The organism is Xanthomonas sp. NCPPB 3761 (genome assembly GCF_041475705.2).
In the GTDB taxonomy this organism is placed as follows: Bacteria; Pseudomonadota; Gammaproteobacteria; order Xanthomonadales; family Xanthomonadaceae; genus Xanthomonas; species Xanthomonas phaseoli.
This window is the reverse complement of sequence record NZ_CM191262.1, coordinates 1-56,804: the sequence shown is the minus strand read 5'-3', so window position 1 is coordinate 56,804 and position 56,804 is coordinate 1. Positions and strand designations below refer to the sequence as shown.

Genomic DNA, 56,804 nt, shown 5'->3' with positions numbered 1-56,804 from the left:
CTTTGCACACAAGTTCACCTTGTTGCCGCCGAGCAGCTACCACGTGACCTTGTTGGGCGGGGTCAATGAGATCGACCGTGCGGGCGGCCCCTGGCCAAGCGATATGACGCGCGACCATGCCTTGGCCGATATCGACGCGGCCTATCTGTCACGGTTGAAGGAACGCGCCGCGCCGCCGCTGGGCGCGTGCCGGTTCCTGGTCAATCCGACCGCAGCCAAGACCGGCAGCAACGACAATCTGCTGATTCCGTTGAAGCCGGCCGACACGCAAACTGCGCAGCGACTGGAAGCTGCGCGCCAAGCGCTGATGCAACTGATACGCTTGCAGCGCCCCGACTACACCAACTACCAGTTTCATATCTCGCTGGCCTACCTGTGCGACACGCTGGATGTGGCAGAGCAAACGGCGTATCGCACTGCGGTGCGCGGCTGGCTCACACAGCTGGCAGCCGCGGGGCCGATCACGGTGCCGCGCTTTCATTTTTGTACGTTCAAGGACATGGACGCGTTTCGCACGGTGTACGAGGTCTGAGGTTGCGTTGAGACAGCGACGCAGCGCCGTGCGCCGGCGACGTGGTTTCAAAACTCCCCGCAGTGCATCGAGCGCTTCGTTTCCGCCTGGTGTGCTTGGCGAAGGCCTGGCGCTGGGTTTGTGCGGTGCACCGCCCGGTTAGCGGTGCGCTTGCGTCACCGCCGTGCTCATCTGCCACGCGGCAAATTCCTGCTCGAACTCGGCCAGCGTCAGCAGGCCCATGCAGGCATGCGCACCGATCGGCAACCGATGCCCGGCAGCAAGTTTGCGTATCAGCAAGACGGCGGCGAAACAGGGAATTTCCGGGCCGTGCAGCATCGCGGCGGTGAGGTCCCAGTGCAGCACCAGCGGGCGGCTTGCCCCGTTCGTGCCATCGCAGCTGCCGCGCAGCTCCACGCGCATGCCGCCCAGATCGGTGCCGAAGCGGTCGAACCAGCGCCCGGCGTTGGCAAATACAGCGGCCAGGCGCTGCATCGGTAGCGGCACGCCGCGTTGACGTAGCCAGGCAACGCCGGCCAGGCAGCGCTGCAGCAACGGCACTTCCAGTGCCGCACGAAATTGCACGGTCTGCACGCCGGGATAGCGCTGCGGCAACAGGTCGTGATCGGGCACATCGCACGGCGAGGCCAAGCGTGGGGCGAGCTGCGCGAAGTGCACGCGCGTGGGACGCGCCCACCCCACCACCTGCTGCCAGCGTCCGCCCTGCCACCAGGTGAAAGGCGTGCCGCAATACGACAGCACCGCACGCACCGTGGCCAGACCCAACGGCGTGCCCTGTGCGGGTGCGATGACGATGCCGATCTCGTGCAATGCCGAAAAGCGCGGCAACAGGGCATCGATCACCGCGCTGGACAACGCCGGCAAGGTACTGGCGCCGCTGATCGCCACGCGCTGGGCCTGGCGCGCGACGGCATCCATCGCTGCGGGAAAATCGCGGACGAAGGCGCGGCCATCGGCCAGATCGATGTAGTGCATGCCGGCCTGCAGGCAGCAGCGGGCCACCGCGTACTCCTGTCCCTGGAACGGCCCGGCGGTATGCACCACCGCATCGGCACCGGTGGCCGCCAGCTGCGCGGCAAAGTCGCTGGCATCGATATCCAGGCGGCATGTGGAGATGCGGCCAGGTGCGGCACCCGGCCATTTGCTCGCTACATCGCCCGGATGCCGCCCTGCCGCGATGACATGGATCTGCGCCGTTGCCGCCAGCGCGCGCACGATGCGTGCGCCGAAATGACCGAAGCCACCCAATACCAGTACCCGATACGTCATGGCCTGCTCGCCGCCTGTGTCTGCGCACAGTATCGGCGAGCGCACCGTCATCGTCGCTTGCGCTGTTGCGTGGCCGGCACTGTGCAACTAAGCGCCGAGACGGGTTGCCAGACCGCTTCTCAGTGCTTCGCGCAGTACCTTCAATGCCTGCTGCGTGGCCAGCCTGGACGCACCGGCCTGCTTGCTTGCCAGCACGGCCTGCTGTTGCGCCAGTGCCTGTTGCTGGCTGGCCAACGCCTGCAGGGCATCGGGGGTTGCGGGCGACTGCGCCGCGGTGGAGGTCGTGGCCGGCGCCGTGCGTGTCGAGGCCTGCAGCAGGCGCGGCTCGGCGTGCGCAGACAGCTGAGCGGCGAGTGCAGCCTGCCGTTCGCTCAAGGCCTGCTGACGTGCGGCCAGTCTGGCTTGAACGTCGGCCAACTGCTGGCTGCGCAGATGCGCCACAGCCAGCTGATGGAGCAAGGTTGGATCACGCACCAGGTACTGCTTGCCATCGGCGCGAAACCACAGCACGCGTCGTCCATCGCCAGCGTAGCGGCGCGCCGTGCGCAGATCATCGGGCGTGCCATGCATCACTTCGCGATCGCCATGCACCAGCACGTAGGCATCGCCTTGGCCCTGCGCGTTTGCAATGGCATGGCCGCAGGATGTCTGCATGCCCATGCGCGGCCGCGCCGGTGCAGCCGCTGCAGTGGGAGCGACCGGTGTTGCTGGAGAAATGGCAGGTGCAGCAGGTGCTGCGTTGGCCGCGCGCGCTGCTGGTGACGCCCGTGCACCGGCCACGGCAAGCGCCGGTGCCATGGGAGCGGTCGGCGCCAGCGCAGTGATCGCAGGCGCGCGCGCTGCGGCGACAACCGGCGCGGTTCGTGCCACGGTCATCTGCGGTGTGACCGGCGCAGCCGTTGCGATGCCACCGGCAGGCAAGACATCGGCAATGGAAGCAACCGGCATCGTTGAAGGCGCAGAAAGACCCGCAACTACCGGCGCAGCAGGTGCGGTGCGCGCGCCGATAACCATAGGCACGGCAGAGGCGTGTGCGATGGCCGCGCTGCCGGCAACGGCCAACAGCAACGCCGAACGCAGGCACAGCACGCGGGAAGTGGTCTGGATCATGTGAGATCTCCACGAAAGGGCACAGCAAGTTGAGTGCCGCCTGAGCAGTGCGCATCGGCGGATGGAAACAGCGATCACGCGGCCACGGCGTTGCCGACGCCGCAGGCGTCGTGACGCAGGAGTGCCGGGCTGTGGCGAGCCCGTGTGATGCGGGTACTGCCGTGACCGATGCGCTGCCAGCGCATCGCGCCGGCAGGTGCTTGGCATCAAGAACTGCGCGGAAAAACAGCAACAATGGTGGCTTCACTCACCGCCCGGTGGGTGCGGCCGATGTGCTGCGTCGGCATGTCCCGCGCCTACACTGCGATGTGCGATCGCGCTGGCCACGCCCACCCGACGACTGCTCGCTACGTTACGTTCTCCGCCGTGAGTGCGGCCGCGTGTCTTCCGGCCGTGCACGGCCGGAGGTGGAGCCGGCCGCACGCCACGCGTTACTGCGCCGTGGCCAACGGAACCCCATCGCGGCGATAACGTGCGGTCTACCGCGAGCGGCGACGCTGGCGTTGTCTATCGGACCGCTGCGGCAACCGGCAAGCCGGTGCGAACAGCTGTCGGCGATGGCGGCCAGCTGGCGTCGCGAGCAGGCCAGAAGCGATACGTCGCCGAACCTGCGCGTGGTGCATGCCGACTCCCGGTCCCGACCACGCGCGCCTGACAGTGAGCGCCGTCGTTTGGTCGATCGCGCCTAGTGGTACTTCGCGCGTTCTGCTTCTGCTTGCGCTTGGTCTGCCTCTGCTCGCGCTTTTTCGGCCTCGACCTGCGCTTGCGCTGCCTGCCGTTGCGCTTGCGCCGCTTCCCGTTGCCCGCGTTCGGCCTCGGCGCGACCCTGGAGGGCGGCCTGCTTGGCCATTTCGACCTGGTGTCGCGACAGCGCATCCGCTTGGCGCACCGCAGCCGCATATGCGTATTGCGCCTGACGATGCTGCTGCGTCATTTCGCGAATCTGCTGCTCGGCTTCGCGTGCTTGCTGTTGCGCCTCCTGTTTGGCCTGCGCCAGTTCAGGGCCCAACGAGGCCAGTTCTTCGCGTGCGTCCTGCAATGCCTCTTGTGCGGCCTGCATGCGATCTTGCTGCAGTTCAAGATCGTGGTTGTCGGCAGCGAGCGCATCGTGCACGGCGGCCTGCGCGTCACGGCTGGCATCGCGGCGGATGCGGTCCAGGTCGAGATTCCAGCCGCTGTCTATCGGGTCTGCGTCCTCGTCATGCAGTGGTTCGGCGCCCAGCACATCGGCGATGACACCGTGCGTGGCAGGGGCGGCCGCTTGCGCAGGCGCAGCCGGCGCCGCCGGTGCAGGCAACCCGCGCATCGGCGCTGCGGCCTCGGCAGCCTCCGCCATGCTGCTGACCTGTGCAGGTGGCGCTGCCGGGGCCGTCACCACGACCGGCTGCATGCCGGCAGACGTCACCGGTGCCGGCACCGGCATGGCCACCAGGCGCAGCGGCAACACACCGCACACCGCTACCGTGGCCAGAATCATCGTGGCGGCCATTCGCGGAAACGCGTGGGTGTGCTGCAACATCGACAGCCTGCGCTTCAAGCTGATGAACGACGGCGAGGCGCTTGCCACGCCACCGCGTGGGCGCGGCGCCACACCCAGTTGCAGCAGCAGGCGGCCGTAGTCGTGGCGGCAATGGCGGTGTCCGGCCACCACGGCGGCATCGCAGGCGGCTTCGCGGGCGATTGCATATTCGCGCGCGGCCAGGTGCACCAGCGGGTGGAAGAAGAACAGGTGCTGCGCCAGCGCCGGCAGCAGTCCCCACCACAGATCGCCGCGCCGCAGGTGGATCAACTCATGGGTCAGCGCCATGTCCAGATCGTCATCGGCCATGTGCGGCAGCCGTGCAGCAGGCAACAACAACACTGGTTGCCATGGGCCGATCAACTGGGGCGAATCGATCTGCGCCGACAACCGCAGCGCCGGCGGGCGCGACAAACCATGTGCTTCGGAGGCCATCTGCAACGCCTGCACCAGAGCGCGGTCGTTGCAGGGCTGCGCCGCACGCACCAATGCACGGCTGCGCAGATACGCGCGCGCCGTGCCGGCGGTCAGCACCAGCACGCCGGCCGCCCACAGCGCCAGCAATGCCACCGGCCAGCTCGACCACGCGCCAACCGGCGTGGCCTGCGCGGCGACGCCTGCTGGCGCGGCCGTGGATGCCGCGGCGGTGGCGTTCGCCAGTGGCGCCAGGCTGTCGGCCGAGCCCAGCGCCGTGGTCACGCTGTGCGCGGGCAGCACCGGCAGCTGCACCGGGTTGCTCCACACCAGGCCCACCATCGCCTGCACCCCCACCAGCCACCACAACCAGGTCTGCGTGGCTGCCGGCAGGCGGCGCACGCCGCGGCACAGCGCCCACACCACCAACACCAGCACCGCGGTCTGCACGCTGGTGGCGCCAAGCTTCCATAACACCGCTTCGATCAGGGGCGACATGACTCAATCCTCCTTGCGCTGCGATTGCAGCTTGGCAACCAATGCTTCGAGTTCGGCCAGTTCGGTATCGGTGACTTCGGCACGTTGCGACATCCACGCCACGAACGGCGACACCGACCCCTGCAGGGTCTTCTCGACGAACTGCCCCACCGCCCCGCGCACCACATCGTCCTGGCCGGCGGTGGCGCTGTAGCGGTACACACCCTCGACCTGCTTGCGGCGCAGGAAGCCCTTGGCCCGCAGCCGCTCCATCATGGTCAGCACGGTGGAGCGCGCGAGCCCGCGCGGCTCACCGAATGCCCCCGCCACTTCGCCCACGCTGGCATGCCGCTGTTCTTCGATGTATTGCAGCAGGGCCAGCTCCTGGTCCCCGATGGTCTTGCCACGCATGGCGCTCTCCATGACTACAGTTGTCGCTACCGTAGGCCTGACGACAGCTGTCGTCAATAGGTCGGATGGCAGGGGGAGGTGTGGGTGGCCGTGGCGTTCGTTTGCCGCTGCCAAGGCCAGACGACACGGCCAACCGCTTGCGCGCAGAAGCTCGCCACGCGCCGGCGCACCTGGCGCACGTCAACAAAAAGGCGCCACCGCCCTACCCCTTCAACACCAACGACGCGTCCGGATAGCGGGCGCAGATGAAATCCACGAAGGCGCGCACCTTCGGTGCAGCCAGGCGCCTGGAGGTGTGCAATACCCACAACGCCGGCTCCACGCCGGAGATCGTGCCCCACTGCAGCAACTCGCCGCGCGCCAGTTGATCCCCGGCGATCGACTGCGGAATCAACGCAACGCCGCCACCGGCAATCACCGCATCGCGCACCATCAGGAATGAGGAAAACCGCATCCGCGGAATCGGCTCCAGGACCAACCGCCGGCCATCCAGCGTCCAGGTGGTGGGCTCGAAGCTCGACATCACCACGCCTGGCACCGGATGCACCGCATCGCCAGACGGCATCGCAATGGACGGTGCGGCCACCACCACCAACCGGTCCTTGGCAAAGCAACGTCCGACCAGGCGGCTGTCCGGGCTTGGGTTGATGCGGATGGCGACATCGAACTGCTCTTCCATCAGATCGACCGTACGGTCCTCGGCCACCACCTCCAGTGTGATCTCCGGATAGGCCGCACAGAAGTCGGCGCCGATGTGCCCCATCGCCAACTGGGAGAACAACACCGGGGCCGCCACGCGCAAGCGGCCCCGCGGTGTGGTCAGCCCCTCGCGCGCGGCCGTCAGCGCCTCGGCCACTTCGCTCAGCGGCACCTGGGTGCGCTCCATCAACTGCTGCCCTGCCTCGGTGAGCTTGAGTCCCCGCGCACTGCGTTCGACCAGGCGCACCCCCAGCTGTTCCTCCAGTTCGGTGATGCGCCGCGACAAGGTCGCCTTCGATCTGCCGCTCGCGCGGCTGGCCTTGCCCAGCCCCTGGTTGGCGGCCACCAGCGCGAAATCGATCAGGGCATTGAGGTCCATGCTGTTCCAGATCTGAAACGGGATGTCTACATCCTGGCGTCTTCGTGCTGGCAGTGCAACGGCATATCGTTGCCCCACCCACCAAGCGGCCGCACCGGCATCAGCACACCGCACAGGCCGCTTGGCACCGATCCAACCTTCCATCCAACGCAGGAGATTCACCATGAGCATTCTCGTCACCGGTGCCACCGGCACCGTCGGTTCCCTGGTCACCCAAGGCCTTGCCGACGCCGGCGCGCAGGTCAAGGCGCTCGTCCGCCAGCAAGGCAAACGCCCCTTTCCGGCCGGCGTCACCGAAGTGGTGGCAGACCTCACCGACGTCGCATCGATGCGCGCCGCACTGGCATCGGTGCGCACCCTGTTCCTGTTGAATGCGGTCACGCCCGACGAAGTGACCCAGGCGCTGATCGCCTTGAACCTGGCCAAGGAAGCCGGCATCGAGCGCATCGTGTATCTGTCGGTCATCCATGCCGATACGTACACCAACGTGCCGCACTTCACCGGCAAGCACACCGTCGAGCGCATGATCGAAAGCCTGGACATTCCGGCAACGATCCTGCGCCCGGCGTACTTCATGCAGAACGAAGGCATGGTGCAGCAGACGATCACCGAATACGGCGTCTACCCGATGCCGATCGGCGCGCAGGGCATCGCGATGATCGATGCGCGCGACATCGCCGAGATCGCCGTGGTCGAGCTGCTGCGCCGCGACCGTGCAGACGGTCCGCTGCCGCGCGTCACGCTCGATTTGGCCGGTCCGCAGGCGCTGACCGGCGTGGACGCTGCCAAGGTCTGGAGCGCAGCGCTTGGGCGCGAGATCGTCTACGCCGGCGATGACGTGGCCGCCTTCGAGACACAGCTGGCGACGTACGGCCCGTCGTGGCTGGCCTATGACATGCGCCTGATGATGGCCGGCATCCAGCGCCTGGGCATGCATGCGGCAGACGGCACGGTGACGCAGTTGCAGGCGCTGCTGGGACGTCCGCTGCGCACCTATGAGGCCTTCGTGCGCGAGGCGACTGCGCCGGCGTGAGCGCATGCGGCACAGCCAGCGGTGCAGCAAGCGCGCAGAGGTTCGCGCTTGCTGTGCAATGCGCAGGGCCCGGATCAGGCCGACGTTGTTTGTGCTGCTGCACGTGTCTGGCCACCGGTTCGAAGGTCTGTCGGCGGCAGCGGCATCCATCGCAGCGCGCGCACAGGCAGCCGCAGCAAGCCGTCCGAGGTCGCGGTCATCCACCGTCGTCGGCCTTCGCACAGAGGCGCACTGCGCCACGACCATCCACCTAGAACCGGCTGGCGGCGCGCGACCAACCAGGTGGCGCCTGTCCTCGCAAGGCGTGGCGCAGCATCTTCATGCCATCCCGACAACACCACCTTCACGCTTGCGGCATTCTTGCCCTGGAGCTTCCCGATGATCCGTATCCTCGCCCCACTCGCTGCCGCTGCGTTGTTGTCGGCTTGTGCCTCCAACCAGGTGGCGCAGGTGCAGCCCATCGACGGCGCCATCTCCGGCCAGTGCCATAGCGACAAGGTGCGAGGTGCGGTGGGTCTGGCGGCAGCGGCGCAGACCATCGAACGTGCACGCGTGGATAGCGACAGCCAGCGCGTCATCGTGCGCCGCGGCGAGCGCGCCACCGGCGGCACCACCGCCAGCGGGCTGGCCGACCCGGCCCAGGGCGCCAGCGAAAGCGGCGGCGATCAGCTCACCATCGAAACCGGCCCGAACAACAGCATTACCGCCATTTATTGCGGCTGAAGATTAGGGATTGGGGAGTCGACATTCGGGATTCGGTACGGCACTCGCCGCTGTCTGCATCCCGAAACGGCCACCTGGAATGGTTGACACCGCGCCGCTGATCGTCGCCAGGCGGACATGCGCGACGCGCAGGAACCGGCGCGCGCGCGGTGCGTGATGCCCGCGCACGCCGACACCTTGGCTGTGGCGAATGCCGTGGCGTGTCAGCCTCAGGCGCTTACGCCGACTTGCGCCTTGCCGCAGACTTCGCCTGTGCCTTGAGCTTGCTGCGCGAAGCGCTCAAGAACTTCAGCGTGGCCGCTTCCCACTGGCGTTCGCCACGCACACCGGTGGCCATGGCCTGCAGCTGGCCCGCACGCCAGCCTTCGAACACGCAGGGGTCGATATAGGCCTTGCGACACACCGAGGGCGTGTTGCCCAAGGCATCGGCCACTTCACGGATGACATCGTTCTGCACCTGCGTCAGCGCGCGTTCGCTGCTGCGCTCGGGCAAGGGCAGGCGTGCCAACCGCTGCAATGCCGCCAAGGTGCCGCCCCAGGTGCGGAAATCCTTGGCGGTGAAGTCTTCGCCCATCGCCTCGCGCAGATAATCGTTGACCTCCCCCGAATCCACCGGCTGCAGCTGGCCATCGTCGTCGCGGTACTGGAACAGCGATTGGCCGGGTAGCTGCTGGCATTCGCGGATGAGTTTGACCAGCTGCTTGTCGTCCACTTCGATATCGTGGTCCTGGCCGCTCTTGCCGCGGAACTTCAGCCGCGCGCGTCCGCCTTTGAGAAATTCCATGTGCCGGTTGCGCAGCGTGGTCAGCCCGTAGGAGCGATTGCTGCGCGCGTATTCGGCGTTGCCCACGCGCACCAGGGTGTCGGCCAGCAACGCCACCACGATCGCCAGCACCTTTTCGCGAGGGAAGCCCGGCAGCAGCAGATCGCGACGCAAGCGCCGCCGCAGTTTGGGCAGCGCAGTGCCGAAGGCGATCACGCGTTCGAACTTGCCCTCGCCGCGTACCTGCGCCCACTCGGGGTGATAGCGATATTGCTTGCGCCGCCGGGCATCGCGCCCGGTGGCCTGCAGATGCCCGTTGGGCTTGGCGCAGATCCACACTTCGGTATAGGCCGGCGGAATCGCCAGCGAACGAATGCGCTGCAAGGTCTCGGCATCGGCAACGCGCTGCCCGTCGGCATCGCGGTAACTGAAGCTCTTGCCGGCCTTGCGGCGGCTGATGCCGGGCTGTTGATCGTTGACGTAGGTCAGCCCGGCCGCACGCGCGGTGGCCCTGGCCTGCGCTACAGCGGCTGCGCTTGCCACGGCGGCCGTGGCGACGGCGGCGCCGGTGGCGACCGCCGCGAGCTTGCCGGCGGTACTGACGGCGACTGCGGCATTGCGAACAACACGTTTGGCTTTCATTGCGCACAGGTCGAGGGACTGGCCGCGATTGTTGGCCGCAGCAAGACTAGGCTGCGTCAACGCTACGACAACGCCGTGTGCGCAAGCCATGCCCGTCGCGTGACTTTGTGCTTATGCTTGGGCATCCCCCTTTGCTGGAGTGATCGATGCGCGCTGTTCTACCTGTTGCTCGCCTGACCTGCACCCTGGTGATGCTGGCTGCATTGGCTGCCTGCAACAAACCGCAACCCGATGAGCAGGAAGCCGTCACCGCCAAGGCCCAGCACGCGGCCGAACAAGCCGCTGCGCCCGCGCCGGATGCAGCGCCGGACGCGCCGCCGATCGGTACCTGCGATGCCACCCAGGTGCAGTCGCTGGTGGGCCAGCCATTGACCGATGCGGTGGGCGAACAGGCGCGCAGCGATGCCGGCGCCAAGTCGGTACGTGTGCTCAAACCCGGGCAGATGACCACCATGGAATTCAACGGCGAACGGCTCAATCTGGAAGTGGACGCCAAGAACGTGATCACCTCGGTGCGCTGCGGCTGATACGGTGTTGGCGTCGGGCGCAAGACCGGCGCCAAGCCTGCTGGCACAAGGGCTTGCAGCGGTTCTCGTTGCAGCTGTAACGGTGTATTGCGGCACCGCATCAACTGTGGTCTAGTCGATCATCCGGTGACCTCTTCGAACGCTCCACGGATCGAGCGCTGCAACGTCGTCGCCGCTCTCCTAAGATCGCAAAGAGGCAGACATGGCCCCCCGCATTCGCCAAGGGCTCAACGACTACGGTCTCTACAACAGCGTGCGCGATGAGCGCGACGCGTGTGGGTTTGGCATGGTCGCCCAGCTGGACGACCAACCCTCCCGCGCGTTGGTGGATACCGCAATTGCGGCGCTCTCGCGCATGACCCACCGCGGCGGTGTCGCCGCCGACGGACTCACCGGCGATGGCTGCGGCCTGCTGATCCGCAAACCCGATGCGTTCTTGCGCGGGCTTGCGCGCGATGCCGGCATCACCCTGGGCACGCGCTACGCAGCCGGTGTGGTGTTCCTGCCGCTGGACGCAAGTGATGCGGCGCGCTGTCGCGCCGAACTGGAACGCCAGTTGCTCAGCGCTGGCGTGCAGCTGCGTGGCTGGCGCGTGGTGCCCACCGACGACAGCGTGTGCGGCCAGCTGGCGCGCGACACCCTGCCGCGCATCGAGCAGGTGTTTGTCGATGCCGGCGCGGAGCAGACCGAAGACGGCTTTACCCTGGCACTGTTCCTGGCCCGCCGCCGCGCCGAGCAGGCCTTGCAGGGCGTGCAGGATTTCTACGTCACCACCCTCTCGCCCAACGGCATCAGCTACAAGGGCATGGTGCTGCCGGACAAGCTGAGCACGTTCTACCCGGACCTGCAGCGCAGCGACCTGTCCTCCAGCGCGATTGTGTTTCACCAGCGCTTTTCCACCAATACGCTGCCGCGCTGGCCGCTGGCGCATCCGTTCCGGCTGCTCGCCCACAATGGCGAAATCAACACCATCGAAGGCAACCGACGCTGGGCGCAGGCGCGCAGCAAGGTGTGGCAGACCCCGCGTTTCGATATCGCCGAATTCGGCCCGGTGATCTCCATGCACGGGTCCGATTCGCAGAGCCTGGACAACATGCTGGAGCTGCTGATCGCCGGTGGCATGGACCTGCTGCAGGCGCTGCGCATCCTGGTGCCGCCGGCGACCCAGTCGCTGGAGTTCAAGGACGCCGACCTGGCCGCGTTCTACGAGTTCTACGGCCTCAATACCGAGCCATGGGACGGCCCGGCCGGCATCGTGGCCTGCGACAGCCGCTACGCGGCCTGCATGCTCGACCGCAACGGCCTGCGCCCGGCGCGCTGGATGCTGACCTCCGACCGCCATTTCCTGGTGGCCTCCGAGGCCGGCGTGTGGGAATTGCCGGCCGAGCGCATCACACGCAAGGGCAAGCTGGGCCCAGGCGAGATGATGGCCATCGACCTCAAGCGCGGCGACCTGCTCGATTCCGATGCCATCGACCGCATCAACCGTGCGCGCGCCCCCTACAAGCAATGGCTGCAGCAGGGCGTGACCTATCTGCAGACCGAACTGATCGACCCCTCGCTGGTGGAAGAACCTTTCAGCGAGCAGACCCTGCGCAGCTATCACAAGCTGTTCCAGCTCAGCACCGAGGAAGTGGAACAGGTGCTGCGCCCGCTGGCCGAAACCGAGCAGGAAGCCACCGGCTCGATGGGCGACGACACCCCGATGGCGGTGCTCAGCCGCCAGACCCGGCCGTTGTACGACTACTTCCGCCAGGCGTTCGCGCAAGTCACCAACCCGCCGATCGACCCGCTGCGCGAAGGCATCGCGATGTCGCTGACCACCCAGCTCGGCAGGGAGACCAACATCTTCCATGCCGGTGCGGAGACGGTGAACCACGTCATCCTCAATTCGCCGGTGCTCAGCCAGCGCAAGCTGCGCCAGCTGCTGAAGATGGAGCAGTACGTCGAGCGCAATCGCCTGATCGACCTGTCCTATAGCCTGGAAGAAGGCCTCAAGGCCGGGCTGGAACGCATCTGCCAGGAGGTGGAAGCGGCTGCGCGCGATGGCGCGGTGATGCTGCTGCTGTCGGACCGTTACCCGGTGCCGGACCGGCCGATGGCGCATGCGCTGCTGGCCACCGGCGCGGTGCACCACCACCTGTGCAAGGTGGGCCTGCGCTGCGACGTCAACCTGATCATCGAGACCGGCACCGCGCGCGACCCGCACCACATGGCCTGCCTGCTCGGCGTCGGCGCCACCGCGGTGTATCCGTACCTGGCCTACCAGACGCTGTTCGACCTGGGCCGTCGCGGCATCCTGCAACTGAGCAAGGGCGGTGAGCAGTCGCAGATCGGCCGCCGCTACCGCAAGGGCATCTACAAGGGCCTGTCGAAGATCATCTCCAAGATGGGCATCTGCACCATCGCCAGCTACCGCGGCGCGCAGCTGTTCGAGATCGTCGGGCTGGATCCGGATGTGGTGGACTTGTGCTTTGCCGACACCCCGGCACGCATCGGCGGCGTGGACCTGGCGCGGCTGGACACCGAGGCGCGCGAACTCACCGTGCGCGCCTGGAACGACCAGCTCAAGCCGGAAGTGGGCGGCCTGCTCAAGTACGTGCACGGCGGCGAGTACCACATGTACAACCCCGACGTGGTCATGACGCTGCAGCGTGCCACCCGCACCGGCGATGCCGGCGACTGGCAGAAATACGTGGACGCGGTGCATGCGCGCCCGGCCTCGACGCTGCGCGATCTGGTGCAGCTCAAGCGTGCCGACACCCCGACCCCGCTGGATCAGGTCGCTCCGGCCGAGGACGTGTTGCGGCGTTTCGACAGCGCCGCGATCAGCCTGGGCGCGTTGTCGCCGGAAGCGCACGAAGCGCTGGCGATTGCGATGAACCGGCTGGGCGGGCGCAGCAATTCCGGCGAAGGCGGCGAAGACCCGGCCCGCTACGGCACCGAGAAGCGCTCCAAGATCAAGCAGGTGGCCTCCGGCCGCTTCGGTGTCACCCCGGAATACCTGGTCAACGCCGAGGTGCTGCAGATCAAGGTCGCCCAGGGCGCCAAGCCCGGCGAAGGCGGCCAGCTGCCCGGCCACAAGGTCAACGAGCTGATCGCCCGGCTGCGTTACGCCAAGCCCGGCATCGGCCTGATCTCGCCGCCACCGCACCATGACATCTATTCGATCGAAGACCTCGCCCAGCTGATCTACGACCTCAAGCAGGTCAACCCGACCGCGCTGGTGTCGGTGAAGCTGGTGGCGCATGCCGGCGTCGGCACGATCGCAGCCGGCGTGGTCAAGGCGGGCGCCGACCTGATTACCGTCTCCGGCCATGACGGCGGCACCGGCGCCAGCCCGGTCAGCTCGATCCGCTATGCCGGCGTGCCATGGGAACTGGGCGTGGCCGAGTCGCACCAGGCGCTGGTGGCCAATGACCTGCGCGAGCGCACCATCCTGCAGACCGATGGCGGGTTGAAGACCGGCCTGGACGTGGTCAAGGCCGCACTGCTCGGCGCCGACAGCTTCGGCTTCGGCACCGCGCCGATGATCGTGCTGGGCTGCAAGTACCTGCGCATCTGCCACCTCAACAACTGCGCCACCGGCGTGGCTACCCAGGACGAGCGCCTGCGTGCCGGATACTTCACCGGCCTGCCCGAGCGCGTGGAGAACTTCTTCCGCCTGCTGGCCGAGGAAGTGCGGCAGTGGCTGTCGTACCTGGGCGTGCGCTCGCTGGACGAGATCGTCGGCCGCACCGACCTGCTCGAACAGCTGGAGGTGTCGCCGCGCCCGGGCGTCAAGGTCGACCTGTCGCGCCTGCTCACCCATGCGCGCTACGACGGTAGCCATTGCGCGGCCCAGCGCCTGTACGAATCGCCCGACAGCCTGGCGACCCAGATGGACGGCCTGCTCGCCGATGCCATCGCCCACAAGACCGGCGGCGACCATCGCTTCCTGATCCACAACACCGACCGCTCGATCGGCGCGCGGCTGTCCGGTGCCATCGCGCGCACGCACGGCAACCACGGCATGAGCGATGCGCCGCTGAACCTGCGCTTCCGCGGCACCGCCGGCCAGAGCTTTGGCGCCTTCAACGCCGGCGGCCTGCAACTGGAACTGGAAGGCGAAGCCAACGACTACGTCGGCAAGGGCATGGCGGGCGGCCGGCTGGTGGTGCGTCCGCCGCGCGGCGCGCGCTTCGAGGCACGCAACACCCCGATCGTCGGCAATACCTGCCTGTACGGCGCAACCGGCGGCGAGCTGTTTGCCGCTGGCCGCGCCGGCGAACGCTTCGCAGTGCGCAACTCCGGCGCGCTGGCGGTGGTGGAAGGTGCTGGCGACCACTGCTGCGAGTACATGACCGATGGCATCGTGCTGGTGCTAGGCAAGGTCGGCCTGAACTTCGGCGCCGGCTTCACCGGCGGACTGGCCTATGTGCTGGATATCGAGCGCGACTTCGTGGACCGCTACAACCACGAGCTGATCGACATCCATCGCGTCTCGGCCGAAGGCTTCGAGAACCATCGCCAGCACCTGCACACCTTGATCAGCCGCCACCGCGAACTCACCGGCAGCATCTGGGCGCAGCAGATCCTGGACGAGTTCCGCGACTACATCGGCAAGTTCTGGCTGGTCAAACCCAAGGCCGCCAGCATCGAGTCGCTCACCGAGTCGTTGCGCCGCGCTGCTTGAGTTTTTGCCCCCTCTCCCGCGCGCGGGAGAGGGGGCGGGGGTGAGGGCCCTGCCCCCTGCGCCCCTCATCCGCCCCTTCGGGGCACCTTCTCCCGCAGGCGGGAGAAGGGAATCAGCCACGGATTTTCTTATGAGCCGCAAACAAGCCTTCCAATTCCTCGACCTGCCGCGGACCATGCCCACGCGCATTCCGGTGGAACTGCGTACGTCCGGCGACTGGGGCGAGTTGTACGGCAAGTTCGACAAGGCCGATGCGCAATACCAGGCCGGCCGTTGCCTGGACTGCGGCAATCCGTATTGCAGCTGGAAATGCCCGGTGCACAACGCCATCCCGCAGTGGCTGCAGCTGGTGCAGGAAAACCGCATCGAGGAAGCCGCCGCGCTGTGCCACTCCACCAACCCGCTGCCGGAAGTGTGCGGGCGCGTGTGCCCGCAGGACCGCCTGTGCGAGGGCAGCTGCACGCTGGAGGAATTCGGCGCAGTCACCATCGGCGCGGTGGAGAAATACATCGTCGACACCGCCTTCAAGATGGGCTGGCGACCGGACCTGGGCAACGTGCAGCCCAGCAGCCATCGCGTGGCGGTGATCGGTGCCGGCCCGGCCGGCCTGGCGTGTGCGGACCGGTTGGCACGTGCCGGCATCGAAGCGGTGGTGTACGACCGTTATGAGCAGATCGGCGGGCTGCTGCAGTTCGGCATTCCCAGCTTCAAGCTCGACAAGTCGGTGATCGGCAAGCGCCGCGAGATTCTCGAAGGCATGGGCGTGCAGTTCCGCCTGGGCGTGGAGATCGGTCGCGACGTCAGCATCGAGCAGCTGCTGGCCGAATACGACGCGGTGTTCTTAGGGACCGGCGCGTATCGCTATACCGACGGCGGCCTGCCCGGGCAGGACCTGAAGAACGTGCTGCCCGCGCTGCCGTTCCTGGTGCACAACAGCCGCATCGTCAGCGGCAACGACCCACACGGCCGGCCGATCGCCGGCTGGGAAGACCAGCTCGCCCTGCCCGACCTCAACGGCAAGCGCGTCGTGGTACTGGGCGGCGGCGACACCGGCATGGACTGCGTGCGCAGCGCCATCCGCCTGGGCGCAGCCAAGGTCACCTGCGCCTACCGCCGCGACGAGGCCAGCATGCCCGGCTCGGCACGCGAGGTGGCCAACGCCCGCGAAGAAGGCGTCCGCTTCCTGTTCAACCGCCAACCGCTGTCGATCGAATCCGGCGCCGACGACGAAGCCATCGGCGTCACCGTGGTGGAAACCAAACTCGGCGAGCCCGATGCCAGCGGCCGCCGCAATGCGGTGCCGGTGGAAGGCAGCGAATCGCTGCTGGAAGCGGACGTGGTGATCATCGCCTTCGGCTTCTCGCCCACCCTGCCCGACTGGCTGGCATCGCAAGGCGTGGAGGCCGGCAGCAACGGCCGCATCGTCGCCCCATCCGATGGCCACGGCCGCCTGCCCTACCAGACCAGCAACCCGCGCCTGTTCGCCGGCGGCGACTGCGTGCGCGGCGCGGATCTGGTGGTCACCGCAGTGGCCGAAGGCCGCGACGCGGCGGGCAGCATCGTGCAGATGCTGGGAGTGAAGGCGCAGGTCAAGGAGCCGGCTACGGCGTGAGAGGCGCTGGCCCCACGCTCAGGTCACTCGTTACCTGTCTGCTTATCTTGACAGCCAGTAGCGCTATTGCAGCACCGGCCGCCACATGCCAAGAATCGGACAATCTGCGGTTTGATGGCTTGCCTCTTTCCATTGTGCAGATGGAGCAGATTGGTTTCACGTACGCCGCTAAAAATACAAAGGCGCCGCAAGTGCCATTTGCTTATGCCAACAAAGATTGGTTGTGGCTCAAGGAGCAATATCGGCCTGGAGATTATTTTCTGGCTTATGAGCAGCTCTGGCCAGCGAGTGGCAAGCCGTTTGCCTCGGGTTACGCGCTTGTACGCGGAAGATGTGTACTTGGCGCGCTGAGCATTCGAGTCTCGTAATCGAGCTGCGTTTTGCACGCTTCACTTAATTAAGATTTTAGATATGACCATTGCCATCTATATCGATAGCTGCGCGTGGAACTACCTTCATGACAGGGCAATAGATCTCGCAACTGAACTTCCGTCCGACATATATACGCTACACCTAACTAGAGAAGTAGAAATCGAAATTGAAGCGATCCCTGACGGCGGTAAAAAGGAAGCGCTCAAGGCCTACATTTTTGCTAGTATTGAGCGTTCGTCCATAAAGACGGCATCAGTATTCGGCTTCCAAACCCTCGGATCTGACGGCTTGCCCTCAAAAGCCCAAGTTTACGGCGGATTCGGACAGGGCACGTTTCAATCCGACGCAGATCGAAGATTTTATGCATTGCCAGAGATTAAGTGCCAGTTACGCGGAAAAAGCTCACGCAAGACCGGGTTGAGTAATAATCAGGCTGATGCATCTTTAGCTGCCCGCTCGTTTGGCGCCTTCGTGCTGACGAACGATGAAAAGCCGGGGCCCTTGAAGCTGGCGGCAGACAAGAGTGGAAAGATCGTATATCTTGCCGAAGAAGTAGACAAAAGTGGGCTCACGCTGGGCGAATATATGTCGCGATTGCGACAGTCCATTGAGTAGGCATGCCATGTGGCGTGGCCCCTTTCTTAAGCAGGCACTGTTTTTTATGCGCCACTGCCTGCGTCGAATGAAGACGCAGGCAGTGACATCAAGCTAATGCGGGGCGATCAGGCCGCCTTATCCAGCGTCGCCATGTCGATCACGAAGCGGTACTTCACGTCGCTCTTGAGCATGCGCTCGTAGGCCTCGTTGATCTGGTCGGCGCGGATGGTTTCGATGTCCGAGACGATGTTGTGCTTGGCGCAGAAATCCAGCATTTCCTGGGTCTGGCGGATGCCGCCGATCAGCGAGCCGGCCAGGGTGCGGCGCTTCATCACCAGGTTGAACACCGCCGGCGACGGGTGCGACTGCTCGGGCACACCAACCAGCACCATGGCACCGTCGCGCTTGAGCGCATTGAGGAACGGGTCCAGGTTGTGCGGCGCGGCCACGGTGTTGAGGATGAAATCCAGGGTGTTGTACTGCGCGGCCATCTGCGCTTCATCCTTGGAAATCACCACTTCGCTGGCGCCCAGGCGCATCGCATCGGCGCGCTTGCTTTCGGAGGTGGTGAACAGCACCACGGTGGCGCCCATCGCCTTGGCGATCTTCACCGCCATGTGGCCCAGGCCGCCGAGACCGACCACGCCCACCTTCTGGCCCGGACCCACCTTCCAGTGTGCCAACGGCGAATAGGTGGTGATGCCGGCGCACAGCAGCGGTGCCACCGCGGCCAGGTTGTCGCTGTGGGTGATGCGCAGCACGTACTTCTGGTCGACCACGATATGGTCGGAGTAGCCGCCGTAGGTGTTCTCGCCGCCGCCGAACATCGGCCCGTTGTACGTGCCGGTGAAACCCTGTTCGCAATACTGTTCTTCGCCTTCCTGGCAGGAGGCGCAGCTGCGGCAGCTGTCGACCATGCAGCCAACACCGGCAAGGTCGCCAACCTTGAAGCCGGTGACCGCATTGCCCACCGCCGTGACGCGGCCGACGATCTCGTGGCCGGGCACCGAGGGGTACAGCGTGTTGTGCCATTCGTTGCGTGCGGTATGCAGGTCCGAGTGACACACGCCGCAGTAGGCGATGTCGATCTGCACGTCGTTGGGGCCGGGCGCGCGGCGCTCGAACACGAACGGGGCAAGTGGTTGGTCGGCGGCCTGGGCAGCGTAGGCGTGGGCTGTGCTCATGGAAAACTCCGGGGTGTTGCGTCGTCGGCGAGGCGCGCCAACAACGGGGAGAGGGGATCGATAGCTTAAAACGCGTAGATGTCGCACTCCTGCGACAGTGCGTCTTACCTGGTCTCTTGCGAACGCGAGCGCAGCGGCATGATGCGCCTTGCGCTTGTTCGCAGGCGGTCAAATCCGGGCGTTGCGCGTGAATGGCGCGCTAACGTGCGAGCTCCCAGACTCACGCAGCAGCAGATGGCGCTGCACCATCTGCGCTGGCCGTGCCCTCCCCCGCGGCCGCCCACGTCGATGCCGAAGGAGACTTTCCATGTTCCGCACTCCCCCGCACTTTCCCCGCTTGCGCATCGCCGCGCTCGCGCTGACCTTGCTCGCCGCCGGTCCGTTGGTCCAGGCCAAGGAGCCGCCCGGCCCCAGGAAGGAAACCGCCGGCCTGAAGTATGTCGGCGTCAATCTGTCCGGCGCCGAGTTCAACTCGCGCAAGAAACCCGGCACCTTGTTCAAGGACTACACCTACCCTGCCGCCTCGGACTTCAGCTATTTCGCCGGCAAGGGCATGAATACGATCCGCCTGCCGTTCCTGTGGGAACGCGTGCAGCCCGAGCTCAATGGCCAGTTGGACCAGGCCCAATTGTGGCTGATCAAGAAGTCGCTTGAGGCAGCCAAGGCCAACAAGCAGTACCTGATCCTGGATCTGCACAACTACGCCACGTACAACGGCAAGCGCATCGGCACCAGCGATGTGCCGGCCGGCGCGTTGGCCGACCTGTGGCGCCGGCTGGCGTTGGAGTTCAAGGACGACAAGGCGGTGATCTTCGGGCTGATGAACGAGCCCAATGGCATTTCCGCACCCGACTGGGCCAATGCCGCGCAGGGAGCGATCAACGCGATCCGCAAGACCGGCGCGAAGAACCTGATCCTGGTGCCGGGCACCGCCTATACCGGCGCGCACAGCTGGCGCAGCACCAGCTACGGCGTCTCCAACGCAAAGGCGCTGGAAATCCTCAAGGACCCGGGCAACAACCTGGCCTTCGAAGCGCATCAATATCTGGACAAGGACTACAGCGGCACCAAGCCGGTATGCATCAGCGACTCGGTCGGCCAAGAAAAGCTGCAGGGCTTCACCTCGTGGCTGCGCGAGAACAAGCAGAAGGGCTTTCTGGGCGAATTTGCCACGGCCAACAATCCCGTCTGCGACAAGGCGCTGGAAGGCATGCTGACCTACATGGAAAAGAACAGCGACGTGTGGCTGGGCTGGGCCTGGTGGGCGGCCGGTTCCTGGTGGAAGCCGGACTACCCCTTCACCGTGCAGCCGGGCAAGGACGGCAGCGACAAGCCGCAGATGGCGATCCTGAGCAAGTACGCACGCCGCGCCGGCAAATAAGCGGCGGCGCAGGCTAAAGAGTGGTCGCAACCCGTGTTGCGGCCACTTTTTTTGTCATTGCCGTGTACCGCGTGGGGCAGCCTGCTTCGGAGAAAGGCAGACCGCTGCTGGCTCGCTGCGTGTAGCAGAAGGCAGCGGCAATCCTGCGCCAGTCCACGTGCTACGTGTTGCCGTGTGCGCGCTTCGATGGCGTGCAACGGCTAGCTATCGAGCGCTTGCCATGTCTCCCATGCGCTTGTGCAAAATGCCGTGCAACGCTGCCGTCTTGGCACGCGCTGGTGCGATGCGATTGCGCCACGCGACATGGATATCGCAAAAGCGGTCTCATCCAATACGCGCTATCGCGTGCGCGAAACGCACTATATCTGCGCACTGCCGGCCGCCGTGGCATCGCACTCCCCGCTCCACAGCATCATCAATCAGGAACCCTTCGCGATGGCAGATGCGCGCTGCAGTGCCCAGGCATTGCCTGCAACGCAGCTGCATTCGCACAATGCGCAGCACGCCGTCGCGCAGGTCATGGTGTGTGCCACGCGCATGAAGCATGTGCAAACGGTGCGGTGCGTTCGGGCCATGCGTGCGCGCTCTAACACAAGAACTGCGTGTCACTGCACAGCTTGGCCGATTGATCCCTCTCAACCGTAGTTTGTGCGGGCGTATACGCCTAGTCTGGTGACGGACGCGTTGCTGTCGTACCTCGCACGAGCTCATGCCCCTCTCAGCGCGCCGTCCTTGTACACGTCTTTCGCACGCAGAAGTCTCAGGAGTTCCCCCATGAAATCCCCTATCACGCGTACGCGCCGGCCGCGTTGCCGCGCGCTGTCTCTCCTATTGCTTGCCGCCATGCCGCTCGCGCAGGCGCAAAGCACCACCAGCCTGAAGTATGCAGGCATCAATCTTTCCGGCGCCGAGATCAAATCCTCGCAAAAACCCGGCGTGCTCAACATCGACTATCGGTATCCGGCGGCCGATGAATACGCCTACTTCGCCGGCAAGCACATGAACACCGTGCGCCTGCCGATCCTGTGGGAACGGCTGCAGCCAAAGGCGGGCGGCGAGTTGGACCCGGCGCAGCTGGCGTTGATCCGGCAAGCGGTCGCCAACGCCAAGGCGACCAACATGTACGTGATCGTGGATGTGCACAACTACGCCAAGTATTACGGCCATACCATCGGTAGCACGAAAGTGCCGATCAGCACTTTCAACGATCTGTGGCGACGGCTGGCGATCGCCTTCAAGAACGACAACGCCGTGATCTTCGGACTGATGAATGAGCCTTACGACATCGATCCGCAGGCGTGGGCAACGGCCGCACAGGCGTCGATCGACACCATTCGCAAAACCGGCGCGAACAATCTGATTCTGGTGCCGGGTGCGTTATGGACAGGCGCGCATAGCTGGTACTCCACGGTGGCCGGGCAATCCAATGCAGTGGCGATGGCGTCCATTCGCGACCCGCTCAATCGGTATGCCATCGAAGCGCATCAATATCTGGATGCCGATTCCAGCGGCACCAGCGGCGGTTGCGTCAGCGCCACGGTCGGGGTCGAACGGCTGCGCAGCTTCACCGAATGGCTGCGTTTGAACAAAAAACGCGGTTTTCTCGGCGAATTCGGCACCGGCAATACGGTCACCTGCAATCTCGCGCTCAACGGCATGCTGGGCTACATGGAATCCAACAGCGATGTGTGGATCGGCTGGTCCTGGTGGGCGGCAGGCGCGTGGTGGAGCGCGGCGTATCCGTTCAACGTGCAACCGGATGCGCAAGGGCGCGACAAGCCGCAGATGTCGATATTGAGCGCGCGTGCGCGCCGGATTACCGATTAAACGCGACCGACGCACGTAGCGAGTTGTCGTCAGGCAGGCGCGAATGGCGCGCAAAGCACAACGCAGGTGGTCCACGCCAACGCCCGCCGCGCCCGCCTGACGCTTGCACGCCGGTGCCTTGGCTGCTGTTCGCAACGGCAGACGCGCGCGGGCGCAGCAGGCATCTTCGCCACACAGATCACGTTTCTAGACGGTAGCGAGCACGCGCGTTCTACCGGGCTGAGCCTTACCGCGATTGGCCGCTCTGCCCGTCTTTTCTCGGAAGGGATCGAGGCAGCCTATGCCTGCAGTCTCGGTGGCAGTTTCAATGCGGCATAACGTCATGGACATGACGCCATGCAACTGACGGCAGACGCTTCCATACGACGCAAAATCGACAGCGTGGAAGAGCGCATGCCGCACTGACGCAAATATCGGGCGATATCACGCGCTTTTGTGCGGCCTATCAATCTCGACAACGCGCCTTGCAGAGTGTGACTGCGATGCAGTTCGCATATCGGCGCTGGATCGACGACACGCAGCATTTGGGCACGGCTGATGCATTGACTCAGACCGATGCAGCGCATCGCGCGCAACGCGCATGCACTGACCTGCATCGCCCCCCGTCTGAGGAGTTGTGTCATGTCTGCTGTCTGTTTTTCGTTGCGCGCGCTACTGCGCTCTACGCTGTTTTTGATCGTGTTCGGCAGCCTGCCGCTGGCCCACGCGCAGACGCGCGCGCTCACCTATGCCGGCGTCAATCTGTCCGGTGCCGAATACGCATCGTCCAAAAAGCCCGGCGTCCTCAACAAGGACTATATGTACGCCGCGGCCAGCGATTACACCTATTTCGCCGGTGTTGGCATGAATACCATCCGCCTGCCGATCCTGTGGGAACGGCTGCAGCCCACCGCACGCGGGGAACTGGATCCGGCACAGCTTGCGTTGCTGCAACAGGCGGTCGCACGCGCCAAGGCAGCCGGCATGTATCTGGTCATCGACATCCATAACTACGCCAAGTATTACGGCTACAAGATCGGCAGCGCGGAAGTACCGGTGACCACGTTTACCGATCTATGGCGTCGTCTCGCACTGGTGTTCAACAGCGACAACGCGGTGATGTTCGGGCTGATGAATGAGCCCAACAACATTTCGGCCAGCGAATGGGCCGGCGCAGCGCAGGCCGCCATCGATGCCATCCGCAGGACCGGTGCCAATAACCTGATTCTGGTACCCGGCGCATTGTGGACCGGTGCGCACAGTTGGTATTCCCCCACGACCGATGGCTACTCCAACGCCACCGCGCTGACGTCCATCTACGACCCGCTCAATCGCTACGCCTTCGAGGTGCATCAATATCTGGATGCCGATTCCAGCGGCACCAGTAGCACCTGCGTCAGCAGCACCATTGGCGCCGAGCGCCTGCGCAACTTTACGCAGTGGCTGCGCACCAACGGCAAGCGCGGCTTTTTGGCTGAATTCGGCACTGCCAACAATGCGGTGTGCAACCAGGCGCTGCAAGGCATGTTGGCGCATATGGAAGCCAACGCAGATGTGTGGCTAGGTTGGACCTGGTGGGCGGCCGGTTCGTGGTGGAACCTCAGCTATGCGTACAACGTGCATCCCAACAAGGACGGCACCGACAAGCCGCAGATGGCGATCCTGTCGCCACAGGCCGCACTGGCCACGCGCGCACCGGTTGCTGCTACCGCGGTGCGCAGCGCCGCTGCATCGACTTCCGCAACAAGCACATCCGCTGCACGCACGACACGCTGATCCCAAACGAAGCCGACGCAAGGCGGCTTTGCTTCTGAACGCACACAGCGCGCGTGGGCACACCGCATGGGCATGACGAGATGCGCGCAGATTGCGGCGATTTCCAGCATGGATGGACACGACGATGCGTGCTCAACCGCAGCATCCGGTTCGATGTAAATATCGCGTGCATCGCAGGTGAGTGAGCACCTGGGTGTTTCAGCTAACTGAACTTTCGGTGCGGCCGCTTGCCAGTTTTCACCTGATGGCGATAGGCGGCGCTCCAGCATGAGCACACTTCACTGCAGGAGCATCCTCATGACACAGCGATTGATGAAGACCGCACTGATCGGCGCATTTGCCTTGCTGTCGCAGGGCGCCTTGGCACAGGCGGCCGACAAGCCCACCAAGGCGCTCACTTCCGGTGAGGTCACCAGCATGCTCACCGCGAAGGGCTATACCAAGGTGCATGACGTCAAGTTCGAGCATGGCGTCTGGACCGCAGACGCGCGCAGCGGCGACGGCAAGGACGTGGACGTGCATATCGACCCGGTGACCGGCCGCGTCTACGGCGACCAGACCACCTCCAAGCTCAGCGAAGCCGACGTGCGCGCATCGCTGTCCACCGGCGGCTATGCCGATGTGCACGACCTCAAGTTCAAGGATGGCCTGTGGAAAGCCGATGCCAAGCGAAATGGGGAAAAGGTCGAACTGCACGTGGATCCGGAAGACGGCCACGTGGTGAGCGTGGATAACGACTGAGTGCGCGGCGTCACGTTCGCGCGCCGGGCGGGCAGGGTAGATCGAGCGTCGCACAGAATGCACGCTCGCTGCGTGACCACACGGCCAACCCGTAGGCCGACCTGTCGCGTCGATGCAGCACGCTAATGATCGCGCAAGCGCACAGCTGAGCAATGTCGTGCGGCTGATCGCCAGATGCTTCACATGAGGCAACAATGCAAAAGGCCTCCGGTGGGAGGCCTTTTGCATACAGATGGTTTTCAACAATGGGCGCCCAAGGCAGATTGCTCATGCAGTCGTGCCACGCCGCGTGGCAATAGTGGCGTGGCGGCCTTAGTGTGGCGACTTGGCCTTGTCCGTCTGCGGGGCCGTGCTGGACGCGTCGGCCGGCTGCGCGGTCGCCGCGCTTGCGCCAGGCCTGCCGGCCATCATTCGATCGCGCGCAGCCTTGAACGGGTTGCCGGGGTACCAGTTGGGCCAACGGTCGCCAGCGGCAACTTCCTTGCCCACGCCATACACCACCTGCAGGTCTTCGATGGTGCCATCGAGCTTCCAGGTGGCGGCATCGTATTCATCGCCAGGCGCGTGATAACGATGGCGTCCGTAGTCCTCGGCTGCGGCACGTCCGGCAGCGGTGCCGCCCTCGCGCAGGTCTTCGCCGCCATCGGCATACAACGCCGGCATGCCGGCCTTGGCGAAGTTGAAGTGATCCGAACGGAAGTACGAGCCGCTTTGCGGGGTGGCTTCTGCGTGCAGGGTGCGCCCCTGCATGGCGGCGAGCGGCTTGAGGATGTCCTCCAGCTCCGAACTGCCCATGCCCACCACGGTGACATCGCGGGCACGTCCGGCCACCGACATCGCATCCAGATTGATCACCGCCGCGATCTTGTCCAGCGGGAAGCTCGGGTTGGCCACGTAGTACTTGGAGCCCAGCAGGCCCGATTCTTCCAGCGTCACCGCCAGGAACACCACCGAGCGCGCCGGCTTGGGGTCCTGGTGCGCGAATGCATCGGCAATTTCCAGGATGCCGGCCACGCCGGTGGCGTTGTCCACCGCGCCGTTGTAGATGTTGTCGCCGCTTTCGCCCGGATGCTTGCCCAGGTGATCCCAGTGCGCCATGTACAGCACCGCCTCGTCGGCGTGGCTGGTGCCCGGCAGCACGCCGACCACGTTGCGCGAGGTCTTCTGTGCGATGGTGCTCTTCAGGTCCACCGACCAGCTGGCCTTCAACGGCACCGGCTTGAAGCCGCGCTTGCTGGCGTCCTTGTAGGCCTGTGCCAGGTCCAGCCCGGCATCGGCGAACAATTGCTTGGCGGTTTCGGCACTGATCCAGCCCTGCACCGGCAGGCGCGGGTCCGGGTCGTCCTTGGCCGGCAGGTCGTATTGCGGGCCGGACCAGGAATGTTTCACCACGTCCCAGCCGTAGCTGGCGCCGGGCGTGTCGTGCACGATCAACGCCGCAGCCGCGCCCCTGCGTGCGGCTTCTTCGAACTTGTAGGTCCAGCGCCCGTAGTAGGTCATGCGCTTGCCGTCGAACAACTTGGCATCGTCGGTGTGGAAACCCGGGTCGTTGACGAACATCACCACCGTCTTGCCCTTCCACTCCTGGCCGGCGTAGTCGTTCCACTGCTGCTCGGGCGCGTCCACGCCGTAGCCGACGAACACCAGCTCGCTGTTGTCCAGCTTGACCTCCGCTTGCCCTGTGCGCGTGCCGACCACGATGTCGGTGCCGAAGGCGAGGGTGCGGGTCTGCGCGCCGCTGCGCAGGCTGGGCGCGGTGGATGCATCGGCGGTGGTTTCCACCATCGGCACCTCCTGGAACCAGCTGTCGCCATTGCCCGGCTGCAGCCCGATGCGCTGCATCTGGTCGCGGATATAGGTCACGGTCTTTTCTTCGCCGGGCGTGCCCGGGCCGCGGCCTTCGAAGTCGTCCGACGCCAGTGTCTTGACCAGTTCGGCGAAGTCGCCGGTAGTCATGTCCGGGGAGAAGGTGTGACGGCTGACCGGCGCGCTGGGCGCGCTATCGGTTGGCGTCTGCGCGGCAGGCGCGCCCGGCGCATCGGCGGGTTCGCGTTTGCAGCCGGCCAGGGCCAGCGTCGCGGCCAGGCACAACAGGATCTTGCGGGGCATCGGAACTCCTCGTGCGGCGGAATCCCGATCTTAGAGCGTGCGCCGCATGGTGAGGTGAGCGCGCGGCTGCGTGTGCTGCAGTTGCATGACGGGCAGGGCAGGGCATCTGGAGCAGGCGCCCTGGCTCCGGCGCACGCACCGGCAGGTGCGTGCGGCCTCGGTCAGTCCTTGGGCGCAACGTCGCTGTCGAAACTGCGCGCGGTGGCGCCGCTCACCGCGCCGATCTTGGCGCTGCGGTGCACGTACAGGTTGACCTCGCGCTCGAAGTGCAACGGCCCATCGACCACCGCATCCGGGCCGATCACCACACGCGGCTTGCGCGAGGGCTGGAACGAAAAACCGAAGCTCGGCTTGCTCACTTCGATGCCGCCGCGCACATGCGAGCCCACCCCGACCGTGATATCGCCGTTGACCGTCTCGATGCCCTTGCCGAGCTCGGTCCCCACCAGCCCAATGCTGCCGTTGACCGTTTCCACGCCGCCGCTGATCCGGCTGCCGCGCTCGGCCAGGATGCTGCCGTTGACCGTTTCCAGCCCGCCGGACACCGTCACTTTCTGGCCCAGCGTGATCGAGCCGTTGACCGTTTCCACGCCACCGGTGCGCGCGTTGTCGCCGATGCGGATGCCGCCATTGACGGTTTCCACGTTCTTGGTTTGCGCACCGGCACCGATCTCGATGGAGCCGTTGACCGTTTCCAGGGCGCCATAGGTCTTGCCGGCATCTGCGCTGATCCTGCCGTTGACCTTGCTGACGTCCTCGTCGGCCCAGGCGCTCGTGCAGACCAGGGACAGTGCCAGGAGGAGAATTTGGGGCTTCATGCTGAACCTCGCGCGGCGGTGGTTGTCTGGGGCGTGGCGGCGATCACATCATGCTTGGCTACAATCGCGCACCTGCCTGAAGTCACTGGATCTTTCGTTGCCCCCTTCGTCCGCACCGCTGCCGCGCCTGCCGCTCGCTCCTTCCACCGGCCGTGGACGGCTGTGGCTGGCGGCGGGTGTGCTGGCCTGCACGTTGCTGGGCAGCGTTGGCGCAAACGCGCAGAGCCAGCGCGAGACCGAGCGCAAACTGCAGCAGCTGCGCGATGAGCTCAAGACCATCAGCGCCGATCGACGCGAGCTGGAAGGCAAGCGCGGCACCGCCGCGCAACAGTTACGCCAGGCCGACGAGAAAGTGGCCAAGACCGCACGCGCCTTGAGCGAAACCGAAGCGGCGATGCGCACGCAGGAACAGCATCTGTCCACCCTGCAGCAGGAACGCGCGCAGTTGCAGCGCGGCCTGCAGAGCCAGCGCACGCAGCTGGCGGCATTGTTGCGCGCTGCCGATCAGGTGGGCCGCAATGCGCCGTTGAAGGTGCTGCTGTCGCAAGACACGGTGGGCGATGCCACGCGCATGCTGGCCGATCACCGCTATGTGCAGAACGCGCGTGCGCAGCGCATCCACGCCCTGACCACGCAACTGGATGCCCTGGCGAAAGTGGAACAGGACATCGCCACCCGCCGCCAGGCGCTGGATGCCGCACGCGCGCAGCAAAAGGCGCAAGCGGCCACGTTGCAGAAAGATCGCTCGCAACAGGCGGCCACCGTTGCGCAACTGGACGACCGCTACAAACAGCGTGCCGAGCGCGAAAAGGCGATCGGCCAGGACGCCAAGGCGCTGGAACAACTGCTCGCCAATCTGCGCGCGGCGGCCGCCAAGGCCGAAGCCGAACGGCGCGCTGCCGCCAAACGCGCTGCCGCCGAAGCCGCCGCGCAGGCCAAACGCAGCAAGACCGAGCGTTCCGATCGCCCCGGCAAGACGCCGCCCAAGGTGGTCGCCAACGCACCGGCGCCCAAGGTCGGTGGGCTCAGCTGGCCGGTGGTGGGCAATCTGCTGGCGCGCTTCAACGCCACCTTGCCCGATGGCCACACCAGCAAGGGCGTGCTGATCGGCGCGCCCAAGGGCAGCACCGTGACCGCGGTGGCCGATGGCACGGTGGTGTTTTCCGACTGGATGACCGGCTACGGCATGATCCTGATCGTGGACCACGGCAACGGCTACATGAGCCTGTACGCGCATAACGACACCTTGCTGCGCGATGCCGGCGCATCGATCAAACGGGGCGAGGCGGTGGCCAAGGTCGGCAGTTCCGGCGGGCAGGGCGTGCCGGCGCTGTATTTCGAATTGCGTCGCAACGGGCAGCCGGTGGATCCATCGAGCTGGCTGCAACGCCGCTGAGCGCCGCGCACCGCCGCGATTCAACGCGGATTTACCGCTGCTTCGCGCATAATCCGGTCAGCTCCGCGCTGCGGGGCGCCTTATCTCTTTGTCGGAGTGCTTCATGCGCGTAGCCGTCCTGTCCGTTGCCCTGTCGCTGGCCCTGTTCGCGTCGCCTGGTTGGGCGCAGAAGGCCGGCCCCGCCGCCGCCCAGGCCAGCGCGGACGACCCGGAAGCCAATGAAGCCGCTGTGTCCAAGGTGCCGCTGGATGAGATCCGCCGTTTCGTGGCGGTCTACAACGCGGTCAAGCAGGCCTACGTCGACCCGGTCGAAGACAAGAAGCTGATGCACTCCGCCGTGCGCGGCCTGCTCTCGGACCTGGACCCGCACAGCACCTATTTCGACAAGGAAGATGCCGAAGCCTTCGACGAACAGGCCACCGGCGCCTACGACGGCATCGGCGTGGAATTGCTGCAGCAGCAGGACAACACCCTCAAGGTGATCGCGCCGATCGACGACACCCCGGCCGCGCGCGCCGGCATCCGCGCCGGCGATGTGATCGTGGCCATCGATGGCAAGCCGATCGATGCCAGCAAGGCGATGGAGCCGCTGCGCGGCGAATCCGGCAGCAAGGTCGTGTTGACCATCATGCGCGACAAGACGCCCAAGCCGTTCGATGTGACCCTGCAGCGCGAAACCATCCGCGTGGCCAGCGTGCGCAGCAAGCTGCTGGAGCCGGGCTACGGCTACATCCGCATCAGCACCTTCCAGGCCGACACCGGTGCCGACTTCCAGAAGAACCTCAAGCAGTTGCAGGCCGGCGGCAAGTTGCGCGGCCTGGTGCTGGATCTGCGCAGCAACCCCGGTGGTCTGCTGACCTCGGCCGTGCAGGTGGCCGACGATTTGCTGGACAAGGGCAATATCGTCAGCACGCGCGGGCGCATCTCGATCAGCGATGCCAAGTTCGACGCCACCCCGGGCGATCTGCTCAATGGCGCACCGGTCGTGGTGCTGGTGGACGCCGGCTCGGCCAGTGCCTCGGAAGTGCTGGCCGGCGCGCTGCGCGACAACAAGCGCGCACGCATCATCGGCAGCCGCACCTTCGGCAAGGGCTCGGTGCAGACCGTGCTGCCGCTGGACAACGGCGACTCGGTCAAGCTCACCACCGCGCGCTATTACACGCCCAGCGGCAAGTCGATCCAGGCCAGCGGCATCGTGCCGGACGTCCTGCTCACGCCCGAACCGCAGCCGGGCGACGCCGATGTGCCGGCCAGCCTGACCGACTACAGCGAAGCCACCTTACCGGGCCACCTGCGCGGCGACGACGAAGGCGAAGAGGGCTACAGCGCCGGCGACGTGCTGCCGGGCGACGGCCCGATCGCCGAAGCCCTGGCCGAACTCAAGCAACCCGGCTCCGCCGCCAAGGCGCAAGCCGCGCGCAAGGCCAAGGCGCAAGCAGCGCAGAAGGCGAAGGCCGCCAGCAAGACCGGTGCCGAGCCCAAGCCGGCGGCAGCGCGCCCGGCGACCACGGACAAAGCCAAACCGGCAGAACCGGCAGGCAAGGCCAAGCCGGCCACTGCGCCCGCAGCGCCAGCCGAACCGGTGCAGCCGTCGCCGCCAGCAAACAAGCCAACGTCCAGCGAACCGGCCAACTGAGAGCGGCCACCGCAACGTCGCGGCCCGTCGTCAGGCGGGCTTGGTGGTCTCACGGGGATCGGTGTGGGAGTGGTGCATGCGGCACCCGACATCGATGGCCGCGCACCTGGCAGCAGCGCGTGGCCGGTCGGCTGCTTCAAGGCCGCGCTAGCCCGCGGGCAACCACACCCGCTGCGTTGTGGCCAACACCTCGGGATTGACCAGGTTGCGCGGTGTGCCCGCGGCGAACGCCAGCACATTGTCGAACGCCGCGCCGAAATACAGCGCGTAGCTGTCGCGCTCCACGTAGCCCAGATGCGGTGTCGCCAGCACGCGCGCATGCCGCAGCAGCGGATCGCGCGGGTCCAGCACCGGCTCGTGCTCGAACACATCCAGCGCGGCCTGCGCCGGCCGGCCCGCGTCCAACGCAGCGAGCAAGGCGCCCGGGGCGATCAACTCGGCGCGGCTGGTGTTGACCAGCAACGCGTCCTCGCGCATGCGCGCCAGATCCTGTGCGGTCACGTCGTGCCGTGTCTGCGCAGTCAGGCGCCGATGCAGCGACAGCACGTCGCTGCATTCGAACAGTTCCTCGCGGCTGCCCGCGATCGCGAACCCATCGCGTGCTGCCTGCGCACAGGATGCCGGCCCGCCCCACACCAACACCTGCATGCCGAACGCGCGCCCGAAGCCGGCCACGCGTTGGCCAATCCGCCCATAACTCCAGATGCCCAGCGTGCGCCCATGCAGCACGCGGCCCAAGCCGGGATCTCCAAGCGCCTGCCAGCGGCCCTGCCGCAAGGCATGCTGGTAGTCGGTCAGCCGGCGGCTGGCCGACAGGATCAGCGCCCAGGTCAGCTCGGCCGGCGCCACCGGCGAACCGACGCCTTCGGCCACCGCCACACCCAATGCGGTGCACGCGGCCACATCCACGTGCGCGCCGACGCGCCCGGTCTGGCTGATCAGTTTCAGCCGCGGCAGCCGTTGCAGCAGCGCCGCATCCACCCGCGTGCGTTCGCGGATCAGCACCAACGCGTCGGCGTCGGCCAGAGATGCGGCGCGCGCATCGAGCTCCGCATCCAACGCACCCAGCACCTGCACCTGGTGGCCCTGCAGTTGCTGCAGGCAGGGCAGCTGCGCAACGGCGCCCTGGTCGTCGTCGGGCACCACGATGCGCATCAGCGTGGCTTGGTCGGCGAGGGGAACGGGGTGACCACCTTGTCGCCGGTGGTGGCATCGCGAATCACCGACTGGCCTTTTTTCTCGACTTCTTCGATCCGCACGATGCTCTGCATCGGCAGGTGCAAGGTCTTGGTATTGCCGAATTCCTCGCGCAGGCGTTCTTCGGTGGGGTCCACCACCAGCCCGTCGTGCACGTCGAACACCAGCTCGCCGATCTGGTTGAAGCCCCACAGATGGCTGCCGGTGACCTCGCGCGCGTAGAGCTCGTACACCTTGCCGTGATTGAGGAAGGTGACTTTGTACAGAGACTTGGACATGCGCCCGATTATAGGCGCGCGCCTGGACAGCGACGTGCGCCGCATCGCGCCGGCACCTCGGCCGCACGGGTGGCGGCCTGCGGCTACAGCGTGTGTGCTGCGCGCCTCAGAAACCGTGGCGCTTGCGCAGCCGCCGCGCGATCGCCGCGCGCACGTACAGGCCGTACACGATGCCGAACACGAAGCCAGCGATATGCGCCGACCACGCCACCATGCCGAACGCCGGCCCGATATAGGCGAACACCACCTGCAGCAGCGCCCAGGCGCCGATCAACAACGGCGCCGGCACCCGGATGAATTCCAGAAACACGCCCAGCGGCAGCACCACGCCCAGCTTGGCGCCGGGAAACAGCGCCAGATACGTGCCGATCAATGCCGACACCGCGCCCGAGGCGCCGATGATCACCCGGTCCGGCGTGCCGATGGCAAAGATCGCCGCCAGGTTGGAGGCCGCGCCGCCCACCAGGAACAGCAGCAACAACCGCCACGGGCCCAGGATGCGTTCGGCCGGCAGCCCGAAGATCAGCAGGAACACCAGGTTGCCGAGCAGATGCGACCAGTCCGCGTGCAGGAACAGCGCGGTGAACAGGCGCAGCACGCTGCCGTCGCGCAAGGTGGCCCACCAGTCGCCCAGATTGGAGACCCCGCTGGAGAGCGCGCCCCAGTCCAGCCACAAGGTATTGCGCGCCTCGCCCGGCCGGCTGATCGACCACAGATACGCCAGCCACACCGCGGCGAACAGCAACGGCACCGCCCAGCGCGGGGTGGGTTTCTTGCGGGAAGGGAGAGAGACGAACATCGGACGGGGACAATAGCCGGTCCACGCTGCTGAACCCAACCCTAACCTGACAGCACGTTCAGCGCGCGCCTCGTTATTGTTCGGTTAATCGTCATGGGTATACTGCGTACGGCGTCGTATGTCGGGGGGGGGGGGGGCTCCGGCGCGCTCCGGGCACAGGATTGGTGCTGGACGCGGGCGCTGAACCGACCATTGCAGTCTTTATCCGGAGAGCTACAACTTATGTCTACCGCTTCCACTCTCAGCCGCGCCACCCTGTTGGCCGTCGGTATCGCTGGCGTGCTGGCCGTTGGTCAGGCGCACGGCGCCGCGTTCCAGCTGAAAGAAAACAGCGCCAAGGGCCTCGGCCGCGCATTCGCAGGTTCGGGCAGCGCCCCGGATGATGCCTCCATCATCGCCAACAACCCGGCAGGCATGCGCCAGCTGGACGGTCGCCTGTTCCAGGCCGACGTCAGCGCCATCAGCTTCTCGGCCAAGTTCCAGCCCGACACCGCGGCCTACGCCAACGGCGCTCCGGTCTCCGGCGGCAACGGCGGCGACGCCGGCATGATCGCGCCGGTCCCGGCGATGTACTTCCACGTGCCGTTCGGCGAGAACGACAACATGCACCTGGGCACCTCGCTGACCGTGCCCTTCGGCTTCAAGACCGAATACGACCGCGACTGGGTCGGCCGCTACCACGGCACCAAGACCGAGCTGCAGGCGATCGACTTCAACGTCGCATTCTCCTATGACGTGAACCCGTACGTGTCCTTCGGTGCCTCGGTGTTCGCCGAGCGTCTGGATATCGACCTGGCCAACGCGGTGGACTTCGGCAGCGTGCTGGCTGCGCGCCGCGTGCCGGGCTTCGCGCCGGGCAGCGCCGATGGCTACTCGCGCATCAAGGGCGACAGCACCGAAGTGGGCTTCACCCTGGGCGGCTTGTTCAGCATCGATGAGAACACCCACATCGGCTTCAGCTACCGCTCGCAGGTGGAACACAAGATCACCGACGGCACCGCCGACTTCACCGTGCCGGGCAGTGCTGCCGCCGTGCTGGGCGTGGCCGCGCCGGGTACCTTCGTCGATACCAAGGGCCGCGCCACCGTCAAGCTGCCGGCCAGCGCCACCGCCAGCTTCACGCACAACGTGAACGAGCAGTGGTCGATCATGGCCGACGTGACCCGCACCGCCTGGAGCAAGTTCGACCAGGTGACCGTGGACTTCGCGTCCAACCAGCCCGACAGCGTGCTGGACTTCTCCTACCGCGATACCACCTTCGCCTCGATCGGTGCCGACTACCGCATGAGCGATACGGTGACCCTGCGCGGCGGCCTGGCCTACGACCAGACCCCGACCACGGCCGAACACCGCGACGTGCGCGTGCCGGACGCAAGCCGCAAGTGGGTGTCGCTGGGCATGAGCTGGCGTCCGTCGGCGCAGACCGAGTACAACTTCGGTTACACCCACCTGTTCACCAGCGACCCGACCAGCGACACCCGCAGTGCCACCGGCGACCGTCTGGCCGGCAGCTACGACGTGAAGGGCGACGTGCTGGCCGCTTCGATCAACTACAAGTTCTGATCGCCGCAGCACGCGTTGCGTGACGAAAAACCCCGCTTCGGCGGGGTTTTTCTTTGGTGCCTTGCACGCGCCACCCACGACACGGGCGGCCGGCACCAAGCAACGAGCAAAGAGCAAAGCGGGCAGGACAGATCGCCTCGGCGCAGCGCTTGCCCACCCTGCGCGACGGCCCACGTCAACACGCACTGGTGATCCCGACAACCTCGCGCGCGGATCCCGCCGGCACGCAACGCCTGCCGAACGCTGCAGCCGGCGCGCCGGATTGCTATGGTCAGGCGCATGAGCCAACCCGACTTCATCCAGATCACCGACAACGCCATCGCGCGCGAGGATTGCCTGGCCATCGTGCAGCGCATGCGCCAGAGCCAGCAGCTGCATCCGGGCCGCATCGGCGGCGGTGTGTTCCCAAACCTCAAACACAGCCGCGATCTGCGCATCAGCGGGATGGCCGAATGGGCGGAAGTGGAAAGCCGCCTGCAACAGGCCGTGTTCGAGGGCCTGCTCACCTATCTGCGGCAGTATCCGCAAGCGCTGATTTCACCGCTGATGCTGCAGGTGACCACGCCCGATGGCACACCGCATCGCCTGGTGGCCGAGGATATCGCGCAGATGAGCGACCAGGCGCTGGGCGATCTGGCACGCACCTGCCTGCGCCCGGGCGCGATCAATCTGCAGTGGTACACCGCCGACCAGGGCGGCTACCCGTACTGGCATTGCGAGCTGTATCCGCGCGATGCCAATGCCGAAACGCTGCATCGGCATCTGCTGTGGACGCTGTATCTCAACGAGGAATTCGCGCAGGGCGAAACCGAATTCCTGTTCCAGCAACGCAAGGCGCGCCCACGCACCGGCAGCCTGCTGATCGCTCCCACCGCCTTCACCCACACCCACCGCGGCAACCGCCCGGTGGGGGGCGACAAGTTCATTGCCACCAGCTGGATTCTGTTTCAGTCGGCGCAGGCGCTTTACGGCGGGGAATAGGGAATCGGGAATGGGCACTCGCAACGGCGGGGCTTTCGGCGGTGGCTGTTGCTGTTGTTTTGCCGACGCCCCATTCCCGCAACTGCACAGCGCTTGAGTACGCCCTGCATTGCAATGCTTCGGCTCGCTCCTTCGTCCAGTACATCTCGCTTGCACCGCGCCTCGTTAGTAAGAATACTAACTGGATGCAGAAGAACTCTTTCCCCAGCGCGAGCGCGGCAACCGAGCGGGATGTCCGCAGCTCGCGCACGGTCATCAAGGGGCGCGGCACCACCGCCTACGTGCCCGGTCGCTTCTCGGTCACCACCGCCGTCGAGATAGACGATGGCTGGGGCGCGCCCGATGCCGATGGCGAGACTGCCATGCGTCCCAAGACCGTGGTGGCCGAGGAAATCGCGCGCAGCATCATCAGCCGCAACAACTCGCCCGACATCGGGTTCTCGCAGTCGGTGAACCCGTACCGGGGATGTGAGCATGGCTGCGTGTACTGCTTTGCCAGACCCTCCCACGCGTATCTGGATCTGTCGCCAGGGCTGGATTTCGAAACGCGGATCTTCGCCAAGCCGAATGCGGCGGCCCTGCTGCGCGCCGAGATCGCACGCCCGTCCTACCAGTGCTCGGCGATCGCGCTGGGAATCAATACCGACGCCTACCAGCCCGCCGAGCGGCGCCTGCACATTTCCCGGCAATGCCTGGAAGTGCTTGCGCAGGCCCGCCACCCGGTCAGCTTCGTGACTAAGGCGGCGTTGATCGAACGCGATATCGATGTGCTGGCCGAGATGGCGCAGCACAACCTGGTATCGGTGTATTTCTCGGTCACCACGCTCGACAATCGTCTTGCAGCGAAGATGGAGCCGCGCGCCGCCGCGCCACACGCGCGACTGCGCGCGATGCAGGCGCTGCACGCTGCCGGCGTGCCGGTGGGCGTGCTGGTCGCTCCGGTCATCCCGATGATCAACGACAAGGAACTGGAGCGCATTCTGGACGCGGCCGCAGCCCACGGCGCACGTTCGGCCGGCTACGCGTTGCTGCGCCTGCCGCACGAACTCACCCAGTTATGGCGCGAGTGGCTTGAGCTGCACTATCCCGATCGTGCCAGGCACGTCATGAGCCTGATCCAGCAGATGCGCGGCGGCAAGGACTACGACAGCCGCTTCGGCAAGCGCATGGTGGGCGAGGGCCCGTTTGCAGAGCTGATCGCGCAGCGTTTTTCCATCGCGTATCGGCGGCTTGGATTCGGTCGGCTGCCCAGGCTCGATACCACGCAGTTCCGTCCGCCCAAACCGGACACGCCGCAGCTGGACTTGTTTTGATCCTGCCGGATCTGTCTGCACCACCCGCAGCGGCCTCGACCACCGACGCATACAACGCGTCCGGCAGCAGTACCTGACCATGGCGCCAGCGCCGGCCACGCGCTGCAGCACGTCCGGCAGATGGCTACAAGGTGATGCCGTGGAAGGGTTGCAGTACGATCTGCGCAATGGCCGAACGTCCAACCTCGAAGGCTTGCTGATACGCCGCATCGGCAATCATCTGCTTGAAGGCGGATCGATCCGGATACCGCACCAGCGTGACCGCATCCCACGGATGTGCCTGGCCCGCGGTCAGCACCGGCAGGCCGTCACCGCTGAAGACAATCTGCGCGCCGAACCGGGCCAGGATCGGCTCGGCCAGCCGCAGGTACTGGTGATAGCGCTGCCGTCCGCCATCGGGCTGGAAGCGAATCAGGTTCAACATGACGATCGCCGAGGTGTCCTCGTTGTCCAGGAATGCAGCGAGCGCATCGGGTGAAAACGCAACCATGTCAGTCTCCTTGGTCTGGCTTCCGCGCAAGGGAAGCGGCCAACACACGCTAGCGTTGCGCCGTGCCAGAAACTGTCAGTAACGAACGCCAGTCGCGGTCCTGTTGTCGCCATTGCTTCACCAGCGCCTGGCGCGACTGCGGGTAACGCGTTTCCAGCAGTGCCTGTACCTGCAACCGATCGACACGAAAATGCCGGAACGCGCAGCGGCGCTCGCACCAGGCTGCCAGGACGCGCACGTCGTCGAAATACACCAGGGCGATCGGCCAGACGATGCGCTCGGACGGCGTGTCGTGCGCATCGACATAGCCGATCGCCAGTTTGCATCGCCGACGAATGGCGTCGCGCAACACGGCGGTCTGCGGATGATCGACCGACTCGGATGTGGAAGCGGCGGTAAGAATCGCCGGCGGCGCGATGTCCGTGCCGGCGCCATCGCCGTGCTTTCTGGCAGACAGGATCTTCGCCAGGGCGCTTTCACCATTTCTGGCCAAGGCAGGATCGGCCCGTTGTTTGACCCAATCCAGGCCAAGCATGACCGCATCCAGTTCCTCCTGCGAAAACGCCAGCGATGGCAGGAAGAATCCCGGCTTCAGGCAATAGCCAACGCCGGCTTGGCCCTCCAACGGCGCACCGAGCGCGCGCAAGGTGTCGATATCCCGGTAGACGCTTCGCTGCGATACACCCAACTCGCACGCCAGCGCAGCTGCCGACACCGGCAATCGATGTGCGCGCAGCAGGCCGAGCAGTTCAAACAGGCGAGTTGTCCTGGACATCCATCAGCCTTCGCGCGGCAGCCTTGCATTCCGGCGCTCATCCTAGCGTGTCGGCACGGCCGGCTTGCGCTGCCACCAGCACTGCGGCGCGCTTTATCGCTCTTCGATGTAGCGTGACCTATCGAAGGCCAGCGGGTGCCAGGCAGGTGCGACGGGCAGGGGCAAGATGCCGACGTCAACGGCGCAGGGTCTGCCGTTCCTGCCTGGTGGGCGCAGGGCGTGCAAGGCGCTAGTCGCGGCAATGGGGGGGGTGCCGTCGCCGCGTCGGGCACATGGGCCGCCTGCGATCATCGCAACGCCGCGTGCGCCCCGTAGAATCCGCGCATGCCCGCACTTGCACAGGGCGCGTGGGAGTGGCTGGCCACCATTCCCCACCTCGAAGCGCTCCTCCTGGCCGCCTATGTGCTGTACCTGCTGTGGATCGCCGGCTGGATCGTGCTGCAGAAGCGCGAACCGGTGGCCACGCTGAGCTGGGTGTTGTCGCTGGCGGCACTGCCGTACCTGGGGCTGCTGATCTACTACTGGCTGGGCCCGCAGAAGGTCAAACGGCAGCGGCTGCGGCGCGGGCGCTCGCGCTCGGGCATGGAGAGCTACAGCAGCGTCTGTCCGCCGGATGCCGATTGCACCGAGCTGGCCAAGATCGCCCAGTCCACCACCGGGCTGGCGCCCAGCAGCGCCACCGAAGTGCACTGGCTGGTGGATGGTGCTGCCACGTACGCCGCCATCATCCAAGCGATCCGGGGCGCACGCGACCATATCCACCTGGAGTACTACATCTTCCAGCCCGACCACAGCGGCACTGCAATTTGCGATGCGCTGATGGAACGTGCCCGTGCCGGGGTCAAGGTGCGGCTGCTGCTGGATGCGATCGGCTCCTCGGCAATGACCCGACGCGCCTTGCGCACGCTGCGCGAAGCCGGGGTGGAAACCGCCTGGTTCCATCCCTCGCAATTGCTCAAGCCGTTCAAGCGGCCGTGGTTGAACCTGCGCACCCACCGCAAGGTGATCGTCATCGATGGCCGCATCGGCTTCACCGGCGGCATCAACGTCACCGACGACGAAAACGAGCAGGTACGCAAGCAGGCGTATCGCGATCTGCACGTGCGCCTGCAAGGCCATGTGGTGCGCAGTCTGCAGCTGGTGTTCCTGGAGGACTGGCTTTATGCCACCGGCCAGGGCCGCGCGGCCTTCCACGGCCAGCAGCTATGGCCGGACGATATGCCCACCCGCGCGCAGGGCACGGTGGAGGCGCAGGTGCTGGTGTCCGGCCCGGATTCGTCGTGGGAAGCGATCCACCGCCTGATGGTCGCCGCCATCCATGAAGCCAATCATCGCGTGTGGCTGGTCACTCCGTACTTCGTGCCCGGCGAAGCGGCGCGCATGGCGCTGACCTCGGCCGCGCTCGGCGGGCTGGACGTGCGCCTGCTGGTGCCGCGCGTGAGCGATTCGCGCCTGGTCACCTACGCGGCGCGCTCGTATTTCGACGAGTTGCTGGAAGCCGGTGTCCGCATCTATGAGTACGGCCCGCGCATGCTGCACACCAAGGCGCTGCTGGCCGACGACGATGTCTGCATCGTCGGCAGCGCCAATTTCGACAGCCGCAGCTTCCGGCTGAATTTCGAGTTGTCGATGCTGTTCCGCGACCAGGCAGTGGCGGCAGAGATGGCCGGGCTGATCGGCACCGATCTGCAGCAGGCGCAGGAGGTGCAATTCGCGCGGCACCGGCCGTTATGGCGCTCGCGCCTGCCGGAAGCCTTCGCCAGGCTGCTGTCGCCGCTGCTCTGACCAACGGCGCGGTGCCCACGTGGAACCGCGCCGGGTGCGGCGCTACACTGCCGCCACTGAACGGGGAGCTCGTCATGCACTGGCTGTTTCTGCTTATGTCACTGGGTGCGCTGGTGCTGGCTTTCAGCACGCCGCACGTGTGGTTGCTGGTGGTTTCGCTGCTGGTGGCGTTGTTGCTGCTGCTGTTGTGGACGCGCGGCTGGTTCGCCTCGCGCATGGGCGACACCCAGCGCGATACCAGCAGCATGATCGACCCGGCCGAGCTGCGCCGCCTGCGCGAGCTGGCAGAAGCACGCAAGTCGGCCGCCCTGGCCGCCGCACGCGACAGCGAGCCGCAGGCCTGATCACCGCATGACCACCCAGCTCAGCGTCAACGTCAACAAGATCGCCGTTCTGCGCAACTCGCGCGGCGGCGCCGACCCGGACGTGGTGCAGGCCGCACGCGCCTGCATTGCCGCAGGCGCCCACGGCATCACCGTGCATCCGCGCCCGGATCAGCGGCATATCCGTGCCGACGACGTGCTGGCGCTCAGTGCGCTCACGCGCGCGCAGGCGGTGGAATTCAATATCGAAGGCAATCCGTTCGCGCCACCGCGCGCAGGCTACCCGGGGTTGCTGGAATTGTGCCGTGCCACGCGCCCACAGCAGATCACCCTGGTGCCGGACGGCGACGGGCAACTGACCTCCGATCACGGCTTCGATTTTGCGCAGGACACCACGCAGCTGGCCGAGCTGATCACAGCGTTCAAGCGGCTGGGCAGCCGGGTCAGCCTGTTCGTCGATGCGGGTAACCCGGACATCGCCCGCGCAGCCACGCTCGGTGCAGACCGTATCGAGTTGTACACCGGCCCCTATGCCCACGCGCACGCCAGCGGCCAGGCCGAAACCGCATTGGCGCTGTTCGCCAACGCCGCCCAGCGTGCCAGTGCCGCAGGCCTGGGCATCAATGCCGGGCACGATTTGTCGCAAGCCAACCTGGGCGATTTTCTCGCCGCTGTGCCGGGCGTGCTGGAAGTGTCGATCGGCCACGCCTTGATCAGCGAAGCCCTGTATCAGGGACTGGAAGCAAGCGTGCGCGCGTACGTGGACATCCTGCGTAGCGGCCACGTTAGCGCTTGAGTTGATGCGGTAACGTCGGCATCGGTGATCGATGCCTGGGTTGGCGACAACGACCATCGCGTAAGTGGATGCTGCGCAGGAACGTCACGACGAGCGCTTGATTCGCGATGGTCAATTGTTGCCGGTGAGGAACACCCTTGATGAACTCCCATGCCTATCGCGTCCGAAGACGCGATGCGGCACCAGGGCCACCGCATCGCGCGATGTTGCATGCACTGCACGTGGCCAAGCGCAGTACGTGCTTGCAGAAACACTACTGCACGAAGGCGATGCGCTGCACTTGCGCGTTCTTTGCAGCCGCCAGCACGCTGGCCATCACGGCATACTCGGCGTCCGCACTGGCGGCGATGCGCAGTTCCGGTTGATTTCCTGCAGTTGCCTGCATCTGCTCGGTAATCCCCCCGCCCATTAGCAGACGCCAGAAGTGGAATTTTCTCGTCCCCTTTCCCGAGGAGGTTCCATGAAGAAGTCCCGCTTTACCGACAGCCAGATCATCGCCGTGCTCAAGCAGGCCCAGGCCGGTGCGCCCGTGCCGGAGCTGTGCCGCGAGCACGGCATCAGCTCGGCCACGTTCTACAAGTGGCGCAGCAAGTTCGGCGGCATGGACGTGTCCATGGTCGCGCGCATGAAGGAGCTGGAGGAGGAGAACCGCCGGCTCAAGAAGATGTACGCCGAGGCGCAGCTCAGTACCGACCTGCTGAAGGAAGCGCTCGCAAAAAAATGGTGAGGCCATCTCAGCGACGCGAGATGGCCCAATCGGCAGTCACGAGCGGGCGTACGAACATCCGCCACGCCTGCCAGGCCTTCGCGGTGAGCCAGACCTGCTTCCGCTACCAGGCCAAGGCCAGCGAGCAGAACGCCCGGATCGCCGACTGGCTGGTCCGCCTGACGACCGCCCATCGCGACTGGGGCTTTGGCCTGTGCTACCTGTACCTGCGCAACGTGAAGGGCTTTGGCTGGAATCACAAGCGGGTCTACCGGATCTACCGCGAGCTGGAGTTGAACCTGCGGATCAAGCCGAGGAAGCGGCTGGTGCGTGAGCGGCCCGAGCCTCTGGCGGTGCCGGAGGCTATCAACCAGGTCTGGTCGATGGACTTCATGCACGACCAGTTGGCCGACGGCCGCAGCTTCCGGCTGTTCAATGTGCTCGACGACTTCAATCGCGAGGGGCTGGGGATCGAGGTGGATCTGTCGCTGCCGTCAGCCCGTGTGATCCGATCGCTGGAGCAGATCATCGAGTGGCGCGGCAAGCCCGCCGTGATCCGCTGCGACAACGGCCCTGAATACATCAGTGGCGCGTTGCTGTCCTGGGCGCAGCGGCATGGTATCCGGGTCGAGCACATCCAGCCGGGCAAGCCACAGCAGAACGCCTACGTTGAACGCTACAACCGCACCATCCGCTACGCCTGGCTCGCCCAAACCCTGTTCGACACCATCGACCAGGTGCAGGACAAAGCCACCCGCTGGCTATGGACGTACAACCACGAGCGTCCGAATATGGCGCTCGGCGGCATCACGCCTGCCATGAAGTTGGCGATGGCCGCTTAGCTCCACTTCTGGCGACCGCTAAAAGTGGGGGGATTACCGCTCGACCAACCTGGACTGAAGTTGCTGCAACGTCACCGGGCTGGCGTTCCAGAACAACTGTCCGTCGTCATCCAGCCGCACTGCGATCGGTGCAGGCGGCTGGAGTGGTACGCGCGGTTGGTGGGTGGCTTGCGGCAGATCCACCGCGATTGTCCGCGTCACCATCGGTGCGGTGACGATAAAGATGATCAACAACACCAACATGACATCCACCAGCGGGGTGACATTGATGCCTGCCAACGGTCCCCGATTCCCTGTCGTACTGAAAGCCATGACTGCCTCCGGTTCTGTGATCGTGGGTGCTGCACGGCCGAGCAGACGCTTGCTGCAGCAATAGGGAAGGGGCTGGAGCGGCCACCACAAGTGCGGACACCTCCGCTGGTGGTGGCGTGTGTCTGTAAGAAGAGTTCGCATTGCCAGTCTTTGGTCGAACAGATACACAGTGGTCTCCCGCAATTCACCAGCCGACAAGACGGGCGCCCGCAGCTTGCGCATTCCGGCATGCGGTAGGCATCGATGTCCGCGTAGAAAATCCATGCATGCGGAAAGGGACAGATGGCAATGCGAGGTCTTGGGCCACAGCGACTTGCGATGAAGATCCACAGTGCCCAACCAGCATTCGCGCATCGGCTTGTATGTGTGTCGAAGGCAGGTTGCGTTGGCTTCGTTTGCTGCGATCGCAAACAGGTCACTGGTAATTTGCCGTCGCAGGCAGGCGGCACGGACTCGGCATGACCTCGGGACACGTGGGGCAAGAGTCATCGCCTGCTTTGATATGGCAGCGGCATCGGACTGATGTGCGATGGGCCCGGCGCGCGCGATAGGCGGCACGCCCACAACGGCTTCTTCTTCATCCTCGCCATCCATCGCATGGCTGCCGCCGATATCGCAGCCCGATCGCCCAGATGACACGCATAAAAAAACGCCACCGTTTCCGGTGGCGTTGCAGTCGCGTCATGACTGTTGTGTTGCGGTGTTGCAGATACGTTTACTGCTGCATGAAGCCGATTTTCTTCATCTGCGAGTTCTTCGCAGCGGCCAGCACCTTGGCCATCACCTCGTACTCCGCATCTGGATTTGCATCGATGCGCAGTTCCGGCTGGTTGGTCGGATCGGCCTGCACCACTTCTTCCATCTTCTGTTGCAACACGTCGACCGGCGTCGGGCTGTTGTTCCAGAACACCTGGTTGCTGGCGTCGATACGCAACTCGATCGGCGGCGGCGGCTCGGTCGTCTGCGGTGGCGGGTTGAGCACCCGCTGCGGCAGATCCACGGCGATCGGGTAGGTCATGATCGGCGCGGTCACGATGAAGATGATCAGCAGCACCAGCATCACGTCAACGAGGGGCGTGACGTTGATGTCGGCCATCGGCCCACGGCTTCCACCAGTACTAAATGCCATGGCTTACTGCCCCTTCACTTTGGTTGCAACGAAACCGACGTCCAGCATGCCCTGACCCTGCGCGATCTTGGTGATCTCGTTGATCGTACGCATCTTGGTCGTGCGGTCGCCACGCAGGTTGAGCGGCGGCTGCGGGGTCTGCTGTGCAGCGGTGGACAGGCGCGACTCCAGGGCTTCCTTGGAGATCGGCTCGTCGTTCCAGTACAGCGACCCATCTTCCTTGACGGCCAGAGTGATCGGCGCGGCGCGTTTCTCCGCATCTTCCTTCTGGATCAAGTTGGCCTCTGGCAGCTCCACCTTGACCTTATGGGACATCAGCGGTGCCGTAATGATGAAGATGATCAGCAGCACCAGCATGACGTCCACCAGGGGCGTCACGTTGATGTCGGCCATCGGGCCACCGCTGTTTCCACTACTGAAGGCCATAACGGGCTCCGTCTAAATCGTTGCGAAGGCGTTCTTGACGACCGGATTAGCGAACGCGCGAACCGGTGGCGAAGAAGTCGTGCAGGTCGTGAGCGAAGGTGTCGAACTTGGCGATCACCGAGCTGTTGACCTTGGAGAAGAAGTTGAACGCGAACACGGCCGGGATAGCGACGAACAGGCCGATCGCGGTCATGATCAGCGCTTCACCCACCGGGCCGGCAACGGCGTCGATGGAGGCCGAACCGGTTGCACCGATCTTGATCAGCGCGCCGTAGATGCCCCACACGGTACCGAGCAGACCGACGAACGGTGCGGTCGCACCGACGGTGGCCAGCAGGGTCATGCCCGACTGGAGCTTGGTGCTTTCGCGGGTCACGGCCTGACGCAGGGCGCGGTCGACGAACTCCGAACGGCTCAGGCTCTCGCCCAGGCCACCGGTGCTGCCTTCGGCACGCTGGTGGTGCGCAGCAGCCTGGGCGGCGTCCAGCGCGATCTTCGAGAACGGCTCGGAAGCCGGCTGTTCTTCCATGGCGCGGATGGCGTCCTGTGCATTCGGGGCATCCCAGAAAGCGGTGGTGACGCGGTCAGCCGCGCTCTTCAGGCGGGTGGCACGGAAGATGTTGATGACGGTCCAGTACCAGGAGGCAGCGGACATGGCGATCAGGGTGATCAACACGACCCAGGACACGGCGAAGTCGCCGGGGCTGGAGGTCATTTCAGTGATCAAGTGCTCGAAGCCCATCTGCGACAGAGCGGCCGACGGATTGGAGCCCCCTGCAGCGGCGGCGATAAAGAATTCCTGCAGCATGACGCTTACCTTTGTTGTGTGTGGTGATGAAGGGTGGAGCGAAAGGAAGACAGGATCCTGGGCCGACCGTGGCCGGCCCGTGGGATCAGTTCAGAGCAAAGTTGACCGGGACGCGGACACGTCCGGCGGCTTTCTGCCCGTTGACAGTGGAGGCGTTGAACTTCCACTTGCGTGCTGCGTCCATCGCGGCACGGTCAAGGTCGCGGTTGCGGCTGGACTTTTCGACCGACACGTTGGTCACGTTGCCGCTGGCATCCACATCCACGATCAGGATGACCTCACCTTGGACACCGGCACGGAATGCAGCCGGCGGGTACTTCGGCGGGTTCATGTTCTTGGACGAGATATCGACGCTGGCGCCAATGTCGCTCGGCGGAGCCGGAGGGCTCGGCGGGCTCGGCGGCGTGACGATATCGCTCGGACGCGGTTCGGGAACGTCGACGACCGGAGCTTCCGGCGGCGGCGGAACCGGTGACGGCTTCGGCGGCGACAGATTCTTGACCGGCGGCGGCGGCTTGTCTTCCGGCGGCGGCGGCGGCGGCGGCGGGGGAGGAGGCGGTGCATCCATCAAGGTGACCATGGTGGTGCGCTCCTTCTCTGCCGGAGCCTTCGGCGCCACTGCAGGGATCAGCAACATCATCAGTGCAGTGAGGTGCAAAGCAATTACAAAAGCAATGCCGATAATGCGGGCCCAGCTCAGACCCTGGTTCCCGGCATCGTAGTCATGCCTGTGGATAACGAGTTGTTCCGTCATGCACCAATGGCTCTTTCAGTGGGGGCCCGGATCACTGTGATGATCCCCAGGTTTTCGGACGGCTTTGACACCGCAGGAACTCCCAAGCTTATACCAATCCCGAGTCCTGTAACCACTAAAAACACAGGGATTTCGGGGGTTTATTTTCTTTTTTTACTTCAGGTTGATGATCTTCTTGGCGTCTTCGGGTTTTTTAACACCCTTGGCGATCGCCTGCTGTGCGGCCTGCTTGGCCTCTGGGATGCGACCTTCCGAATGCAGCACCCTGGCCAGATTCAAATAGGTCTCGCCATCCTTGGAAAGCGGTGCGGCCATCTGCCAGTTTTCGATCGCCTTCGGTACATCGTCGCTGTAGTAATACGACTGGGCCAGGGCAAGGTATGTCTGATAATCCGGCTTGAGGATGCCTTTTTGCATACCCTCATTGATGACGGCGATGACGTCCTTTTCTTTGTTCTCGGTGTTGGCGTAGATGGAATACAGCTGTTTGTATTCCTTCTCTTCGGTCAACTGACCGGAGGCACGCAGCTTGTCCATCACCCCTGCGGCCTTGTCCATCTGGTCGGCCTGCATGTACATGTTGGCCAGGTTGAGCTGAGCCTTTTTGTCGTTGGGCGTCTTGGCGGCCAGCGCCTCGGCAGCAGCAACGGCTTCGCCGGTCTGGCCAGCTTCGGCGTAGGACGCCATCAGCAGCTGGTTCCAGCTGTCCTTGGGCTCGGGCGAAGCGGCAATGGCCTGCTTCAACACCGGGATCGCTTCCTTGTAGCGCTCGGTCTGGTACAGCGCCTGGCCCTTGAGGATCAGATCTTCCGGACGCTGCGACTTGCTCTCTTCCAGATACTTGTCCAGCGTGACCAGACCCTCGGCCTGCTGGTCGTCCTGCATCTGCAACTGCGCCAGCATCAGCATCGACTGGAACTGGCCGTTGTTGTCCAGCGCGTTCAGGCCGATGGCCTGCTGCAGGTACTTCTTGGCACCGGCGGTGTCGTCCAGGTTGTAGGCAGCCTGCGCGGCCAGCTGCGCGGCCAGCGCCTTGTCGGCGTCGTTGGCAGCGCTGTTGGCCAGGATCTCATCGGCCTGGGTGCGCACGCCTGGGTAGTCCTCGCCCTTGTTGAAGGTTTCGATCAGCTTCTGCAACTTGCTGCTCAACTTCGAGGACGGCTTGATCGTCGGTGCCTGGCGGGTCGACTGGGGGTACAGTTCCTCGGCCTTGCCGCTCTTGGACTTGCGGCTGGCACGCTCGGAGGAACGGTCCGACTGCGCGACCGCATCGGTGACGACAGCCCCACCCAGCGACGCGGCAATGAACAGGGACAACAGGGCTTGCTTGCGGTTGAGCAGTTTCATGTTTCACCTCGGACGATCCGCCGTCGGGCGGTACGAAAAGCGGAATGGGCGCTGTACGAAAAATCTGAGCCGGCAAACTTAGCAGAAAGTCTCAGTTCCCGAAAACGGTTTCCATGTTGTGTTGCGGCAATCAGGAGCGGGAACGGATGTCTTAGCGTCGCTAACAGACCGTGACCAGCGTGGCGGCGCCCGTGCCAGCAGGGTAGGCGGCCACGCGTTGCACAGAACCGGTGTTCGTACGGGCCAACGGCGGCCGCACGGATGTCGTTAGCAGCCCTAGCCACAACGCGGTATGCGCCCGCTCTGCTTGGCCTGCTGGTACACCGGTTCGAGCTGGGCGACGTCGGCCTGCAGTTCGCGGATGCGGTTGGCGGGGTCAGGGTGGGTCGACAGCCATTGCGGTTGGCGATTGCCGCTGGCGGCCATCATGTTCTGCCACAGCGTCACCGCCTGCGCCGGATCGAACCCGGCCTGGGCCATCAGGCGTTGGCCGACCACATCGGCTTCGCTTTCCTGGGTACGCGAGCCGGGCAGCAGGAACACTGTCTGGGCGGTCATACCGCCAACCTGATTGACTGCGCTGGCCGCCCCATCGCCATAGGCGGCGCCGGCGAGTGCGCCGATGATGCCCAGGCCCGTCTGCGCGCCGAGCTGACGGGTGATGCGCTCTTCGTGATGGCGCGAAATCACATGGCCGATCTCATGTCCGAGCACGGCGGCGAGCTGATCCTGCGTCTTGGCGACGGTGAAGATGCCGGTGTTGACCCCGACCTTGCCACCAGGCAGGGCGAAGGCATTGGCTTCGTTATCCACGAACAGCGCGGTTTCCCACTTGGTTTGGCGCCATTGCGGCGGCAACTGCGCTACCAGTGCGTTGACCACGCACTGCACGTAGGCGTTCTGCTTGCCGTCGGTGCTGACTTTTTCCTTGGCCTTGGTCTGCGCAAAGGATTGCGCGCCCAGCTGGTCCAATTGCTGTTGCGATACGCCGCCCACCACCTGTCGGCGGCCGGTTGGCGAAGTTGTGGTGGCGCACGCCGTCAGTGCAAGCACGGCAACAACGATCAACAGCCTAGCTTTCATTCGATCCCCCTAGAACCATGAGGGCATTCTGGCAGGCTCGTCTTAACTTTTCGTCAAACGGTTCCGTGCAGCCGATAACGCATGCCTGGCCGGAGCGATCGGTTGTCCAGAGCGTACGGATCCATTGGTTGCCCAGGCGCCGCCCCGCTGCGGCTGGATTCTCGTAGTTGACCGCTTTGAGCTCAGCCGAGCCCGAAAAAGTACAGCGCTGCCAGGGCCGTGGCGTTGTTGATGCCATGGGCGGCAATGGGCGCCCACAACGTGCCGGTGCGCCAGTACAGCCATGCGAACGCGGCCCCCATGCTGCCGTACACCAGCCACAGCTGCGCGATCGCGGCCGGGCCGTTACCGCTGATACCGGGTACTTCGTGCACCAGCGCGAACGTCGCCCCGCTCAGCACGATGCCCAGCCACGGGCGGCCGGCAGCGAGCAGGCGCCCGAACAGCACGCGACGGAACAGCAGTTCTTCGTAAGCCGGTGCGATGACCACCGCAAACACCGTCAGTGCCAGCGGCCATTGCTGGAGCGCTTCTTCCATCAATGGCAGGTTGGTGGGCACCGGCTTGATGCCCAGCGCCGAGGCCGCCACGCTGACCAGGTTGCTGAGCAGGAACACGGCAGCGGCGATCAGCGCGGTCCAGCCCCAGGTGGAGGCGCGGCGTGCGGCAGCCCGTGAAGCGGTCCGTTCGGCAGCGGTGGCCCGGCGACGCCAGTAGTACAGCAGCAGCGCTGGCGTGGCCGTGCTGACCAGCGCGGTGAGCAGTTGCACCATCACGCCGGGTTGGCCGATGGCGGCCATGACCTCGGTGGGCGAGAGGGTCAGGCCCTGCGCCTTGGCCGCCTGTACATGGCCGAAGCCACGCACCACGCCCCACAACGCAAAGCCGGCGATGCTGAGGGTCAACAGCAGGCCGGCGGCGATGAGTACGTCGACCAAGAAACCCACGAGTACGGGCAGCAGCGGCGGCGTGCCGGCAACCGTGCGTGGCGCCGGGGGCGGTGGAAGATCGGTGCGCATCGTCGTCCTGCGAACACCGCACCGGCCGCCACGCCGCGGTTGCGACGTGCTGGCCGGTGCTGGTGAATCAGATATCCAGGTTGGACACCTTCAGCGCGTTGTCCTCGATGAAGTCGCGACGCGGTTCGACCACATCGCCCATCAAGGTGCTGAAGATCTGGTCGGCGGCCACCGCGTCCTCGATGCGCACCTGCAACAGACGACGCGTGTCGGGGTTGACCGTGGTTTCCCACAGCTGCTCGGCATTCATTTCGCCCAGGCCCTTGAAGCGCTGTACCTGGCGGCCCTTCTTGGCCTCGTCCAGCAACCAGGCGTGGGCCTGCGCGAAGCTGGTGATCGGGTGGCTCTTGTTGCCGCGCACGATCTGGGCGCCTTCGCGCACCAGGTCGTGCAAGGCCAACGAGACCTCACGCAGCGGACGCAGCTCGCCGCTTTCGAACGCACCCATCGGCAGCACCTGGGTGAACTCTTCGCCCATGTGGCGGCGGATGGCCACCAGGGTGGCAGGTGCATTGTCGCTGCCCGGGTCGAAGCGCAACTGATAGCGCGCGGTACCCAGGGTGCCGCGGTTGAGCACTGCCTGCAGTGCATCCAGGGTCGGGTGCTGGTCGCCTTCGGCCTGCAGCTTTTCCACATCCAATGGCGGCAGGTCGATCAGCGCGGTGAGCAGGGCCGGGTCGTAGCGGTGGGCGTTGCGCGCGATCGCTTCGTTGGCGCTGGTGAACAGCATCAACAATTTTTCCAGCGCTTCGCCGGTGATCGGCGGCTCGTCGGTGGCCGGAATCAGCGCCGCACCTTCGACCGCATTGCTGGCCAGGTAGGCGTTGAGTGCCGCGTCGTCCTTCAGATACAGCTCGCTCTTGCCCTGCTTGAGCTTGTACAGCGGCGGCAGGCCGATGTAGATGTAGCCGCGCTCGATCAACTCCGGCATCTGCCGGTAGAAGAATGTCAGCAGCAGGGTACGGATGTGCGAGCCGTCGACGTCGGCGTCGGTCATCAGGATGATGCGGTGGTAGCGCAGCTTGTCCGGGTTGTACTCGTCGCGGCCGATGCCGGTGCCCAGCGCGGTGATCAGCGTGCCGACCTGGTCGGAGGCCAGCATGCGGTCGAAGCGGGCACGTTCCACATTGAGGATCTTGCCGCGCAGCGGCAGTACCGCCTGGTTCTTGCGGTTGCGACCCTGCTTGGCCGAGCCACCTGCCGAGTCACCCTCGACGATGAACAGTTCCGACAGGGCCGGATCCTTTTCCTGGCAGTCGGCCAGCTTGCCCGGCAGGCCGGCGATGTCCAGCGCACCCTTGCGGCGGGTCAGGTCGCGCGCCTTGCGCGCGGCTTCGCGCGCGCGCGCGGCATCGACGATCTTGCCGGTGATGGCCTTGGCTTCGTTCGGGTTCTCCTGCAGGAACTCCTGCAGGCGCGCGCCGAAGGCGTTCTCCACGGCCGGGCGCACGTCCGAGCTGACCAACTTTTCCTTGGTCTGCGAAGAGAAGCTGGGGTCGGGCACCTTGACCGAGAGCACCGCGATCATGCCTTCGCGCATGTCGTCGCCGGTGAGCGCGACCTTGGCCTGCTTGGCGATGCCGTTCTGTTCGATGTAGGTGCTGAGCACACGCGTCAGCGCCGCACGGAAACCGGCCAAGTGGGTGCCGCCGTCCTTCTGCGGAATGTTGTTGGTGAAGCAATACATGGTTTCCTGGTAGGCGTCGGTCCACTGCAGGGCCACGTCCACCATGATGCCGTTGTGCTCGCCGGTCACCGAGATCACATTCGGGTGCAGTGGCGACTTCAGCTGCGCCAGATGCTCCACGAAGCTGCGGATGCCGCCTTCGTAATGGAAATCATCGCGACGGCCTTCGCCTCGCTCGTCGATCAAGGTGATCTTGACGCCGGAATTCAGGAAGGACAGCTCGCGCAGGCGTCGCGCCAGGATGTCGTAATGGAACTCGACGTCGCTGAAGATGGCCACGGACGGCTTGAAGCGCAGCGTGGTGCCGCGCTTGGTCGAGGCTTCCAGCTGCTTGAGCGGGTATTGCGGCTCGCCCAGCGCGTATTCCTGCTGGTAGTGGAAACCGTCGCGCCAGATATCCAGCCACAAGTGCTCGGACAACGCGTTAACCACCGAAACGCCCACGCCGTGCAGGCCACCGGACACCTTGTAGCTGTTGTCGTCGAACTTGCCGCCGGCGTGCAGCACGGTGAGGATCACCTCGGCCGCCGAGACGCCTTCTTCCTTGTGGATGTCGACCGGCACGCCGCGCCCGTTGTCGGAGACCGCCACCGAGCCATCGGCCAGGATCTTCACCACGATGTCGTCCGCATGCCCGGCGAGGGCTTCGTCCACCGAGTTGTCGACCACCTCGAACACCATGTGATGCAGACCGGTGCCGTCATGGACATCGCCGATATACATGCCGGGGCGCTTGCGGACGGCTTCCAGGCCACGCAGCACGGTGATCTTGCTGGAGTCGTAGGTGCCGTTGGGTGTTGGCGGGGTGTTTTGTTCGTCGGTCATGCGCGTGCCGTTGGCTCCACAACACGGGCGAAGGCGGCGATAGCCGCTCCGCGCCGTGGGAAAAGGGGGATAGCGGACGAATTATACCAGCCGGCCCGTGCCGGCCGTTGCGGCTCAGTCGGACACTGCCTGTGGCGTAATCTGGCCGTGTTCCACGTGGAACTGCTGCAAGAGCGCGCCCGCATCTGCAATTCCAGGCGGGGTTTCCGTTGCGGTGATGAGCACCTGCGCCGGGGCGGACGCCAGCCGCTGCAGCACGCGCCCCTGATGGTGCCGGTCCAGCTCCGAGCCCAGATCATCCAGGGCGATGACCGGCCATTCGCCGCGTTCGAAGGCGAAGTCTTCGGCTTGTGCGAGCAGGCAGGCAAGGGCGGTGAGCTTGGCCTGTCCACGGGAAAGCGCGTCCCTGCCCGGAAGTGCCTGAAAGCTGGGCATCCAATCTGCGCGGTGCGGGCCTTGCGAGGTGTAACCGTTCTGGCGGTCGCGCTCGCGGGCGAGCAAGAGAGCATCCGCCAGCGAAAGCTCGTGGCGCTTCCAGCCTGGAGCGAAGGCCAGCGCCGTCAGCCCCAGCGCCGGCGCGATCGCGTCTGCCACTGGAACCAGCCATTCCTGCAGGCGTTCCAGGTAGCGCGTACGCCGGGAGGTCAGGCTTTCGCCGGACTCGGCGAGTTCGTGGTCCCACGCGTCGAGCATGCGCGGCTGCGCGCCCTGTTTCAGTAACGCATTGCGTTGCTTGAGCGCCCGGGCGTAGCGGCGCCACAGGGTCAGAAAATCGGGTTCCACGTGGAACAGACCCCAATCCAGGAAGCGACGGCGGGGTTCGCCACCGCCACTGATCAACACGTGGCTGCCTGGCTCGAACGTCACCACCGCCAACGCAGCACAAAGAGAGCCCAGCTGCGCCACGTCCTCACCGTCCAGACGTCCCGTCCATTCCTGTCCGCTATGACGCAGGCCAGCGCGACGCGTCCGTTCGCCCGCCGCGCTGTCGCCTTCTTTCCACTCCACAAAGACTTCGAGGTCGTCGGCGCCTTGCTGGATCAGGCCGTCACGAACGCGCCCGCGAAAGCTGCGGCCGTAGGCCATCAGATGCAGCGCTTCCAGCACACTGGTCTTGCCTGCACCGTTGTCGCCGGTCAGCAGATTCAGGGCACTGGACGGATGAAGCTCAACGGTGTGAAACCGGCGAAGCCGATGAATGGACAACCGCACTACATGCATCGATCGGTGTGCTCTGGGCTGTAATCCGGCATGCCGGTCGGGTCGAAGGATACGGGATCGGCATGAAGCCTGCGCATGCAGAGCCGAGAGGAAGGGCTGCATAGGCAGGGGATAACATGTGGATAAAAACAGGGCCCACGAAGGCAATGTCGCTTATCCACAGCTTGTGAGCCACAAATCGGGACGATAAGCACAGGGTTTCGCCCTACTAATCTCTCTTTAAAACAGCAACTTAAGCTATTTCTCCGCGAAATCTGCGTCTACCATCACCACAAAGCTCTTAAGTTATTTATAGATTTAAAAGCAGAGTGCGATGTGCATAAGTCAAAAACGCGGAAAGCTGAACGCGTTAACCTCAACCGGATGAGATGCGCGACATAGGCGCTGGCGGCCACACTCGGGCCTCAACACATCTCGGACAAGCCGGCATCCTCAAGCAAAAGTTCTATTTTGAGACGAAATACCTTTTCTAGACTTGCTCTCGCCATCTCTACAGCTCAGCCGGTAGGGAGGAACGAAAGCCGGGCAAAAGAAACCGGATTGGATCGGGCGGGGTCGAGACTGGCTGGGAATGAATACAGTCGCTAGGTGCTTAGCCCATGCGTGTGTGTGAGGAAATTTGCGAACTCGCAGCGCCGGGCATGCGGGCCTGGTGCCCATTCCACCAATTGCCGGGCGTTTACTCGTGGTGGGGAGTTGGGTCTTGCCTATGACCAGCTCGACGCCGGTCGCCAATCGGCACCAGAGAACTCTGTAACGCGATGTGTATCGGTCTCAAGGTTGGTTCCGATGTCCGGCGAACACAAGAACGCGAGAGCGGGAGCGCGTTTGGTCGATCAAACGCATCGACGTTTAGCGCCTACGATTTGCGTCGGGGGCACCATCGCTTCAGAACCCGCGCCATAGCAATGGCGCAGGCTGCGATGGACTTGGTGGCGAAAGCCAGACCGGCCTGAGATAAACACAGCAAGCCTTGAGCGGCGCCAACAAAAAGCCCGGCATCCGCCGGGCTTCCCGTGTTCCACGTGGAACGGAGCGTCAGAGACGCAACGGCATCACCACATGACGCGACTTTTCGCTGCTGGCCTCACGCACCAATGCGGATGAGTTGGCGTCACGCAACTGGATCACCACGTGCTCATCGCGCAACGCCGAAAGTGCGTCGAGCAAATAGTTGACGTTGAAGCCAATGGCCAGATCGTCGACCTTGGTATCGGCCTCGATCTCTTCCTGCGCCTCTTCCTGCTCGGGGTTATGCGCGCTGATCTTCAACTGACCCGGCGACACTTCCACGCGAACACCGCGATACTTTTCGTTGGACAGAATGGCCGCACGTTGCAGCGACGCGCGCAGCGCTTCACGATCCACCTTGACCTCGCGATCGGCGCCAATCGGAATCACTGCCTCGTAGTCCGGGAACCGCCCGTCGATGAGCTTCGACGTGAAGGTCACATCGCCGCGCTTGACGCGGATATGGCTGCGGCCGACTTCCAGCTCGACCTCGCGATCGGCACCTTCCAGCAAGCGCTGCAGCTCGGTCACGCCCTTGCGCGGCACGATGATCTGGCGCTTGGCGCCACCGGCTTTCTCCAATTCCATCTCGCACAGCGCCAGACGATGACCGTCAGTGGCCACGCAGCGCAGCAAGCCGTCGCGCAGGTCGAACAACAGGCCATTGAGGTAGTAGCGCACGTCCTGCTGGGCCATGGCGAACGCGGTGCGCTCGATCAGCTCCTTGAGCCCGGCTTCGGGCACCACGACGCGCTCGGTCGCCTCGACTTCGTCCACGGACGGGAAGTCGTTGGACGGCAACGTCGCCAGGGTGAAGCGGCTCCGCCCGGCCTGCACGGTGACCTTGTCGCCGGTCTGCGAAATGGTCACGCGGCTGCCGTCGGGCAGGGCGCGCAGGATGTCGAACAGCTTGCGCGCCGGAATCGTGGTTTCGCCGTCCTGCGCGTCCTCCACCAGCGTGCGCGAGATCATTTCCACTTCCAGGTCGGTGCCGGTCAACGACACCTGTCCATCCTTGACCTGTACCAGCAAGTTGGCCAGGACGGGCAGGGTTTGACGGCGTTCGACCACATTGACCACTTGTGCCAATGGTTTGAGGAAGGCTTCGCGCTGCAGTGTAAAACGCATGTGGTTCTGTGCCCCTATGCTTTAAAAGATATGGAATAAATCAAAAGCTTGGTGGTGATGGTAGGGCCGTTTTCAGCGGATAACCACCATAACTATTTGTTTCCAAAGACGTTTCAGCACCTGAAACGCATTGGACTAGTGCGCCTGAGCTGGTCGGAAAACCTGTGGATAGTTTTCGCGCCGGACTGCGGCACAACGTTATCCACAGATTCTCCCGCATTTGACCCCAACGTTTCCACGCTTTTTTCCAGCCTGGCGCCGATGGCAGCCGACGGCCTACTCGCTGAGCTTGCGAATCAGCTTTTCCCAATCCTCGCGGAGCTTGCCGTCGGCCTCCATCAACGTGCGAATCTGTCGGCAGGCATGCAGCACCGTGGTGTGGTCGCGGCCGGCGAAGGCGTCGCCAATCTCCGGCAGGCTGTGCTCGGTGAGCTCCTTGGCCAGCGCCATCGCCACCTGGCGCGGGCGCGCCAACGAGCGGGTGCGCCGCTTGGACAGCAAATCCTTCATCTGCAAGCCGTAGTAGTCGGCCACGGTCTTCTGGATATTGGGGATGCCGATCGCCTGTTGCTGGGCGCGCAGCAGGTCACGCAGCGTCTCCTGGGCAAATTCCACCGTGATCGCGCGGCCGGTGAAGTTGGCACGCGCCACCAGGGTGTTGAGCGCGCCTTCCAGGTCGCGCACGTTGGAGCGCATCTTCTTGGCGATCAGGAAGGCCACGTCGTCGGGAATCTCGGCGCCGCGCTCGCGCGCCTTGGCCAGCACGATCGCCGCGCGGGTCTCGAAGTCCGGCGGGTCGATCGCCACCGAAAGGCCCCAGGCCAGCCGCGACTTCAGCCGCGGCTCCAGGCCTTCCACTTCGCGCGGATAGCGGTCGCAGGTCAGGATGATCTGCTGGCGGCCATCGAACAGCGCGTTGAAGGTGTGGAAGAACTCTTCCTGCGTGCGGTCCTTGCCGGCGAAGAACTGGATGTCGTCGATCAGCAGCGCATCGATCTGCTGGAACTGGCGCTTGAACTGGTCCATCGCCTTGTCCTGCAGCGCCCGGATCATCGCGCTGAAGAACTGTTCCGAACGCAGGTACACCACCTTGGCGGCCGGGTTGGCCTGACGCAGCGCATTGCCGGCCGCGAACATCAGGTGGGTCTTGCCCAGGCCGGTGCTGCCGTACAGCAGCAACGGGTTGTGCGCGCGGTCGCCGGGTTTCTGCGCCGCCTGGATCGCCGCCGCCAGACCCAGCTGGTTGCTGCGGCCTTCGACGAAGTTGGCGAAGGTGTAATGCGAATCCAGGTTGCCGGCGAACGGCACGATCGGTGCAGCCTGCGGCGCACTCGGCGTCGCCACGGGTGCCGGAGCCGGCTCCGGCGCACGCGGACGCGAACCAACCGCCAGCGCGACTTCGCCATTACCGGCGAAATACGCCAGCAATTCGCGAATGCGCGGCAGGTACCGTTCGCGAACCTGGTCGACGATGAAGGCGTTCGGGGCGTACAGCACGATGCTGTCGCCGCGATCTTCGGCTTGCAGGGGTTTCAACCAGGTATGGACATCTTCGGGCGGGAATTCGGCTTCGAGACGTTCCAGACAGCGGGGCCAAGCATCCAT

49 protein-coding genes, 1 other RNA gene and 2 pseudogenes (1 of these 52 running past the window's edge) are annotated in these 56,804 nt (G+C 65.1%); 25 read left to right on the top strand and 27 right to left on the bottom strand.

Translation table 11 applies throughout. From position 1 onward, the window contains the following. Positions 1–532 carry the 3' portion of a DUF1868 domain-containing protein gene (locus ACCQ00_RS00260; RefSeq protein WP_039570034.1) on the top strand. The gene continues 254 nt to the left of window position 1, outside the view, so 532 of the gene's 786 nt are visible here — the last part of the coding sequence; its start codon lies beyond the left edge, outside the window; the stop codon is at positions 530–532. Positions 533–670: 138 nt separating this feature from the next. Here the strand turns inward: ACCQ00_RS00260 and ACCQ00_RS00255 are convergent, their stop codons facing one another. Further along, positions 671–1,852 (bottom strand): saccharopine dehydrogenase family protein, encoded by a 1,182-nt coding sequence (locus ACCQ00_RS00255; RefSeq protein ID WP_039570032.1) that lies wholly within the window; start codon positions 1,850–1,852, stop codon positions 671–673. Positions 1,853–1,888: 36 nt separating this feature from the next. Next, positions 1,889–2,455 (bottom strand): hypothetical protein, encoded by a 567-nt coding sequence (locus ACCQ00_RS00250; protein WP_039570062.1) that lies wholly within the window; start codon positions 2,453–2,455, stop codon positions 1,889–1,891. On the opposite strand from ACCQ00_RS00250, the gene ACCQ00_RS00245 reads away from it, so the two are divergent. The 3 genes from ACCQ00_RS00245 to ACCQ00_RS00235 all read left to right on the top strand — a co-directional run bounded on the left by ACCQ00_RS00245 (position 2,446) and on the right by ACCQ00_RS00235 (position 3,274). Further along, the gene (locus tag ACCQ00_RS00245) at positions 2,446–2,625 is read left to right on the top strand and encodes a hypothetical protein (protein ID WP_039570060.1); all 180 of its coding nucleotides are present in this window, start codon (positions 2,446–2,448) and stop codon (positions 2,623–2,625) included. The genes ACCQ00_RS00250 and ACCQ00_RS00245 overlap by 10 nt on opposite strands. 107 nt (positions 2,626–2,732) lie before the next feature. Then, on the top strand, positions 2,733–2,915 hold the full coding sequence (locus ACCQ00_RS00240) for a hypothetical protein (protein WP_157926040.1): 183 nt from the start codon (positions 2,733–2,735) through the stop codon (positions 2,913–2,915). Positions 2,916–3,196: 281 nt separating this feature from the next. Continuing rightward, positions 3,197–3,274, top strand: a non-coding RNA gene (locus ACCQ00_RS00235) — sX9 sRNA. Between the two features lie 322 nt (positions 3,275–3,596). On the opposite strand, the gene ACCQ00_RS00230 is transcribed toward ACCQ00_RS00235, so the two are convergent. The 3 genes from ACCQ00_RS00230 to ACCQ00_RS00220 all read right to left on the bottom strand — a co-directional run bounded on the left by ACCQ00_RS00230 (position 3,597) and on the right by ACCQ00_RS00220 (position 6,810). Further along, positions 3,597–5,342: a M56 family metallopeptidase gene (locus tag ACCQ00_RS00230; protein WP_039570031.1), complete on the bottom strand. Its 1,746-nt coding sequence runs from the start codon at positions 5,340–5,342 to the stop codon at positions 3,597–3,599. Positions 5,343–5,345: 3 nt separating this feature from the next. Beyond that, complete coding sequence (locus tag ACCQ00_RS00225) at positions 5,346–5,744, bottom strand: BlaI/MecI/CopY family transcriptional regulator (protein WP_180301610.1); 399 nt, start codon at positions 5,742–5,744, stop codon at positions 5,346–5,348. 190 nt (positions 5,745–5,934) lie between these two features. Beyond that, the gene (locus ACCQ00_RS00220; RefSeq protein WP_039570029.1) at positions 5,935–6,810 is read right to left on the bottom strand and encodes a LysR family transcriptional regulator; all 876 of its coding nucleotides are present in this window, start codon (positions 6,808–6,810) and stop codon (positions 5,935–5,937) included. Between the two features lie 163 nt (positions 6,811–6,973). On the opposite strand from ACCQ00_RS00220, the gene ACCQ00_RS00215 reads away from it, so the two are divergent. Further along, on the top strand, positions 6,974–7,843 hold the full coding sequence (locus ACCQ00_RS00215; protein WP_039570027.1) for an SDR family oxidoreductase: 870 nt from the start codon (positions 6,974–6,976) through the stop codon (positions 7,841–7,843). A 378-nt stretch (positions 7,844–8,221) separates the two neighbouring features. Next, positions 8,222–8,566, top strand: a complete 345-nt coding sequence (locus ACCQ00_RS00210; RefSeq protein WP_008572913.1) for a hypothetical protein — start codon at positions 8,222–8,224, stop codon at positions 8,564–8,566. Positions 8,567–8,783: 217 nt separating this feature from the next. Here ACCQ00_RS00210 and ACCQ00_RS00205 read toward each other — a convergent pair whose 3' ends face one another. Then, entirely contained in the window at positions 8,784–10,061 is a 1,278-nt protein-coding gene (locus ACCQ00_RS00205) for a DNA topoisomerase IB (protein WP_017154810.1), read from the bottom strand. 56 nt (positions 10,062–10,117) lie between these two features. Between ACCQ00_RS00205 and ACCQ00_RS00200 the strand changes: the two genes are divergently transcribed. The 5 genes from ACCQ00_RS00200 (at position 10,118) to ACCQ00_RS00180 (ending at position 17,772) form a co-directional block, all read left to right on the top strand. Further along, a complete protein-coding gene (locus tag ACCQ00_RS00200; RefSeq protein ID WP_017154809.1) occupies positions 10,118–10,498 on the top strand; it encodes an I78 family peptidase inhibitor in 381 nt (126 codons plus the stop codon). A 202-nt stretch (positions 10,499–10,700) separates the two neighbouring features. Further along, entirely contained in the window at positions 10,701–15,173 is a 4,473-nt protein-coding gene (gene gltB / locus ACCQ00_RS00195) for a glutamate synthase large subunit (protein ID WP_372354035.1), read from the top strand. A 130-nt stretch (positions 15,174–15,303) separates the two neighbouring features. Continuing rightward, positions 15,304–16,785, top strand: coding sequence for a glutamate synthase small subunit GltD family protein (locus ACCQ00_RS00190; protein WP_039570023.1), 1,482 nt, complete (start codon positions 15,304–15,306; stop codon positions 16,783–16,785). Positions 16,786–16,904: 119 nt separating this feature from the next. Then, entirely contained in the window at positions 16,905–17,153 is a 249-nt protein-coding gene (locus ACCQ00_RS00185) for a hypothetical protein (RefSeq protein ID WP_228507884.1), read from the top strand. A gap of 43 nt (positions 17,154–17,196) precedes the next feature. Then, positions 17,197–17,772: a hypothetical protein gene (locus tag ACCQ00_RS00180; RefSeq protein WP_039570021.1), complete on the top strand. Its 576-nt coding sequence runs from the start codon at positions 17,197–17,199 to the stop codon at positions 17,770–17,772. Between the two features lie 107 nt (positions 17,773–17,879). Here ACCQ00_RS00180 and ACCQ00_RS00175 read toward each other — a convergent pair whose 3' ends face one another. Next, a complete protein-coding gene (locus ACCQ00_RS00175) occupies positions 17,880–18,938 on the bottom strand; it encodes an NAD(P)-dependent alcohol dehydrogenase (RefSeq protein WP_008572924.1) in 1,059 nt (352 codons plus the stop codon). A 307-nt stretch (positions 18,939–19,245) separates the two neighbouring features. Here ACCQ00_RS00175 and ACCQ00_RS00170 point away from each other — a divergent pair, with 307 nt between their 5' ends. The 5 genes from ACCQ00_RS00170 to ACCQ00_RS00150 all read left to right on the top strand — a co-directional run bounded on the left by ACCQ00_RS00170 (position 19,246) and on the right by ACCQ00_RS00150 (position 24,642). Continuing rightward, positions 19,246–20,319 carry a glycoside hydrolase family 5 protein gene (locus ACCQ00_RS00170; RefSeq protein WP_039570018.1) on the top strand — a complete coding sequence of 358 codons (1,074 nt, stop codon included), beginning with the start codon at positions 19,246–19,248 and terminating at the stop codon, positions 20,317–20,319. 237 nt (positions 20,320–20,556) lie between these two features. Continuing rightward, positions 20,557–20,964 carry a hypothetical protein gene (locus ACCQ00_RS00165; protein WP_039570016.1) on the top strand — a complete coding sequence of 136 codons (408 nt, stop codon included), beginning with the start codon at positions 20,557–20,559 and terminating at the stop codon, positions 20,962–20,964. Positions 20,965–21,150: 186 nt separating this feature from the next. Beyond that, complete coding sequence (locus ACCQ00_RS00160) at positions 21,151–22,146, top strand: glycoside hydrolase family 5 protein (protein ID WP_306316039.1); 996 nt, start codon at positions 21,151–21,153, stop codon at positions 22,144–22,146. Positions 22,147–22,767: 621 nt separating this feature from the next. Then, entirely contained in the window at positions 22,768–23,901 is a 1,134-nt protein-coding gene (locus ACCQ00_RS00155; RefSeq protein WP_039570056.1) for a glycoside hydrolase family 5 protein, read from the top strand. Positions 23,902–24,198: 297 nt separating this feature from the next. Continuing rightward, entirely contained in the window at positions 24,199–24,642 is a 444-nt protein-coding gene (locus ACCQ00_RS00150; protein ID WP_039570013.1) for a PepSY domain-containing protein, read from the top strand. Positions 24,643–24,954: 312 nt separating this feature from the next. Here ACCQ00_RS00150 and ACCQ00_RS00145 read toward each other — a convergent pair whose 3' ends face one another. Next, positions 24,955–26,751 carry a M28 family metallopeptidase gene (locus ACCQ00_RS00145; RefSeq protein ID WP_039570011.1) on the bottom strand — a complete coding sequence of 599 codons (1,797 nt, stop codon included), beginning with the start codon at positions 26,749–26,751 and terminating at the stop codon, positions 24,955–24,957. A gap of 161 nt (positions 26,752–26,912) precedes the next feature. After that, entirely contained in the window at positions 26,913–27,569 is a 657-nt protein-coding gene (locus tag ACCQ00_RS00140) for a DUF4097 family beta strand repeat-containing protein (RefSeq protein ID WP_017155960.1), read from the bottom strand. A gap of 97 nt (positions 27,570–27,666) precedes the next feature. Here ACCQ00_RS00140 and ACCQ00_RS00135 point away from each other — a divergent pair, with 97 nt between their 5' ends. Further along, the gene (locus ACCQ00_RS00135) at positions 27,667–28,965 is read left to right on the top strand and encodes a murein hydrolase activator EnvC family protein (RefSeq protein ID WP_180301611.1); all 1,299 of its coding nucleotides are present in this window, start codon (positions 27,667–27,669) and stop codon (positions 28,963–28,965) included. Positions 28,966–29,068: 103 nt separating this feature from the next. Further along, a complete protein-coding gene (locus ACCQ00_RS00130) occupies positions 29,069–30,601 on the top strand; it encodes a S41 family peptidase (protein ID WP_039583548.1) in 1,533 nt (510 codons plus the stop codon). A gap of 147 nt (positions 30,602–30,748) precedes the next feature. Here the strand turns inward: ACCQ00_RS00130 and ACCQ00_RS00125 are convergent, their stop codons facing one another. The 3 genes from ACCQ00_RS00125 to ACCQ00_RS00115 form a co-directional block, all read right to left on the bottom strand. After that, on the bottom strand, positions 30,749–31,756 hold the full coding sequence (locus ACCQ00_RS00125; protein ID WP_039570007.1) for a D-2-hydroxyacid dehydrogenase family protein: 1,008 nt from the start codon (positions 31,754–31,756) through the stop codon (positions 30,749–30,751). After that, a complete protein-coding gene (locus ACCQ00_RS00120) occupies positions 31,756–32,076 on the bottom strand; it encodes a DUF1820 family protein (protein WP_039570005.1) in 321 nt (106 codons plus the stop codon). Before ACCQ00_RS00120 ends, ACCQ00_RS00125 begins: the two co-directional genes overlap by 1 nt. 106 nt (positions 32,077–32,182) lie before the next feature. Continuing rightward, positions 32,183–32,875: a rhomboid family intramembrane serine protease gene (locus ACCQ00_RS00115; RefSeq protein WP_017155963.1), complete on the bottom strand. Its 693-nt coding sequence runs from the start codon at positions 32,873–32,875 to the stop codon at positions 32,183–32,185. A 222-nt stretch (positions 32,876–33,097) separates the two neighbouring features. Between ACCQ00_RS00115 and ACCQ00_RS00110 the strand changes: the two genes are divergently transcribed. The 3 genes from ACCQ00_RS00110 to ACCQ00_RS00100 all read left to right on the top strand — a co-directional run bounded on the left by ACCQ00_RS00110 (position 33,098) and on the right by ACCQ00_RS00100 (position 36,732). Beyond that, positions 33,098–34,438, top strand: a complete 1,341-nt coding sequence (locus tag ACCQ00_RS00110; protein WP_011345782.1) for an outer membrane protein transport protein — start codon at positions 33,098–33,100, stop codon at positions 34,436–34,438. A gap of 279 nt (positions 34,439–34,717) precedes the next feature. Beyond that, positions 34,718–35,419 carry a 2OG-Fe(II) oxygenase gene (locus ACCQ00_RS00105; RefSeq protein ID WP_039575347.1) on the top strand — a complete coding sequence of 234 codons (702 nt, stop codon included), beginning with the start codon at positions 34,718–34,720 and terminating at the stop codon, positions 35,417–35,419. Between the two features lie 185 nt (positions 35,420–35,604). Continuing rightward, complete coding sequence (locus ACCQ00_RS00100; RefSeq protein WP_046736051.1) at positions 35,605–36,732, top strand: PA0069 family radical SAM protein; 1,128 nt, start codon at positions 35,605–35,607, stop codon at positions 36,730–36,732. A gap of 124 nt (positions 36,733–36,856) precedes the next feature. Here the strand turns inward: ACCQ00_RS00100 and ACCQ00_RS00095 are convergent, their stop codons facing one another. Together ACCQ00_RS00095 and ACCQ00_RS00090 are read right to left on the bottom strand one after the other, a co-directional pair. Beyond that, entirely contained in the window at positions 36,857–37,222 is a 366-nt protein-coding gene (locus ACCQ00_RS00095) for a DUF1330 domain-containing protein (protein WP_017155966.1), read from the bottom strand. Positions 37,223–37,271: 49 nt separating this feature from the next. Beyond that, on the bottom strand, positions 37,272–37,997 hold the full coding sequence (locus tag ACCQ00_RS00090; protein WP_039575344.1) for a helix-turn-helix transcriptional regulator: 726 nt from the start codon (positions 37,995–37,997) through the stop codon (positions 37,272–37,274). Between the two features lie 324 nt (positions 37,998–38,321). Between ACCQ00_RS00090 and cls the strand changes: the two genes are divergently transcribed. The 3 genes from cls (at position 38,322) to ACCQ00_RS00075 (ending at position 40,901) form a co-directional block, all read left to right on the top strand. Then, on the top strand, positions 38,322–39,782 hold the full coding sequence (gene cls / locus ACCQ00_RS00085; protein ID WP_039575341.1) for a cardiolipin synthase: 1,461 nt from the start codon (positions 38,322–38,324) through the stop codon (positions 39,780–39,782). 74 nt (positions 39,783–39,856) lie between these two features. After that, entirely contained in the window at positions 39,857–40,126 is a 270-nt protein-coding gene (locus ACCQ00_RS00080; protein WP_039575338.1) for a hypothetical protein, read from the top strand. Positions 40,127–40,133: 7 nt separating this feature from the next. Then, a complete protein-coding gene (locus ACCQ00_RS00075; protein WP_039575336.1) occupies positions 40,134–40,901 on the top strand; it encodes a pyridoxine 5'-phosphate synthase in 768 nt (255 codons plus the stop codon). 253 nt (positions 40,902–41,154) lie between these two features. Here the strand turns inward: ACCQ00_RS00075 and ACCQ00_RS00070 are convergent. Beyond that, positions 41,155–41,298, bottom strand: a pseudogene (locus ACCQ00_RS00070) (biopolymer transporter ExbD); the annotation flags it as partial. A gap of 63 nt (positions 41,299–41,361) precedes the next feature. On the opposite strand from ACCQ00_RS00070, the gene ACCQ00_RS00065 reads away from it, so the two are divergent. Continuing rightward, positions 41,362–42,449 (top strand): IS3-like element ISXac2 family transposase gene (locus tag ACCQ00_RS00065; protein WP_099770635.1). Its coding sequence is split into 2 segments (ribosomal slippage): positions 41,362–41,614 and positions 41,614–42,449, totalling 1,089 coding nucleotides; the frame shifts between segments, so codons are not numbered across the junction. Between the two features lie 39 nt (positions 42,450–42,488). Here ACCQ00_RS00065 and ACCQ00_RS00060 read toward each other — a convergent pair. From ACCQ00_RS00060 to dnaA, 12 genes and pseudogenes are all read right to left on the bottom strand, one after another. After that, positions 42,489–42,761 (bottom strand): annotated as a pseudogene (locus ACCQ00_RS00060) (ExbD/TolR family protein); the annotation flags it as partial. 715 nt (positions 42,762–43,476) lie between these two features. Next, positions 43,477–43,890 (bottom strand): ExbD/TolR family protein, encoded by a 414-nt coding sequence (locus ACCQ00_RS00055; RefSeq protein ID WP_005912449.1) that lies wholly within the window; start codon positions 43,888–43,890, stop codon positions 43,477–43,479. A 3-nt stretch (positions 43,891–43,893) separates the two neighbouring features. Then, on the bottom strand, positions 43,894–44,316 hold the full coding sequence (locus ACCQ00_RS00050; protein WP_005912447.1) for an ExbD/TolR family protein: 423 nt from the start codon (positions 44,314–44,316) through the stop codon (positions 43,894–43,896). Between the two features lie 46 nt (positions 44,317–44,362). Next, the gene (exbB, locus tag ACCQ00_RS00045; RefSeq protein WP_005912445.1) at positions 44,363–45,124 is read right to left on the bottom strand and encodes a TonB-system energizer ExbB; all 762 of its coding nucleotides are present in this window, start codon (positions 45,122–45,124) and stop codon (positions 44,363–44,365) included. 85 nt (positions 45,125–45,209) lie between these two features. After that, positions 45,210–45,878, bottom strand: a complete 669-nt coding sequence (locus tag ACCQ00_RS00040) for an energy transducer TonB (protein WP_041019266.1) — start codon at positions 45,876–45,878, stop codon at positions 45,210–45,212. Positions 45,879–46,031: 153 nt separating this feature from the next. Beyond that, a complete protein-coding gene (locus ACCQ00_RS00035; RefSeq protein ID WP_039571279.1) occupies positions 46,032–47,225 on the bottom strand; it encodes a tetratricopeptide repeat protein in 1,194 nt (397 codons plus the stop codon). Between the two features lie 276 nt (positions 47,226–47,501). Beyond that, the gene (locus ACCQ00_RS00030; RefSeq protein ID WP_017155976.1) at positions 47,502–48,308 is read right to left on the bottom strand and encodes a M48 family metallopeptidase; all 807 of its coding nucleotides are present in this window, start codon (positions 48,306–48,308) and stop codon (positions 47,502–47,504) included. Positions 48,309–48,490: 182 nt separating this feature from the next. Further along, positions 48,491–49,327, bottom strand: coding sequence for a CPBP family intramembrane glutamic endopeptidase (locus ACCQ00_RS00025; protein ID WP_039571277.1), 837 nt, complete (start codon positions 49,325–49,327; stop codon positions 48,491–48,493). A 67-nt stretch (positions 49,328–49,394) separates the two neighbouring features. Continuing rightward, positions 49,395–51,839 carry a DNA topoisomerase (ATP-hydrolyzing) subunit B gene (gene gyrB, locus ACCQ00_RS00020; protein ID WP_003482212.1) on the bottom strand — a complete coding sequence of 815 codons (2,445 nt, stop codon included), beginning with the start codon at positions 51,837–51,839 and terminating at the stop codon, positions 49,395–49,397. Positions 51,840–51,953: 114 nt separating this feature from the next. Further along, on the bottom strand, positions 51,954–53,060 hold the full coding sequence (recF, locus tag ACCQ00_RS00015; protein WP_039571274.1) for a DNA replication/repair protein RecF: 1,107 nt from the start codon (positions 53,058–53,060) through the stop codon (positions 51,954–51,956). Between the two features lie 1,038 nt (positions 53,061–54,098). After that, complete coding sequence (gene dnaN / locus ACCQ00_RS00010; protein WP_005912436.1) at positions 54,099–55,199, bottom strand: DNA polymerase III subunit beta; 1,101 nt, start codon at positions 55,197–55,199, stop codon at positions 54,099–54,101. Between the two features lie 276 nt (positions 55,200–55,475). Next, entirely contained in the window at positions 55,476–56,804 is a 1,329-nt protein-coding gene (gene dnaA / locus ACCQ00_RS00005; protein ID WP_039571271.1) for a chromosomal replication initiator protein DnaA, read from the bottom strand.

Excerpts from the sequence above, each read along its gene's own strand:
- ACCQ00_RS00105 (WP_039575347.1), top strand. The coding sequence starts at position 34,718 with ATGAGCCAACCCGACTTCATCCAGATCACCGACAACGCCATCGCGCGC.
- ACCQ00_RS00220 (WP_039570029.1), bottom strand. The coding sequence starts at position 6,810 with ATGGACCTCAATGCCCTGATCGATTTCGCGCTGGTGGCCGCCAACCAG.
- ACCQ00_RS00075 (WP_039575336.1), top strand. The coding sequence starts at position 40,134 with ATGACCACCCAGCTCAGCGTCAACGTCAACAAGATCGCCGTTCTGCGC.
- exbB (WP_005912445.1), bottom strand. The coding sequence starts at position 45,124 with ATGCTGCAGGAATTCTTTATCGCCGCCGCTGCAGGGGGCTCCAATCCG.
- gyrB (WP_003482212.1), bottom strand. The coding sequence starts at position 51,839 with ATGACCGACGAACAAAACACCCCGCCAACACCCAACGGCACCTACGAC.
- ACCQ00_RS00190 (WP_039570023.1), top strand. The coding sequence starts at position 15,304 with ATGAGCCGCAAACAAGCCTTCCAATTCCTCGACCTGCCGCGGACCATG.
- ACCQ00_RS00025 (WP_039571277.1), bottom strand. The coding sequence starts at position 49,327 with ATGCGCACCGATCTTCCACCGCCCCCGGCGCCACGCACGGTTGCCGGC.
- ACCQ00_RS00145 (WP_039570011.1), bottom strand. The coding sequence starts at position 26,751 with ATGCCCCGCAAGATCCTGTTGTGCCTGGCCGCGACGCTGGCCCTGGCC.
- cls (WP_039575341.1), top strand. The coding sequence starts at position 38,322 with ATGCCCGCACTTGCACAGGGCGCGTGGGAGTGGCTGGCCACCATTCCC.
- ACCQ00_RS00225 (WP_180301610.1), bottom strand. The coding sequence starts at position 5,744 with ATGGAGAGCGCCATGCGTGGCAAGACCATCGGGGACCAGGAGCTGGCC.
- recF (WP_039571274.1), bottom strand. The coding sequence starts at position 53,060 with ATGCATGTAGTGCGGTTGTCCATTCATCGGCTTCGCCGGTTTCACACC.
- ACCQ00_RS00180 (WP_039570021.1), top strand. The coding sequence starts at position 17,197 with ATGACCATTGCCATCTATATCGATAGCTGCGCGTGGAACTACCTTCAT.
- ACCQ00_RS00125 (WP_039570007.1), bottom strand. The coding sequence starts at position 31,756 with ATGCGCATCGTGGTGCCCGACGACGACCAGGGCGCCGTTGCGCAGCTG.
- ACCQ00_RS00175 (WP_008572924.1), bottom strand. The coding sequence starts at position 18,938 with ATGAGCACAGCCCACGCCTACGCTGCCCAGGCCGCCGACCAACCACTT.
- dnaN (WP_005912436.1), bottom strand. The coding sequence starts at position 55,199 with ATGCGTTTTACACTGCAGCGCGAAGCCTTCCTCAAACCATTGGCACAA.
- ACCQ00_RS00050 (WP_005912447.1), bottom strand. The coding sequence starts at position 44,316 with ATGGCCTTCAGTAGTGGAAACAGCGGTGGCCCGATGGCCGACATCAAC.
- ACCQ00_RS00115 (WP_017155963.1), bottom strand. The coding sequence starts at position 32,875 with ATGTTCGTCTCTCTCCCTTCCCGCAAGAAACCCACCCCGCGCTGGGCG.
- ACCQ00_RS00030 (WP_017155976.1), bottom strand. The coding sequence starts at position 48,308 with ATGAAAGCTAGGCTGTTGATCGTTGTTGCCGTGCTTGCACTGACGGCG.
- ACCQ00_RS00035 (WP_039571279.1), bottom strand. The coding sequence starts at position 47,225 with ATGAAACTGCTCAACCGCAAGCAAGCCCTGTTGTCCCTGTTCATTGCC.
- ACCQ00_RS00080 (WP_039575338.1), top strand. The coding sequence starts at position 39,857 with ATGCACTGGCTGTTTCTGCTTATGTCACTGGGTGCGCTGGTGCTGGCT.
- ACCQ00_RS00130 (WP_039583548.1), top strand. The coding sequence starts at position 29,069 with ATGCGCGTAGCCGTCCTGTCCGTTGCCCTGTCGCTGGCCCTGTTCGCG.
- ACCQ00_RS00205 (WP_017154810.1), bottom strand. The coding sequence starts at position 10,061 with ATGGCTTGCGCACACGGCGTTGTCGTAGCGTTGACGCAGCCTAGTCTT.
- ACCQ00_RS00210 (WP_008572913.1), top strand. The coding sequence starts at position 8,222 with ATGATCCGTATCCTCGCCCCACTCGCTGCCGCTGCGTTGTTGTCGGCT.
- ACCQ00_RS00240 (WP_157926040.1), top strand. The coding sequence starts at position 2,733 with ATGGAAGCAACCGGCATCGTTGAAGGCGCAGAAAGACCCGCAACTACC.
- ACCQ00_RS00170 (WP_039570018.1), top strand. The coding sequence starts at position 19,246 with ATGTTCCGCACTCCCCCGCACTTTCCCCGCTTGCGCATCGCCGCGCTC.
- ACCQ00_RS00140 (WP_017155960.1), bottom strand. The coding sequence starts at position 27,569 with ATGAAGCCCCAAATTCTCCTCCTGGCACTGTCCCTGGTCTGCACGAGC.
- ACCQ00_RS00200 (WP_017154809.1), top strand. The coding sequence starts at position 10,118 with ATGCGCGCTGTTCTACCTGTTGCTCGCCTGACCTGCACCCTGGTGATG.
- ACCQ00_RS00250 (WP_039570062.1), bottom strand. The coding sequence starts at position 2,455 with ATGCAGACATCCTGCGGCCATGCCATTGCAAACGCGCAGGGCCAAGGC.
- ACCQ00_RS00040 (WP_041019266.1), bottom strand. The coding sequence starts at position 45,878 with ATGACGGAACAACTCGTTATCCACAGGCATGACTACGATGCCGGGAAC.
- ACCQ00_RS00120 (WP_039570005.1), bottom strand. The coding sequence starts at position 32,076 with ATGTCCAAGTCTCTGTACAAAGTCACCTTCCTCAATCACGGCAAGGTG.
- ACCQ00_RS00055 (WP_005912449.1), bottom strand. The coding sequence starts at position 43,890 with ATGGCATTTAGTACTGGTGGAAGCCGTGGGCCGATGGCCGACATCAAC.
- ACCQ00_RS00110 (WP_011345782.1), top strand. The coding sequence starts at position 33,098 with ATGTCTACCGCTTCCACTCTCAGCCGCGCCACCCTGTTGGCCGTCGGT.
- ACCQ00_RS00230 (WP_039570031.1), bottom strand. The coding sequence starts at position 5,342 with ATGTCGCCCCTGATCGAAGCGGTGTTATGGAAGCTTGGCGCCACCAGC.
- ACCQ00_RS00245 (WP_039570060.1), top strand. The coding sequence starts at position 2,446 with ATGTCTGCATGCCCATGCGCGGCCGCGCCGGTGCAGCCGCTGCAGTGG.
- ACCQ00_RS00155 (WP_039570056.1), top strand. The coding sequence starts at position 22,768 with ATGTCTGCTGTCTGTTTTTCGTTGCGCGCGCTACTGCGCTCTACGCTG.
- ACCQ00_RS00095 (WP_017155966.1), bottom strand. The coding sequence starts at position 37,222 with ATGGTTGCGTTTTCACCCGATGCGCTCGCTGCATTCCTGGACAACGAG.
- ACCQ00_RS00100 (WP_046736051.1), top strand. The coding sequence starts at position 35,605 with ATGCAGAAGAACTCTTTCCCCAGCGCGAGCGCGGCAACCGAGCGGGAT.
- ACCQ00_RS00215 (WP_039570027.1), top strand. The coding sequence starts at position 6,974 with ATGAGCATTCTCGTCACCGGTGCCACCGGCACCGTCGGTTCCCTGGTC.
- dnaA (WP_039571271.1), bottom strand. The coding sequence starts at position 56,804 with ATGGATGCTTGGCCCCGCTGTCTGGAACGTCTCGAAGCCGAATTCCCG.
- gltB (WP_372354035.1), top strand. The coding sequence starts at position 10,701 with ATGGCCCCCCGCATTCGCCAAGGGCTCAACGACTACGGTCTCTACAAC.
- ACCQ00_RS00090 (WP_039575344.1), bottom strand. The coding sequence starts at position 37,997 with ATGTCCAGGACAACTCGCCTGTTTGAACTGCTCGGCCTGCTGCGCGCA.
- ACCQ00_RS00255 (WP_039570032.1), bottom strand. The coding sequence starts at position 1,852 with ATGACGGTGCGCTCGCCGATACTGTGCGCAGACACAGGCGGCGAGCAG.
- ACCQ00_RS00150 (WP_039570013.1), top strand. The coding sequence starts at position 24,199 with ATGACACAGCGATTGATGAAGACCGCACTGATCGGCGCATTTGCCTTG.